This is a genomic window from Cupriavidus sp. WGlv3 (genome assembly GCF_023952475.1).
GTDB classification, from domain to species: domain Bacteria; phylum Pseudomonadota; class Gammaproteobacteria; order Burkholderiales; family Burkholderiaceae; genus Cupriavidus; species Cupriavidus phytorum.
In genome coordinates, this window is sequence record NZ_JALHRX010000030.1 from 1 (window position 1) to 42,657 (window position 42,657).

28 protein-coding genes are annotated in these 42,657 nt (G+C 58.7%); 18 read left to right on the top strand and 10 right to left on the bottom strand.

Features of this window, described 5'->3' with window-relative positions:
- Window positions 1–1,047 precede the first annotated feature (1,047 nt).
- Window positions 1,048–1,836, top strand: a complete 789-nt coding sequence (locus tag MKD38_RS28155) for an SDR family NAD(P)-dependent oxidoreductase (RefSeq protein ID WP_240619777.1) — start codon at window positions 1,048–1,050, stop codon at window positions 1,834–1,836.
- Window positions 1,837–2,455: 619 nt separating this feature from the next.
- Here the strand turns inward: MKD38_RS28155 and MKD38_RS28160 are convergent.
- The 5 genes from MKD38_RS28160 to MKD38_RS28180 all read right to left on the bottom strand — a co-directional run bounded on the left by MKD38_RS28160 (window position 2,456) and on the right by MKD38_RS28180 (window position 11,800).
- Complete coding sequence (locus MKD38_RS28160; RefSeq protein WP_012354438.1) at window positions 2,456–3,619, bottom strand: Wadjet anti-phage system protein JetD domain-containing protein; 1,164 nt, start codon at window positions 3,617–3,619, stop codon at window positions 2,456–2,458.
- On the bottom strand, window positions 3,616–7,287 hold the full coding sequence (locus tag MKD38_RS28165) for an SbcC/MukB-like Walker B domain-containing protein (RefSeq protein WP_012354437.1): 3,672 nt from the start codon (window positions 7,285–7,287) through the stop codon (window positions 3,616–3,618). The genes MKD38_RS28160 and MKD38_RS28165 overlap by 4 nt, the downstream gene beginning before the upstream one ends.
- A complete protein-coding gene (locus MKD38_RS28170; protein WP_012354436.1) occupies window positions 7,277–7,963 on the bottom strand; it encodes a DUF4194 domain-containing protein in 687 nt (228 codons plus the stop codon). Before MKD38_RS28170 ends, MKD38_RS28165 begins: the two co-directional genes overlap by 11 nt.
- A complete protein-coding gene (locus MKD38_RS28175; protein ID WP_012354435.1) occupies window positions 7,956–9,386 on the bottom strand; it encodes a Wadjet anti-phage system protein JetA family protein in 1,431 nt (476 codons plus the stop codon). The genes MKD38_RS28170 and MKD38_RS28175 overlap by 8 nt, the downstream gene beginning before the upstream one ends.
- Before the next feature lie 374 nt (window positions 9,387–9,760).
- Window positions 9,761–11,800 (bottom strand): hypothetical protein, encoded by a 2,040-nt coding sequence (locus tag MKD38_RS28180; RefSeq protein WP_240074705.1) that lies wholly within the window; start codon window positions 11,798–11,800, stop codon window positions 9,761–9,763.
- Window positions 11,801–12,116: 316 nt separating this feature from the next.
- Here MKD38_RS28180 and MKD38_RS28185 point away from each other — a divergent pair, with 316 nt between their 5' ends.
- The 5 genes from MKD38_RS28185 to MKD38_RS28205 all read left to right on the top strand — a co-directional run bounded on the left by MKD38_RS28185 (window position 12,117) and on the right by MKD38_RS28205 (window position 15,925).
- Complete coding sequence (locus MKD38_RS28185; protein ID WP_012354432.1) at window positions 12,117–12,380, top strand: type II toxin-antitoxin system Phd/YefM family antitoxin; 264 nt, start codon at window positions 12,117–12,119, stop codon at window positions 12,378–12,380.
- Window positions 12,377–12,646: a Txe/YoeB family addiction module toxin gene (locus MKD38_RS28190; protein ID WP_012354431.1), complete on the top strand. Its 270-nt coding sequence runs from the start codon at window positions 12,377–12,379 to the stop codon at window positions 12,644–12,646. Before MKD38_RS28185 ends, MKD38_RS28190 begins: the two co-directional genes overlap by 4 nt.
- Window positions 12,647–13,021: 375 nt before the next feature.
- Window positions 13,022–13,591: a TetR/AcrR family transcriptional regulator gene (locus tag MKD38_RS28195; protein ID WP_012354430.1), complete on the top strand. Its 570-nt coding sequence runs from the start codon at window positions 13,022–13,024 to the stop codon at window positions 13,589–13,591.
- A gap of 51 nt (window positions 13,592–13,642) precedes the next feature.
- Window positions 13,643–14,650, top strand: coding sequence for an alpha/beta fold hydrolase (locus MKD38_RS28200; protein ID WP_115671161.1), 1,008 nt, complete (start codon window positions 13,643–13,645; stop codon window positions 14,648–14,650).
- 474 nt (window positions 14,651–15,124) lie between these two features.
- Complete coding sequence (locus tag MKD38_RS28205) at window positions 15,125–15,925, top strand: YecA/YgfB family protein (RefSeq protein WP_012354428.1); 801 nt, start codon at window positions 15,125–15,127, stop codon at window positions 15,923–15,925.
- An 870-nt stretch (window positions 15,926–16,795) separates the two neighbouring features.
- Here MKD38_RS28205 and MKD38_RS28210 read toward each other — a convergent pair.
- Complete coding sequence (locus MKD38_RS28210; protein WP_018003930.1) at window positions 16,796–17,041, bottom strand: hypothetical protein; 246 nt, start codon at window positions 17,039–17,041, stop codon at window positions 16,796–16,798.
- A 1,302-nt stretch (window positions 17,042–18,343) separates the two neighbouring features.
- Between MKD38_RS28210 and MKD38_RS28215 the strand changes: the two genes are divergently transcribed.
- From MKD38_RS28215 to MKD38_RS28235, 5 genes are all read left to right on the top strand, one after another.
- Window positions 18,344–19,036 carry a hypothetical protein gene (locus tag MKD38_RS28215; protein ID WP_240074690.1) on the top strand — a complete coding sequence of 231 codons (693 nt, stop codon included), beginning with the start codon at window positions 18,344–18,346 and terminating at the stop codon, window positions 19,034–19,036.
- Window positions 19,037–19,663: 627 nt separating this feature from the next.
- Window positions 19,664–20,629 carry an ABC-three component system protein gene (locus MKD38_RS28220; protein WP_012354424.1) on the top strand — a complete coding sequence of 322 codons (966 nt, stop codon included), beginning with the start codon at window positions 19,664–19,666 and terminating at the stop codon, window positions 20,627–20,629.
- Entirely contained in the window at window positions 20,616–20,876 is a 261-nt protein-coding gene (locus tag MKD38_RS28225; protein WP_018003931.1) for an ABC-three component system middle component 6, read from the top strand. The genes MKD38_RS28220 and MKD38_RS28225 overlap by 14 nt, the downstream gene beginning before the upstream one ends.
- Complete coding sequence (locus MKD38_RS28230; protein ID WP_012354422.1) at window positions 20,867–22,861, top strand: hypothetical protein; 1,995 nt, start codon at window positions 20,867–20,869, stop codon at window positions 22,859–22,861. The genes MKD38_RS28225 and MKD38_RS28230 overlap by 10 nt, the downstream gene beginning before the upstream one ends.
- Window positions 22,862–23,396: 535 nt before the next feature.
- Window positions 23,397–23,969, top strand: a complete 573-nt coding sequence (locus MKD38_RS28235; RefSeq protein ID WP_012354420.1) for a DUF2272 domain-containing protein — start codon at window positions 23,397–23,399, stop codon at window positions 23,967–23,969.
- 720 nt (window positions 23,970–24,689) lie between these two features.
- On the opposite strand, the gene MKD38_RS28240 is transcribed toward MKD38_RS28235, so the two are convergent.
- The 3 genes from MKD38_RS28240 to MKD38_RS28250 all read right to left on the bottom strand — a co-directional run bounded on the left by MKD38_RS28240 (window position 24,690) and on the right by MKD38_RS28250 (window position 29,438).
- Window positions 24,690–25,760, bottom strand: a complete 1,071-nt coding sequence (locus MKD38_RS28240) for a hypothetical protein (protein ID WP_145987452.1) — start codon at window positions 25,758–25,760, stop codon at window positions 24,690–24,692.
- Window positions 25,761–26,744: 984 nt separating this feature from the next.
- On the bottom strand, window positions 26,745–27,431 hold the full coding sequence (locus MKD38_RS28245) for a hypothetical protein (protein ID WP_145987451.1): 687 nt from the start codon (window positions 27,429–27,431) through the stop codon (window positions 26,745–26,747).
- A gap of 249 nt (window positions 27,432–27,680) precedes the next feature.
- The gene (locus tag MKD38_RS28250; RefSeq protein WP_012354415.1) at window positions 27,681–29,438 is read right to left on the bottom strand and encodes a patatin-like phospholipase family protein; all 1,758 of its coding nucleotides are present in this window, start codon (window positions 29,436–29,438) and stop codon (window positions 27,681–27,683) included.
- A gap of 552 nt (window positions 29,439–29,990) precedes the next feature.
- Between MKD38_RS28250 and MKD38_RS28255 the strand changes: the two genes are divergently transcribed.
- Entirely contained in the window at window positions 29,991–30,392 is a 402-nt protein-coding gene (locus MKD38_RS28255) for a cold-shock protein (RefSeq protein WP_181924291.1), read from the top strand.
- A 216-nt stretch (window positions 30,393–30,608) separates the two neighbouring features.
- Here the strand turns inward: MKD38_RS28255 and MKD38_RS28260 are convergent, their stop codons facing one another.
- Window positions 30,609–31,049, bottom strand: coding sequence for a hypothetical protein (locus MKD38_RS28260; protein WP_012354412.1), 441 nt, complete (start codon window positions 31,047–31,049; stop codon window positions 30,609–30,611).
- Between the two features lie 869 nt (window positions 31,050–31,918).
- Between MKD38_RS28260 and MKD38_RS28265 the strand changes: the two genes are divergently transcribed.
- The 6 genes from MKD38_RS28265 to MKD38_RS28285 all read left to right on the top strand — a co-directional run.
- Window positions 31,919–33,598 carry a TIGR02677 family protein gene (locus MKD38_RS28265; protein ID WP_020384426.1) on the top strand — a complete coding sequence of 560 codons (1,680 nt, stop codon included), beginning with the start codon at window positions 31,919–31,921 and terminating at the stop codon, window positions 33,596–33,598.
- Entirely contained in the window at window positions 33,595–34,860 is a 1,266-nt protein-coding gene (locus MKD38_RS28270) for a TIGR02678 family protein (protein ID WP_012354409.1), read from the top strand. Before MKD38_RS28265 ends, MKD38_RS28270 begins: the two co-directional genes overlap by 4 nt.
- The gene (locus MKD38_RS28275; RefSeq protein WP_012354408.1) at window positions 34,857–39,002 is read left to right on the top strand and encodes a TIGR02680 family protein; all 4,146 of its coding nucleotides are present in this window, start codon (window positions 34,857–34,859) and stop codon (window positions 39,000–39,002) included. Before MKD38_RS28270 ends, MKD38_RS28275 begins: the two co-directional genes overlap by 4 nt.
- A complete protein-coding gene (locus MKD38_RS28280; RefSeq protein WP_012354407.1) occupies window positions 38,999–40,309 on the top strand; it encodes a TIGR02679 family protein in 1,311 nt (436 codons plus the stop codon). The genes MKD38_RS28275 and MKD38_RS28280 overlap by 4 nt, the downstream gene beginning before the upstream one ends.
- A 451-nt stretch (window positions 40,310–40,760) precedes the next feature.
- On the top strand, window positions 40,761–41,279 hold the full coding sequence (locus MKD38_RS31160) for an SWIM zinc finger family protein (protein WP_081712770.1): 519 nt from the start codon (window positions 40,761–40,763) through the stop codon (window positions 41,277–41,279).
- A partial coding sequence (locus MKD38_RS28285; RefSeq protein ID WP_277343137.1) for an SNF2 helicase-associated domain-containing protein occupies window positions 41,276–42,657 on the top strand: 1,382 nt, incomplete at its 3' end. The genes MKD38_RS31160 and MKD38_RS28285, both read left to right, overlap by 4 nt.

The following is a 42,657-nucleotide window of genomic DNA, read 5'->3' on the forward strand; positions in this document are numbered from 1 at the left end:
TTACGTCAGCGGGGACTGCCGGCAAGCGTGCCGGGGTAGTCGAGCACCCCTGCAGTACGACCAGGACCAGGGCAGCAGCGATCAGGGAGGGAACAGCAGATGTCAAGGCTGCTCCGCCGATAACCCTGCGCAGGCACTCCGCTGCTGCGAACAATCTGCTCATGACGTCGCCCTCGGTTGCGCTGAGTGGCCTGATCCGTGCCGCGGACGGCTATAGCTGCCTTTAAGCTTTCATCAAGGCTCTCACCTTTTATAGGCTACACGCTGAACGATCGGGTCCGGCCCTGCTAAAAGATGATGGGGACATTTCCTTTAGTTGCTAAATTCGCCCGCCTGGCGAGGGAAGCACTCACGGAATCCGTCACTGCCCTTTTCCGCTATTCGCGCGAGGTCACGGGCAGCGTCCGAAGAATGTGCGGCGCAGGCCTGTCGATGGCCGCGGACAGCGCTCCGTTTCGTGCAGGTGAAAGAGGCGCGGCCGTCTGTGCTGAAGCCATAGGCAGAAAGGCGCCAGCACCCCAACCATGGCTAACACGTCATCGTGGGTGGGTGCCTCTGGCCCGCGCGCATGCTCGCGGGTAATGCTGCGAAGATCACGGGAGTACATGGATTTCCGAACAAACCTTCGACTGTGGCGCGATCTGCAAGTCATACTGACCGGAGCAACGGACAGGATACTGAGATGGCTAACCCGTCTCGGACTGGTGAAACTGGGACGCAGCGACGTAACCCTTGTATGCGACCATGCGCAGTTATTTGTCCTCGCCTGCCGGTGCCGTCGGCGAGGAGGCGCGACGACAGTCCATCCGGTTTCCGGAGCAAACATCAGCAGAACTACTCCGCCGAAGCTTGGAGAGAAACTGGCCCGTTTCAGTGGTTCTCCCCGGCCCCGCACGGCGCCGCGGGCTTACCTCGTGCAGCCCCTTCCCCAAGATTTCCACACTCATGTCGCTTGCGACTAGTCCGAATTGACGTTGGCTAGCGGCTCGCGCCCCCGTATCCTCGTCTGCGCGCCACTGGCCAGCTATCACAGCCTTCTGGTGCGCCATGCAAATTGAAACCATGCGAGGATGCCACCAGATGCAGTCATTCGAAGGTAAGGTTGCGTTTGTCACCGGCGCGGCTACTGGCATCGGTCGCCAGACTGCGCTGAGCTTCGCCAGGTCCGGCGCTGACGTCGCACTGCTAGATACCGCCACGGTTGCCGCTGAGGAAACCGCGCATGACATCGAAAAAGCCGGGGCCAAGGCCATCTTTGTCCGCGCAGACGTTGCGCAAGGTGCGGACGTCGCCGGGGCGATAGATCAGACCATCCGATCCCTGGGCCGTCTTGACTTTGCTTTCAACAACGCCGGCATCGCTCCGCGCGGCGCGCCGATCTGCGATTTCTCCGAGGACGAGTGGGACAAGACCATTGCCGTCAACCTGAAGGGCGTCTGGCTGTGCATGAAATACCAGTGTGCACAGATGCTGGAGTACGGCGCAGGGGTCATCGTCAATACGTCCTCCATCATGGGGCTCGTCAGCGGACCCGGACTGTCGGCTTACTCCGCCTCAAAGGCCGGGGTGCTCGGACTGACCCGGTCAGTTGCGGTGGACTACGCCAGCCGCGGCATCCGCGTCAACGCCATTTGCCCCGGCGGCATTGCGCACACGGCTATCACCGACCGCCCAGAGAACCAGCAAGACATGGCCCAACTGACGCTCGCAACGCCCATGCAAAGGCTGGGCGAGCCGGCCGACATTGCCAGCGCCGTGATGTGGCTCTGCTCGCCCGGCGCAAGCTTTGTCACTGGCCAGGCCATCGCTGTCGATGGTGGCTTCACGGTCTGGTAAGGCGAAGCGGTCGTCAAGTACTCCCCAAGGAGGCCTAAGATGTTCTGCTACGGAATCTGTTCCGTCTGGATCGCGTCCGCCACGGCAACGATACCATCCCGCTTTAGGGGCCCACGATAAAGCCCCCGGCTCGGCTTGCCGAGCGGGCACCGACGGTCGAGCGGCGGTTGCACTCGGAATCGGTCGATACCGTCTCTCGGATCTGAAAGCCTGTTGAGGGTCTCGAAGAGATGATGAACAGTATGCGGAGATCCGTGACGTGCCGCACCGCCCTGCCCCGCCGATGACGAAGACTTCTCGCCGGCGAGCAGATCGGCGATACCACCGCCAGTGCCGCGAGACATACCCGGCATAATGTCTAAACTCTGGCGCTGCGCGCGTACGTTATCAGGTAACGCAAAAGAGAGAGTCGAGAACTAAATGCGAAAAAAGCATACGGCAGGCAACCTGCCTGCTCGGCCACGGGATTGCAACGTGTCACCACGCGAACCGGCACAAATTCATTGTGCTTCTACTAGCGTGCCGGAGCATGGAAAATGCGGCGGTCAATACCAAGCTTTGTCCCAAAGGCATGCATTCATCGGCAGGTTTTCGCGTAGTTGTCTGGCGCGTCGAGACGCTACAGACTTTCCTGGTCGACAAATCGGCCGTGCCTGCGTAGTGCTGGCAGCAGCACTTCATCCGCATAAGGGCAGCCGGTAAAGCCCGGATCGGTCTGGCCCGACTTCCTTGCTTCATCCGCCGCGTGGGACTCCTCCGCGAGCAGGCGTGCAAGCAGCGCCTCGTAGCCAGCTTTCCACGCTTGCGCGTCTGGAAATACCACGCGCAACTCCTTAAGAATATCCATCCCGGCAAAATCCAGGTCGCCCCAGAAATGAACTGGGCGCGTGTCGTCGGTGCCATGCAGCCATGCAAGAAAGCTACGCCCCAATGCCGCATTCCGCTCAAACACGCTCGGGGCAAAGTAGACTGAGCTGCCACCCGGCTGGCGCAGCCTCCTCGCGCTCGCCTTGTATCCGGATGCGAATATCAGGACAAAACCCTCGGCGGCGCTCAGCCTCCCCGCCGCCATCGACTCGAACGTTGCGGCATTCTCCACAAACAGGACCGGGGCGGCAGGATCGGCTGTACGCGCAGCTACCAGCAGTTGCACCGGCTTGTCTGGAAAGGGGCAAACTTCCGTGTCAAGCAACAGGGCAATGGCCTCCTGCTGGCCGTTGAGAACTTTAGACAGGCCCCAGAACTGCCGGCTTGCTACCTCATGGAGCATGAGGCTCTCGCTCGCAAGCGCCGGGATGCCCGCGAAACGCTCTAGCACCTGCTCCGGTGAACGCGGAAGGATGAGGATCGGGCGGGACAGCAGCCGCTCGCACAGCGCCGCGTTGTTGACGCGCGCTGGCACAGCCTTCCGCCACTGAGCCATCCAGGCGACCACGGCATTGGGCTGGCGCCCCGTCTCGTCGCGAAGAAACGCTTCCGCTTGAGCTGCGATGACGAGCTTCGGTGAGCGCTCCCAGATATCAAGATCCCGCTGGCCACGACGCTGGTCTAGCATCAGTGCAAATCCGGGTTGCGCCTGCAGCGCTTCCAGGGCGCGCCATACGAACATGCGTTCGCCGTGAAGGTCGATCGAGAAAAACTCCGGCCACGTCCCGGCACTCAACGGGAAGCCGATATCGCGGCGTCTCTCGGCAAACGGCTTTGCCTCGATACGGTCCACCAGTGCATTCAGCAACGCGGTGAGCGCGTCCGGCCGGCGCCCCGGAATGTCGTCGGCGCTCATGCCCCCATGTCCGAGATCAACTGCTTGCGCGCCTCTTGCAAGTCGAACTGCCATGCCGCTTCACGGCGCACCGCCTCCCGACGTTCAGTCCATAGGGCATGTAGTCGGTCGGCCTTCAAGAGGGAGCTGTCCACCTCGGTAATCTTATCGAGTTCGCCTGCCAGGCCCTCAACCTTCATCAGAGAAAAACGATGCTCGAAGCTGAACAACTCGAGCAGGGGACCGGACGCGCGGGACGGCATGGCAACCACCAGTTGCAAGCCAAGGTTCTCATTGAGATAGCGCATCACAGCAGCGGTGCGGCCTTCGTCCATCTTGTCGAAGGCCTCGTCGATCATCATGAGCTTCAGGCTCGGCGTCTTCTCGAACTGCCGAAATGCCTGGGCCAGCACCGCGGCCCGCACCAGATAGGCTGGCGTCATCAGCTCGCCTCCCGAGAACGTCGCCATTCTTGCCAAGGACGCCTCGCGCCCGTCCTCCGAATATTTGCGGATGTCATATTGGCGATAGTTGCGGTAGTCCGCTATGTCCTTCAGTCGCCGCAATGCGTGGTCGCGGTTGGTGTCGAGCAATAGCAGCTTGATGTCGTCCAGCGCCACGACGCTTTCGGCAGAAAGGACGCCTTCGGCGGCCGAGAACAAATCCACCGGCGTTTGTGTCTCGGCCAGCCGGTTCAGTTCTTGGAACAGGTCGAAGTACTTTTTGTACTCCTTGACCATCTGCCCGTATTCGATCTCAAAACGGTCTTCGCCGAATGCCAGTCGCTTGAGCTTCTCATTGAGCCGCTTGAGCGGATCGATGCCCTGCTCCACCGCGGTGCGTACGGCCAGCGCGAAATGCGTGCTGAAGGTGTTGTTGAAGCTCTTCTCGGCGTCCCGCAGCTCGCTGGTGTTGTTGAGAATGCGCACTTGGTCGAGCCGTTCTAACATGGCCGAGATCTGTCGCCGGGCGGCAGGTACGCCGCCATAGGCTTGCCACTCGTACTCCCCCTGGGTTGACTGGCAAGGCTGAAAGTCGACCCGCTCATCGAACGAGGATGACAAGAGATTATGGGCCTCCAGTTTCCGCTCGAATGCCTCGCGCTCCTGGCGGTAGATCCCGGCTTGCTGGCGCCGCCGCCCATCAAAGGACGCGGCGGTCTGCTCCTTGGCCGCTTCCCGAGCGCGCTGCTCCAGCCGGACTGGATCGAAATGCGGATTGAGCCGGATCAGTTCAGCCACGCGGGCGTTTATCTGGCGCACGGCATCTTTGCACTCAACAAGCTTAGCTTCAGCGTCACCGATGTTCGCTTCGAAGCCACGCGCCCTCCCCTCCGCTTCGCCTGCTAAGCGTGATGCGGTATTGGATAGGCGGTGGTGGCCCTCCAATAGCTGCTCCGCACGCGCCACGCGCCGCTCCAGCACGATGAGATCGGCGTCATCTAGGCTGGCGAGCTGCGCCGCGAGACTATTCAGTTCGCGCTGCGTCTCACCCAGCTTGTCCAGCATTGGCGCGACAGGCACAAGCTGCAGGGCGAGCAGACGCGCACCCCACGCGGCCAACTCCGCAGCGCCTGCGCGATGTGCGTCCCTTTCCTGCGACTTTTCGTCGATCTGCCGGACGAGCCTCACCACGCGCTTGCGCCGGGCCTCGGCACCGAAGGCCAGTTCGCCGTCGTCCACCCATGACGAAAACATCTTGAACCCCCCACTGGCCATGCCGTCCACGGTCAGTGCCTGTGGCGCGCCGCGCAGCGCCTGCGCATCCGCTACCTTGACATAACGGCCGTAACTTGCAACCAGATAGGCGCGCGCGGTCTCATCGGCGATCACCAATTCCTGCAGCACGGCGTCGGGCGACAGCGCCTGGTTTTCCGCCCGCCGCTTGGCCAGTTCGCCCTGCACCACGGAAGCCTCTCGTCCTTGTCTAGTCGCCACCAGCTCGTGTCGCAGCGCCCGGATGGCGCTCGCCTCGTATTGCGCGTCCACCAGGATCACGAAGCGGTTGCCGCCCAAAAGCCCTTCGATAGCGTTCTGCCAGCGTGAGCCCTCCCGCGGCTGGACAAGGTTGCAAAGTACCCTGGGACGGGCGCCCGGCATCTGGGCCTCGAGATATCGGACTGCGACCTCCACATGCGCCGGCAAGTCAAAGTGGCCATCTTCCAGCCCTTGCCGGCGCCGCTTCAGGTCGTCGATTTCTCCTTGCAGGGCGGCAGCGCGATCCGACTCCCGCGCCTGCTCCTGTACCACTGCCCCATACAGGCCGTCGGCGCCGTGCAGTCGCTGCGCAATGGGAGCCAGGGCGGCATCCAGCTTGGCGAACCGGTCGCGCCGCAGGCTCGCGGGTTCGATCTGCGCGCCTGTCAGCATCGCCGCCAACTCACGCGCGGCGGCTTGGCCGTCCGCGCCATCGATCGCCGTGGCATCGACAACCAGCCGCTCCACATGGGATGCGTAGGCGGAGGCCGGTCCTGCAGGCAGTTTGGCCAGGGCAGCCAGTTCGTCGAGCACGCCGCGCAAGCCCGCTAGGGCGGCCAGAACGTCCAGCGCGATACGGGATCGCCCATCGGTGGCCACGGCTATCTCGCGGCTGAGCCGCTCACGATCCTGCGCCACCGGATTGCCGTTGAGCCGACCCTTGGCAGTGCCATGCAATTCCGTGGCGCGCTTCAGCGCCTGTGCATGCCGGTCGGCAAGCGCCTGCTGCTTCTCGACATCGGCTAAGGCAAGACGCCGGCAGGCCTCCAGCCTTTGGATCTCCTCCTCGACATCCCGCTGTCGGCGCAGTACTTCGCCCAGTTCGGCCTCCATGGCCTCTTCGAACGCGGCAAGGAACGCATCCGCGTGTGCCTTCAGCACGCCCAGCCGCTCCCGGCACGCCAGTAATTCGGTGGCGATCTTGCGCAGACGTTGCACGTTTTGCATGAGCGAAGCGATATGCCCGATCTGATCGGAAAAATCAGGCTCGGCCAGCACCTGCTCCCGGATCAACTCGTCCACCGAGCCGACGGTCTTGCGAGCAATGGACTGGACGAAAGCCCGCGCCGCCGCTTCGGCCTCGCGCGGCCCGACCAGCGTCTTGCCACCACCGCGAAACTCAGCATAGAGCTTGCACAGATAATCTTCGATGCTGTTCTCGAACGGCAGGACGCGCGGATAGCGCTGGCGCAGCCGATGGTAGATATCCTCGACCTTCACCGCGGTAATGGAATTGCCCTTGCGCGACTCGATGAAATCCGCCTCCATTACGCGGCTGCCTGGTAGCACAAAGTAGAGCTTGCGCGCCACGTCGACGCTGCGACCTTGCTCGCGCGTACCAGACACGGCAGCTTCGACGGCCACCACGGCGGTGAATGGTTCGGCGGACTCCCACTCATCGGGCGCGAAGACGGCGACGACATAGGTGTGCGATCCATACGGCCGGACGCAGAGGTTGTCGCGCATGCCTACCGCGTAAGACGCCAGCGTCCGCCTCACCTTGCCGCCCGCGCGCGAGGCGCCGCTCTCGTCCTGCGCCGAGTTGAACACGTTGATGTGCTGCTTGCCGCCGGTCATGACCAGCTGGATCGCGTCCTGGAAAGAGGACTTCCCAACGCCGGTCGAACCCGACAGCAAGGTGGTGTGGCCAAAGGGGTATTCCCGGGACACCACGAAGCCCCAGTTGACCAGGATGAGCTTCTCAAGCCTCATCGTCGGGCTCCGGCGACGTGACGGCCGACACGGGCGTCCGTGTTTCGGTCAGCAGGGCATCAATGGCGGAATCCGCCACGAACTGCAGGATCGTCCCACGAATGGCGACCAGAGCGTCAGCATCTTCCACCTCGGAATCCGCCCGGTAATCGATCAGACGGGCACGCTTCAGGTCGGCGAAGAGCTTCTCCCGCGCAGTCTTGGCCGGCAGTGAGCGGCGCGCCTGCGCAGTCAGCGTGGCATTCAGGTATTCCACGGTGACAAGCGCTTCGTTGCGCTCGTTGATCGAGCCTTGGCGCAGGCTTTCGTTGTACAGCAAGCGCAGCACCAGGCAGCATGCCACGAAATCGGCGGAGAGCTTCGCCCGCACGGCGTCCACCGCGATAGCATCGTCCTCGGCGGGCAGTCCCGGCACGCGCGCCCCCGGCGGGTAAAGCCGAAAATAACTCTGATGTCGCTCGTGCAGCAGCCGGAACCCGCCCACATCGAAGTACGCATTGAGCAGGCCTTCGATACGCACGGCGTCGTCGTAGAGCTGACGCTCGATGGCGCTGTCCTCCCGGTGCAAGATGGACAGCCCGAACAGGCGGCCAAGGATCTGCCCGAACGCCTCCGGCCGGACGCCCCCCGCCTTCAGTTCCGCTTCCACCAGTTGCCCAATCGTAATTTCATCCATGGCCGATGTGGCGCCTCCTGATTGCATAGTCAGTGCCCGACATGATGGCATTGTCCAGCGGCTCGGCATCTAGCCGCTCCACGTCCAGTCCCTCATGGTCCCGTGCTGCCTCGACTGCCCGCAACAACGATAACGCCTGGATAGCATCGTCGACCGGCAACTCGGATAGGCGCAGCGCGCCCGTACCACGCATGGAACCGAGCAAGTAATCCACGACATCGTGATGCGACAAGGAGAAGGCCCGCTCCTGCGCTTGCCGCACGAACTGACGCAAACGCTCTTCTCGTGTGATTTCCGGAACGATGCTCACGGCCTGTGCCCGGTTACGCTCGGCGGTCTTTCTCGGCTGCACCGCGGCCGGATCATACAGCGCCACGCTTACCGGTGCGAGCGCCGCTCCCTGCCGCTCCAGCCACGCGCCCTGATCCCGCTCCGGCATCTCCCCCAGGCGGCGGATCAGGGTGGACAATGCCGCCCCGCTGCCTGATGCCCCCATGAACAGACTCTGCGACAACAAGACCACATGGCGGCGGACATAGCTTTCCATGGCCCGGAACAATTCCGGCTGTTTCGTCCGGCAGGCCGCGGTCACCATCTCGTCGATCCGATCAAGCATCCATCTCAAGATCGCCCCGTCCGGCGCGGCCTGCGCGGCCCATGCCGCGTGGTTGGCCAAGTCATCGTCAATGGCCTGCATCTCGGCCGCGCTCAAATCGTTAAGACGTTCGATTAGCGCCCCGATGTCCAGCCGGTGGCGCTCGGCATTGTCATAGACTAGGCGGGGCGAGAACTCATCACGAAAACGTCGCTCTACGAACTCGATAAACCCATCCCAATTGCCCTGCACATGCGCATCGAGCAATATCTTGCGAGCCAGGTCGTAAAAGAGCTCGATATCTTCGGAGAGGTCGGCAATGACCCGATCGGCATACTCGTAGGCGTCGAGCAGGTCCTCCACATCGCGGCGCTCGATGAAGGCACTCAGTGCATTCTTGCAGGAGCGCATGTTGCGCTGACGGGTCCGTTCGCGTGGGCGGTCGGCCAGCGTCAGCGCCTGAGCGAAGATCTTGCCGGCGCGGGTGAAGCGATAGGCGGTAACCAGTCGGACGCGATCCTCGGCGGTTTCCAGCCAGCCGTCCGCAACAAGGAGGCGCACGATGGCGCTTGCCAGCTTCTGGTCGTCGGCCAGGTCACCGGCGGCGAATCCGTCGTCGCCATCTTCACCGGCAGGATCGGCCGGCAGCGTGGCGGACTGCATCGTCTGGACAAAGAGGTCACGCAAGTCCTCGCGCCCAAGGATGGAGCGGTAGTCGGCATGGGAGCCATAAAGCCGCGCATAGAATGCGCGGATGCAGGCAGCGATCAGCTTTCGCCTCTTCAGCGTCAACGGACGAAAGAACTGCGGATACCCCGAATCCACCATCGCGGCTGATGTCCCCCTTAACACTCTCGCATTGCACCTGCGTACCATCGACACAGCGAACAAAATCGTACGATACCACCCCGCCCTGCACTGCGCCGCCGCGCGACCTGTTTCAGGGATTCCATTACGCCTGGCGCCGGCGCACCCAGTGCTGGGCTGCGCCCTGGCGACCCGGTAGGTGCCTTACGAGCCGGAATGGGTACCGCAGTTGGACTTGGCCCAAATACGATGGGGGACGGAACCTCACCGGGACCCGCTCGGCATCGAGCCACCCGCCAGCACCACGGCCTGCGTCTGCGGCCGGGCCGTCACCCATCTATCTTCGCGTCGCATAGCGCTCGCCCCTGGCATGGCACCACCGACCGGCGCAAACCTCAGGCCGTCATCCCATAGCCCAACGCGCGAATATGTGTCCGGAACTTATCTTCGTCCTCGAGCCGCACTACCACATGCTTATCACCGGCGCGCAGACACAGATGGGCGGTCTCCTTGCGAGTGGCCAGCATGGCTGCCATTTGCGCGTCATTGCAATCAATCAGCAGCGTGGTCCCCGCAACTTTCAGCGCCTTGCCCTGCTTGCCAGCCCGCTTGATGAAGGATTCCACCGTGTCTGGTACCGGCTGGTCGTCCCGGGCCTGCAGGAATTCGCGAAGTTCGGCGATGTCATGCCCCCTCTCGACCGCTACGATGGCCTTCTGAAGGTCGAGCCGCCAGAGTCTGTCCGCCTCTTCGGTTGCCCACATGTCCAGAACCAGAGACTCTTCTGCCGACAGACGGCCCGCGATGACCTTGACCTGCATGCCGGGCATGACGGATAGCCTTACGCTAGACTGGACCGGCGCCGGCGTGTAGTGGCCGCTGGCGCCAAGGCAATAGGCGCCCAACGAGGTCACGCGAAAATAGGCCAGGCCATCGTAGCGACTGAGGAATTGGAGTTCGTCCGTTCCCCACATATCGTGAAAATTAGGCCGAGCCCCCGCCGGTTCGGTGTATGCGATATCAATGATGCCAAGTGGCGCCACATACTCGAACAGGAAGCAGAGCATATACCGCAACTGAAGAATGTCCCAGTCATGGTAGCCGCTGTGCCCCAGGCTGCCGTAATCCGGCTCACAAATGTAAAGACTCCAAGGGTCGCGGGCCACGTCGAAAGTATGCCCAGTTGCCACCATGAAACGGGAAAACGCGTCGATGCTGATCCACTTCCCGGCCGGACAACGCTGCAGCATCTCTGCGATCGCCGCGCGGCGCGGCGCCACTGCAGCCATCGCACCGCCCTTGGCTTTTTGCCCCTTGATGACATCTATTCGGCTAAATTCATCCAGCGACGTCGCTTTCAGCCATTTCCGCCAGATTTTGACAAGCACGTCAGCCGTTGGCGTCGTCAGGGCTGTCAGTCCAGCCTTGCTTAGCACCAGCTTGCTCCCGTTACGCTGCACAAGCCCCGCTGCCTGAAGCAGCATCGGCCAAGAAAATGCCTTGATCGGCCCTATCTCCTGATCGGTGGGTCCCGGCACGGGCTCGGCGTAGTAGTCGCTACCGGACAGTTGCCCGCACAACAATTGCAACGTCGCCGTGCCCGGCAGCGCTGTCTTCTCGCTGACCTTAAGCTTTCCCTGATCCACCAGACGCAGTAGCAGCGGTAGATCCGCCAGGGCATCGCGCTCACACAGCCGCACCGACAATGGGCTTTCACCGTATATGCCGGGAAGCGAATCGACCGTGTCCAGCCGGACAGGCTCTGGCGCCGGCACGAATGCCATGAGCCGCTCGTTCAGATCGGCTGGCACGTAGCGCCATCCATTCTGATAGTACAAAAACAGGCACAACGCCGTGGGCGGCCCATGGTGCTCGTGTCGGCGCCGCTCGTCCCGGACCGAAAAATTCGGCAAACGCCCATACTTGGCTCGAAACCGCGTGGCATTAAAGCAGCCATCCTCCGCATAGGTGGCCTCTGCTACCGCCAGACGTTGAGTCTTGTCCAGCCCCTCCCACAGCGCTTGCAGCCTGTCGCCGGCAAGGTTGCGCAGGATCTCTTCAACCAGCCCACTCTTCTTTCCGATGCGTGAGGCTTCCGGAAGCCAGCGCATCAGCGATTTCAGATTGTCTACCGTGAGATTGTTCAGCGCTTCAGTGAGAGAAATTATGGGCATAGGCAACCTGGGCAATTCTTCAGAACACTTCCGGCCTAGTAGCAGGGGCCAGAAATCAGCAAACGTGATGATAGTCCGTACATTGACATCCTCCCAATCAGCGACGGCAAGTGGGTCACTTTCTACAAGAACGGCGAGGAAGTCTGGGCGTGCAATGCCCTGTATGCCGCTGCGCATTTCGATTTTTCTGCCGTATCCAACGCCTGCACGCCGACCACCGGCTGAGATGCGGGTGCCGCCGGCAGACACCCTGCTCTTCACCTCCAAACATAACGCCCCGGTAATCAGCAAAATTTCGCTCTTCGTGCCTTATGTTTAAAGATTGCACGCAGCAAGCGGTGAAGGCCTGCGCAGACCGTTCCATTCGCAGGACGCGCTTTTGGCGAAATGTGCACCATAATTATCAAAGCTCACCTACCATATTGCACCTTATGTGGCGAGTTCGATGCATTGCGCTCCTTCCGACGCTATGACGTTTCTGGCCAAGTGCCTCTTGCACGCCAGGCGTCAGCCCCTTCAGCACGTAGATTTGCTATACTTGTACAAGTTATAGTACTAGTAATCTAAGGAGGTCGGTATGCGTACCATCCATTTCTCCGACGCCCGCAGCAACCTAAAGGCAGTCATGGACCAGGCCATCGACGACCACGACGCTGTGCTCATCACACGCCGCGACGCGCCGAACGTGGTCATCATGTCGCAAGACCAGTACGACAGTTGGATGGAAACGATGCATTTGCTTAGCTCGCCGGCTAACGCCGCGCGCCTGCTGCGTTCTATTCAGCAGCATCGCGCTGGCATGGCCGAGAAGCACGACCTGATCGACCCGGACGCTGAATGACGCGCCGGTTGACCTTTATGCCAGATGCCTGGGAAGACTATGTCTATTGGCAGGGCCAAGACAGGAAAACGCTCAAGCGCATCAACGCCCTAATCCAGGACGCCCAACGCGAACCGTTCGACGGGCTCGGCAAGCCCGAGCCGCTGAAAGGCAACCTGTCGGGCTACTGGTCGCGGCGAATCGACGACAGCAACCGCTTGGTGTATTTCGCCAACGACGATGAACTGACCATTATCGCTTGTCGGCTTCATTATGGCGACAAGTAAGCCCTAAAATCCGGCTCCTAACACAGCTGTTCGATCACGCTCGGGTACCGTCAGCAAGGACCCGAGCGACAAAGGTGCCCGCGGGCCCCAAACAGTAAGTCCAGCAGTTTTCGGGATATTCGCCTGTATCACCCTTCGGCCCGATAAGCAGTTCGTTATCGGACCTTATTGCCCTGCCGCCGCAACGCCGGCCGAGCCTCCCTCCGCCCGCATCAAGCATGTGACGACGTCAAGTGCAATGGCAGTAGCCGGCCATTAGCTGCCCTTGGCGACTGTCGACTCCCCGGCACTGACCTACAACCCTGTCGGTCGGTCCGTCGGTTGACGAATGTCCTCCGTTCGATAGAATGAGCGTTCACTCACTCATTGCTCTTTATGGCCCGCCCTCTCAGTGCAGACAAGCGCCAAACGATCCTCGAGGCGGCCACTCGGCTGATCGCAGAGGAAGGACTATCCGCCTCCACAGCTCGCATCGCGAGGGCAGCCGGCGTGGCCGAGGGGACCATCTTCATCTACTTTGGGAGCAAGGACGAGCTGGCCAATCAGCTGTATCTGGACCTCAAAAGCCAGCTGCGACTGGCTTATTCGGAACCGCCGGGCTCTAAGGATTTGCGCGAAAGTCTTGGGCAGTTTTGGTCCGCCTACGTGAGCTGGGGGCTGGCGCATCCAGCGCAGCGCCAAGCGATGGCGAAGCTCAAAGTCTCCGACCGAATCACCCCCACAACGCGGGCGTCGGCCGCGGAAAGCTTCCAAGTCGTCAGCGGCCTATTGATAAAGGCCAGGTCGCTGGGGGCGCTGCGCAAGCAGCCCCCGGCATTCGTCGGCGCGCTGATGGTTGCGATGGCCGAGGCCACTATCGATTCGATCGCCGCGGAGCCCAAGCTCGCCAAAACCGCTTGCGCCGACGGCTTCTCAGCATTCTGGCGCGCCATCGCGACGGGCTGATTTCTAACGAGCGCCCCGCCGTTTTTCGACCCAATTGAAGAAGGAACGAAGATGAATGTACCAACCCGACGCGATTTTCTCGCGGTCGCGGCCCTAGGCGTCGCCGGACTCGTCGCGGGCTGCACGTCGCCGGCCCGACGGAATCCACACAACTTGGAAGGAAGCATGATGATGCGTAAAGTGAGTTTCAAGCGAGATGGCTTGACGCTGGCGGGAAACCTGTTCGAGCCCGAGAACTTGAACGAGAGCGGCCGCTACCCGGCGGTCGTCGTGGCGGGCTCTCTAAGTTCGGTTAAAGAGCAGATGGCGGGCGCTTACGGGCGCACGCTCGCGGAGAACGGGTTCGTGGCGCTTGTGATCGACTACAGTCACTATGGCGAAAGCGAAGGGCAGCCTCGGCAATTGGAGTCTCCCGCCGCAAAATTGAGCGATCTGAAAGCCGCCGTCTCGTATCTAACTGCCTTGCCTTATACGAAGGCTATCGGGATGGTCGGAGTGTGCACATCAGGCGGAAACGGCGCTTACCTCGTCGCTGCCGATGAGCGCGTCAAGGCGTTTGCGACGGTCGCTGCATTCCTTCCAGACCCCGAGTTAAACGAACGTCTTGTCGGCGCGGCGGAAATTGCGCGGCGTCGCGCGGCGGGAGCGGAGGCGAAGCTGAGATTCGAGCGGAGCGGCGAGCAGGTGACGGTGCCGACCTACAGCGTGGATGATCCGAGCGCCCTGAATTACAACCCGAAGGGAAATTACGACTACTACTTCAACAAGGCGCGCGGCGGCGTTCCAGAGTGGAAGAACGAGTTCGCCGTGATGTCGCACGGGCCGTGGTTGGATTTCGATCCGGTGAGCAAGGCGTCGGCCATCAAAGTTCCGACGATTATGGTTCACTCCGACGGATGCGCCTTCCCTGAGCAGGCCAAGAAGTTCTACTCGCTCCTGGGGGCAGTGAAGGAATTGGCGTGGGGGGACGGCACCCATTTCGACTATTACGATCAACCGGCGCAGATCGACTATGCGGTAAAGAATGTCGCCGCCTTCCTCCACAAACATCTGTCTTAGGGAATGTTCTATGACACGTGTGAGGCTACCGACGAGATCAAGCCTCCGAGCGACTGATCGCCAGCGTCAAAGTGCGACGGCTGGATGCTAACGCTCAATCAACCAAACGGTCGTCTGCCTATGTGTTCCTCCTGCGGAGCCCCCTTCGGGCGGGTCTGCACGGGTCCGACTGACTGCTTTGAGGCGACGAGTTCAGGATCGCGGATGTCGCTGAAGGGTCGTCCTCTGCCCTACGCGGGCCGGCCCAGGAAGCCGCTCAGTTTTGCTCGGCGTCGGACCGTACCCGGCCAAAAGGAGCCACTCGGGAGCGGCCGCCGCTCCGGCGAACGGTCGCGGGGGTGCACCCGGCTTGGCGCGCGGTACCGAACGTCACGGTCTTGCAAGTTGTACGCCGCACTTCTGCAATGGGGCGGCGCTATACTTCGCAGCGATGCGTCCAGCGCATCCCCGCCCCGCACCGCGAGAACCCACCCTATGACCGAAGCCACCGCCCTGACGCCCGACGAACTCCAGGAGCTTGACGATCTGCTGGACGACCTGCGCCAGCGCGCTGAGGAAATCCCGCAATGGGAGTTCTGCGACGGCTTTCTCACGGCCCTGGTCTGCACGCGCCGCTGCATCCCCGCTTCCGACTACCTGCCCATGCTGCTGGGCGACGGCGCGGCGCTCGACGTGGCCGAGGGCAGCCCGTTGCCGTTGCTACCCGCGTTCCATGATGCGGCCCAGCAGGCCCGCTTCATGGAGCTGTGGCAGCGCCGATGGAACGAGGTGGAGCACCAGCTCGACCAGCCCGTGGAGACGCTGGAGGACGAACGCACCTTCCAGCCCGAGGCCATGGACATGCGCGGCGCCATCTTGAGCCTGCCCCAGGAAGAGCGTGCCGAGATGGACGGGCGGGAAATCCCGTCGTTTGGCCAGGTGTGGGCGCTGGGGTTCATGTTCGTGGTGGAGAACTGGCCCGAGGAATGGGCCACCCCGCGCGACAAGGAGGCTGCTCAGTGGCTGGACGACGCGCTCGACGGCATCGTCGCTCTGACCGAGGACGACACCGGCCAACCCGAGGTCTGCATGTACAGTGAGGATGGCCCGCCCAGCACCAGCCTGGCGCGCGTGGAAACCTTCGGCGAGGCGATCTGGGCTGTCTACGACCTGCGCCAGATCTGGAAGAGCCTGGGCCCGCGCGTGGAGGCCGTGGTGAAGGGCGACCAGCCCGGTCGCAACGACCCGTGCCCTTGCGGCAGCGGCAAGAAGTTCAAGAAGTGCCACGGGAGATAAGGGCAAAGCGCTTTCTCGCAGTTTATAGCTGCATGTACCTTGTCTTTCGAGTGGCGGGCCGCCCGAATTGCTCGGGCGAGTCGGGTGAGGCTGGCTGGTCGTCGCCGCCCAAAGTCGAGCGACCGGTGGCCAGCCGGCGATTTGCTCGCGGGGGCCGTGTCCGTTTAGGCTTGTTCGACGCCTGCCAGCAACGCGCGGTGGCACACTCACATTCCTGCGGATGACGGCAGGCATCGAACAACCCTAAACGGCAAGAGACGATTGATCTGGCGGCCGAGGCGCTGCCCTGCGCTCAGCCCAGAAAACCGAAGCGGCAGAACTACAGAGTCATGGCCTGGCGACGAGCCGTTGGCGAATCTGCCAGGCCAGCACGTCTACCGACCGAGTCGCTGGGGCAAAACGAAAGCGACCTGGTGCGACCCACTCCCCAAGACGCATCCATCCGTCAGGGAATATGCAGACGTGCAGGTCTTGATTATTGACGACCACACCAGCGAGCTCTGGATGGGTAGTGACCCCGCGGCAAGCGATGCCGAGGCGCTCCAGATGACGTCGCACGGCACTTGCTCGCATGGCGGCCTACCCCGGTTATCTGGCCATTTTGGGGTCGACTCTAGGAGCTCGTCAGTTCGCGTGCGCACCGAATGGACGATGTGCCGGGCGCGAGGCGTCATTAGTCCCTATTGGCTCATTATTCTGCAGATGGCCGGTAGCATCAAAAGTCCCCATGGCTTGCGTTTCAAAATACGCCAATCTCTTCGCATCCAATTCAATTGCACCACTCGGTACCCCTTCCCCTCTTTCATAGTTTCACGATCACGAAACTATCCGAGCCCACCAGCGTCCCAGTATTGGAGAGCGTTCGCCAGCTCAGGACTCTCGACAACGAGCACGCGGCCGCGAGTCAGCCTCTACAGCCAAACTGTGCTCATTCTGCAGACGATCGTGCATCGTCTCGCAGCGAATCAACATCATTGTTGCGGGTTCCTCATCCGCATCGGCTACGTCAGCCTCTGCGGCGCTGCGCAGATAGACTTGCCGGGAGACAATGGCGACGATCACAATGATGACACCGACGCAGAAGGCCCGGGCCAAGAATTGAAGATGTCGCGTCATGGAAATTGCCGGATAGCAGGAGTAGTTGGGTGGCGAGACTACACCAGGATGTCGCGGCGTGATGCTACGCCCGTTGCAGGATTGACAAGCGGCCCCATTTCGCCATACGAAGGCGGGACCGCGCCGCCCGTGACACCACATCGGGCCTGCATGCCAAAGACGATCGCGCCCCTACCGCGTGGCAATTACTGGGCCACGCCGCACGCGCCCTTTCCGCTGGACAGTCCGAACGGCCATGCCGAAGTCTTCCCCGGCGCGCATTGCGTCAGCGACGGCAAATGGGTCGTCTTCTATAAGCACGGGGAAGAGGTTTGGGCGTGCAATGCCATGTATGCCGCGGCCATTTCGACTTGGCGCCTGCCTCCAGGGACAGAGCGCCGACGGCGGACTGAGCGACTGGCTGCGACCGCAGCCGGCTGGCCTCTCAACCAAACATAACACTCCAGCCCACAGCAAAAAAACGCCGATCTGGCGTTATGTCAAATTGGCTCTGCTTGTGAAGCAAGCGGAACCGCCAGCGTCGGTTTGCAGAATATTGTTCCCGGATTTTGCAGAATTTTGTGCCTGGCCCCATGGGCCCGGCTAATGGGCGCGACTGCGAGGCGGCCAGAGCATGGCGGTAGCCCCCTCCCACCCCGTCCGCGTGGCCCCGACTTGGCACCGTGATCGCGCGGCACCCCCTGACGGCAACCGTTCCCGGCTCCGCAAGCCGTAGTGCGCCGCCAGCAACGGATCGAGCCGTTGGCAAAGGAACAAAATTACTCAAAACGTCGGCCGGAGGAACAATCTTCAGCAAAATTCCTTGGCATAAAATTGTTCCCGGCGCCTCGGAAACGGCCACCTGGCGGGCGACCAGCAGGAACAATATTGTGCAAACCGACGCCGGTCGGATCCAGGCCATCCCGAGCCCTGCGCCCCAACTGGGATCACCCGATGTCGCTGTATAGGGGATAAGCCAAAACGACTTGGCGACATGAGGAAGCGTCTTGTTCAGCATGACACGTGACATAGGTTTCGCGAGACGCCGGACATCCAAGGTTTTTCCGCCATTCCATCTGGCAGCCGCGTTTTTATGATGGCGCTACACCGGTTTATTCAGTTTCCCTGCAGTCTGCCGTTAGTTTGTCTGTGAATAACTTCCCAATGCATTACCGTGAAACACAATCCTGCTAATAGGAAGCCCCAAGTACTTCGTGGGCGAAGCAACCGAGGCCGACCGGTGCGTCCCCGACGACCGCGTCGAAAACCGCTATTTGGCGTACCCCCGCTGGGCTGTCCATCCTTATCTTGATTCTGTCTACCGTGACGTATTACATCGGGGTCGTGTATCACGATACTCGGTTGGGCGTATACGGAATCGACTGGAAGATGTTTCGCGTTGATAGACTCGACTACATCTATTTCGGCATTGCCGCTACGCTTAGTGTGCTAACCAACGGTCTGGTAGCCTTCGGCAAGGAATGGACGTACATGGTTATCCTAATGTCATTTGGGACTGGCATAGCGCTGCTTGTTCTCGCACTTGACTATTTGAGCAGCAAGAGCAAAGCGCTTCGGAATGGCGCAACCCGGGTATTTGGGAGCAACGCCAAGATTATTGCTTTCATCGTGGTCTGTGCCACGATGTTCCCAATGCTGATGTTTGGCCCCATCTTTCTGTTGGCATTAGGACTGGTTGTTCCAGCCGCCCTTGGAGATTTCGCTGCCATGCGTCAAGTCGCCGAAGAGCGGGCCGCGATGGCTGAAGGATGTCCCGTACAGAGTGGCCGTGTGCGATGCATTGAACTGGTAGCAGATGGAAAAACGCTAACAACGGGATTTGCTCTAGAGGTTAGCAAGGAGAGGGTCGCTATACATGACGGGTTGGCGACGTCTATATGGAGCATGAATGGACGGGAATTAATTGGAGCGAGTCCTCGGGCAATCGAGGCAATGAAGGTGAAAATTGCTGGGCAGAGGGAAGAGTCGTGCCTCTCAAAGCCGGAACGAGACTGAAAGATACATACCCGCTCATTTAGCGAGCGGAGCGCAGCGCCTCGCGTGATGCCGTGATTTAATTCGCGATAGTTGGAGAGATCCAATTTCAAGCAAAAAATGACGGCAATCACCCGGAGAGACAAAGGGCGAACTCATTCCAATGGCCGGCAGAGCCCCCGATTTTCAGCTCCGCGCGACCCTTGGCCAGGACTTGAACGACCTGCCCCTCCATGTGCACTAGGCGCTGCTAGCGGACTTGGCGGCGGGCTTGCCTCGCGCGTTATACGAGCGCGCCGGCGTGACGGTCGGGCCGCCTGGCCGGTACAGGCGCTATAGCTGGATAGGATAGTGGCCAGTGTGCGGGTAGCCTCGAGCCCTCGATAGCGAAAGCTCCATCAAGCTCCGCTGCTGTATATTTATACAGGTATCATATCCGCAGCCCGCGGCGACGAAGAAAGGCAAAGCAAGTGGCGGAAACCGGCTTAAGTGACTCGTGTACCACGTTTAGCTCACGACTTTGAGCGCTCTCGGGCTTGACTGCTTAGCGTCGCCTCGGCCGCCAGGTTGGCGGCCGAGGCGACTGAAGATGTTCGAGCCTGCGATGTTAGAATTCTCCAAACAACAAGGAATTCAAGACGGACGTTGATGATGACAAACGAGCGTAAGCATCTCGCCCGCACGCTTTTCCAGCTCCAAGTGCACCGATCTGATGGCTTCGCATTCGAACATTTGTTCGGACGGGTCATGGAGTATTCGCGACCTGGATTTTTGAAAATCAAGCCGTACGGCAACCAGCGAGACCGCGGAAACGACGGCTACGAAAAGGCTGTTGGCAGGTACTTTCAAGTCTTCGCGCCCGAAAACCCTACCGCCAGCAAGAGCGCTGCGATCGCGAAGGCAGCGGAAGACTTCAAAGACAAGCTGCTGCCGTACTGGGGCACATTCTGCGTCCCACGCGAGTACGTATTTGTGTTCAACGATAAATATCGCGGCACCGTCTTCGACATCGAGAAAACTCTGGCCACGATCAAAACGGACCATAGCCTTAACGCCTGCGAAGCCTTTCTCAGCAAGCATTTGGAGCAAGAGTTTATTTGCTTGCCTGAAGATCAAATCTGCATGATTGTAGGCGGTTTACCGACGTGGGATTCGTTGGAGGGCCTTGACTACACCGTCCTGGGAGAAGTCATCCAGCATATTCAAAACTCTCCGCCCCAGAGCGCTCCGACAGGCAAAAAAATTGCACCGGATTTCGAAGAAAAAATCGAATTCAACGGACTCGCCGAGAACGGCGATTGGCTGCGAGCAAAGCAACGCGAGACATGGCAGATCGATGACTATTTGAGTCGAAACAGCGATTTCACCAAGCAAGCACTGCGTGACTTTCTGGCTGGGTTCTATGCGGAGAGCATTGTTGCAGTCAAGGATGACCAAGGTGAATCAGGCGTTACGCTCGGTGACCTGCGATTCGCGTTTATCTTGAATCGAGTTGCGCCTCAAACCAACAATCCCGCTGCAGATCGACTGCGGCGCGACGCTGCTTTGGTTCTCATGGCGAAGTACTTTGAAGCCTGTGACATTTTCGAGGAACCGAACAATGTTGCTTCCTGACAAGCACATTTCTTTTGCGGAGTCCCTGCTCGGTCTCGGGGCTTTCGTCATGGAAAACGTCTCTCAACCGATCACAGTCGACAATCTGTGGCGCGCTTTTCAGCGACAAGCCTCATGCTATCCAGCCTTCCAGACGTTCGACAACATGGTGCTGGCTCTCGATGCTTTGTTTGCGCTCGGACTTATTCAGATGAATGACGCTGGTGAACTGCATCGCCACCGCCCGGAAGCGGCCTTATGCGCCTAATCGAGCTTACATCGAATAGAACCACCTTTAAGACCGTCAAGTTCAATCGGACGGGCGTGTCGCTCGTCATTGGCTCGCGGAAAGATCAATTGCATGGCGAGGACGACAGTCGATCCTATAACGGCGTTGGAAAGTCCCTACTGATCGAAATCATTCATTTTTGTTTGGGCTCCAGTACAAATACGAGCTTTCGCCAACATCTTCCCAGTTGGGAATTTACGCTGCGCTTTGAGATTGGACAAACCGCTTATTCTTCATCGCGTAGCACCGACAAGCAAGGCACCATTTCCCTGAACGGGCAAATATTGAAAGTCAAGGCCTTCAACGAACTACTAGGGAAGCTTTGCTTTCATTTTCCTGATTGGGGTGGGTCGCAACTTAGTTTCCGTTCACTACTGCCGCGCTTCATTCGGCGATCCAAAGCTGACTATAACGATCCAAAAATTACCTCATCAGATCGAGAGCCATATACGGTCTTGCTACGGAATTTGTTCCTGCTTGGGATAGATATCTCTTTGGTTGAAAACAAGTACTCACTTCGCACTCGACAGTCTGAGCTGGAACTTTTTGAGAGAAACTTCAAGAACGATCCTTTCATTCGAGAATACTACACCGGTAGCAAGGATGCGTCGCTGCAAGCAAAACATCTTGAAGAGCAAATTGCAAGGTTTGAGAGCGATCTAGCGCAGTTCGCCGTCGCGGAGGATTACTATCAAATCGAGAAAGAAGCAAACGATTTGACGGGCCGTCTCCGTGCGCTAAAAAACAAGAGAGCTGTCGTGGAAAACGCTCTTTCTAACGTTCAGAAGAGCCTCGAAGCACGCGCAGATATTCCGCGCGAGAAGGTGCTCGCTATGTATGGCGAACTCCAAAGAGCATTTCGCGACGAAACTTTGAAGCATCTGCAGGAAGTGGAAGCGTTTCACTCGCAATTGCTGACAAATCGCATAGCCCGACTCGGCCAGGAACGAATGAGGTTGGAGACGGAGAAAAGGAATCTTGAGTTGGAGATTCACCAACTTAACCAGTCGGTGGACGCCAAACTTAGGTATCTATCGGATAAAAGGGCGTTGGATCAATACGCTGCAGTAAGCGCGCAGCTGTCTGACTTGCGAGCTAAGTTTCATAAGCTACAAGATTACCAGCACTTACTACATAAGAGTCGGGAAGACGCCGCGTCCATTCGAATAAAATTGGCCGAAGAAAATATCAAGACCAATGCGTATCTGGATGAGACATTTTATGAAACGGAGTCACGGCTCAATGTTTTCTCGTCTCTTGCGAAGCGCTTCTATCCTGACGCGCCGGCGGGTATAACACTTCAAAACAATATAGGCGACAATAAAACTCGCTATGATTTTGATGTCCGGATAGGAGGTCTGCTAGACAAGCCCCTATCCCGGTCTAACGCAAACGGCCGACCTTCTGCACGATATTTCGTTCTTCACGACACAAGCGACAACGTCTGTGCAAACATCAAACGTCTAGCGAGCGCTGATTTGCCGACGGCGCCATGGAATCGTGTAGAACGCTGGAAAGATTACAAACAAGCGCACATGTTCATCACGCGGGACGGAAAGACGGTGCGCCCCCAAGAACGAGATTTCTCGGTTCCTTGGCGTGCGACGAGACTTGAGAACAAGGTTGTGGGCGAAAGATCTAAGGGGATTTTTCTGCACGTTGAGAGTGTTCAGGTCCGTTCGGTAGAGTTAAAGCCAGGTCAATCACCTCTAAATGACAAAGGGAAATGTATAAACGACAGAATTTCCCAATCTCCCGGGTTTACCGACGCACAGTATGACCGATTGGCACTTGCTTATATCAATGCCAGCGTCCGCGCAGGGGAGTGGTTAGTGCCCGCGTTTCACGTCGCAATAGATCGTAACATTGGCGGCGGACACGACGACCCTCGCAATTTCGATCTTTCCCGTTGGGGAACCTTCATCTGCCACCGATTAGTGGCAATAGGCGACAGTTGCTCGTAAGCGCTCATGACGTCAACCCAAAATATGTCTCCGTTTAATCTTCGAAGCTGATCGGAGCTACGTGCAAGCGCATTCATCGACGCTGTTTGGATTGCACGTCCGCCGCCGACGTATCGATTTTCCGCCGATCGCGCGTTGCGTTCGTGCCCGGCATGCGCATAAAACTTGGCTATACCGACGATAAAAAGAGCTTCCTTAGCTTTAAACCGAGCAAGTCAGTGTGTCAGGTTGGTTGGAGGTTGCTGTATGCGGTTCATCGAACCACCCCCATCGGCCGCGCTGGGAACCCGGCAATCCGGGGTTGCCTCCAAGGCGACTGGGCTCGCGAGCCGGCGTCGCAAATAGCACCAACGCATCCTGACTGGCGATGACGAGGTCATTTGTTGAGGCGCGGAACGGTCATGAAGCGGTTTGCCGGCTTTTAGCGCGCGTCTCTGGTTCACGCCCTGTTTTCCCCGTTTTTTTCACCAATGAGGTTGCCCTCCGCGATTAAAATCGTCTATACCAAATACTACCTTTCCGTGCAGGAGCCTTCATGCCGACCCTCTTTCAAGAATGCCTCATTGCGATAGCGAAGGGACAACACCAGAAGTATCACGAGATGAACGAGGATAATCCAATCCTTGCCGAGCAAATCCGTCAGTACTGGGAGGATCTCGGCAAAACGTTTCTAGGAACGGATGTGTATTGGTCGGCGGTATTCGTGAGTTGGTGCGTAAAGCGAGCCTCGGAGGACGCGGCGGTGGCACCCGTGGGGTTTGTGTTCGCGCGTCGACATTCTCAGTTTTGTTTCCGGGCAATCAAGAATGCCCAGGATGGGACGGGATTTTTTTGGGGGCGAAGAATTGAACAGTACGCTCCGAAAGTTGGCGACATTATCCAAAATAATCAACCTGGCGAGCACTTCGACTTCGATTACGCCGCCGCACACGAAAAGTATGCTTCGCACTCGGCCATCGTCGTAGAAGCTTCGGATAGCGAAATAGCAACGATTGGGGGTAATGAACACAACTCAATTGGAAAGGTCACAATTCAATTGGATTCGCATGGACGCATCAAACAAAGGAATAGCCAGTCCTTCATCTCCATTGTGGAATGTGCCTTATGATGTGGCCGCCCATTCTTCCTCGGGCCAACCCCTCCGATACAAGCATCAATGCCCAATCGGAGCGAAGAAAGAAAGCGCTGCGCCCAGAAACTAGCTGCGCACTGCGTGCCGCCAGGCAGAGAGGTAGTTGACGGCAAGCGAGATAAGAAGGGCCCAACAAAAATGTGCTAATGAAAGCCATTCGATGTTTAATAGGACTGGTTTCAGACTGCGTCCGATATGTTTATCCGACTAGTAATGCTCACTGCTGGTCGGAGACTGCGGTACAGAGCCAGAAGCCGGCAACCCAGAGCACGAGCACAAGCACCAAAGTGTCCACGGGCGAGGCGGTTGTAGGCAGCGCCAGTTGCATCCAAGCTCAGCGGGGAATGGCGCAGGGCTGCCAGGCGAATCACGAGCCAGTGGCGACTTGAGTTTAGGCTGCACAACAACGGCGAACGTGGTCAAACCGTTGGGAGCCAGACAGTGTGATCACCACTGGAGATTGCAACAGCGGTGTCTTGTCCGTTGAAGGCGGACGGCTTGGCATAATAGTGGCAGGGGTTGGAAAAATCCTCCCGCGGATGTCAATTACGTACGACTGAACGCAGATATAAGTGTCTGGGTGTCAGCCCCCATCGCTGGAACAACGGGGGTTCGCTCTGGTATTCGACAGCTCATTGACGCCCAATATCTCAGACGTTATGGTCGAAATCAAATGCGCCACGCGAAACATGGTGGTTATTTTTGCCGTGTCTGCTCAGCTAACTGATGATTAGCATAAAATCTGTAGACTACGACCGCGCGCATCATATACGGCCAACGTCGCTTGTGATCCGGCTTCCCATGACAGTCCTTCGATGCATACGCATTTAGTTGGGCTGAGATGGCATCGCCGCTACTCCTTGCCTTTCCCAGCGTGCAGTTTGCCGTGACAGGAGATGAGTTGCGAATCCGTGAATTGATAATAACGTCCTCGATTTTTCCATTAGGTTGCCCGGCGACCTTCCGGTAAGAGGGCCACCAATATTCCTTCAACCATGCATTGATGAGATAAGCCTGCCCCTCCCTGGTTCTAAGGACGAGGCGCATATTGTGCCGAAAAATTCTCCAGTCTTCTTCGTTGGTTTTGTACTTTCTGTATATTCCACAATAGCGATCCCCAGCATATCCATGCTCGACGTATCCAAATGGCTTTCCGTTCAGATCAATAACAATTACGGTCGAAGGCCTGTTGCAATGGCCGCCGTCCGCGTAAAGCCGGTCGAAATTGATGCCTTGAAGCTGATAGAACCGCGTCGCCTGTGGCAGGGAATCTCCTCTATCTTTCTTGATGAAGGAGAAGAAATCAGCGAGAGAATCGCTGTCAGCATGGGAAACACCAATCGCGCCCTTCGAATAGCTCATTAAACGTTTTCCGTCTGCGCCAATGACGCCCCCCCAGTTCTTTCCGGCAGGGTCGTCCGGTAGTCCATCAGCAGGCTCTACTCCCCATTCCGCCACCGCCAGCGCCAGACCGACTAACCCCAAGTCATTGATCGCTTTAGGATCGGATGGCTTCGCCACGTATGCGTCAACAATGCCCTTAATGTAACTTGCCTCAAGTTGCCTGGCACTAGGATCATCATCCGCAGTTTGGCTCCACCCACCTTGACGCAAAAACCCATCCAAGAGGTCGTCATTGATGGGCTGACCGGGCGGCTCGACCATCGGCATTCGAGCATAAGCGACATTGGCAGATGAGAGGATTGCGATGCAAACAATTAAGCGGAGCGGCCGTGCGAAGCCCCAGCTGCCTGAACCTTCATGCATAGGTTCCTCCTCCGTCGCTGTCCTTTGGTTCATGGCCACTGGCGTAGCGCCCTACGTAAGCGTGGGTGTGGGTGTCGATAGTAGTAGTCCATCGCTGGCGCATTTTCAACCTCGCGGTCTTTCGCCACCCTGGCAATCCAAGCCTGAAACGGCGGATTCTGAGTTGGCGATGTTCGTTCGTGTCGATTTGCCGGTGGCGCACGTGCGTAACGGCATCAACGATGGAATATCTCTTGGAAAGAGCTTGCTCGGCCTGTTCTCTACGCTTAACCAAAGTCGTAAGCGTTGCACCAGCACCGTATGTTCATGAGAGTCCGAAGACGCGGTCTAATTCCCATCAGAATCTGGTAGGACAAGATGAAATAGAAATCAAGGCGCGGGGTCGCCGGTATGGCTCCACGAACTGCACAAAAGAGTTCCACACGCAGGTCGTGGCAGAAGCACGAGACCCGACACGCTCGCTGTCAGAAGTTGCCCGCGCGCATGGCCTGAACGCAAATCTCGTGTCGAAGTTGTGGCGGGATCAGGAGCCAGCCGCGACATCCGCGTTGGCTCCGGCCGATTTAATCCTGCCCGTGCACATGACGTCGCCGCCGGCGGCGGAGCCGATCGACCGGGCTTGTCATCGCATGTCGTGGCGCGCGCGTGTGTTTCGATGGCAAGCCTGAGTGTGTTGTTCTACGGCTTCTGCTAGCGAGCTTGGTGGGAGGGGATCTGTGATGCTGGGCCTTCCCGCCGGGACGCGGGTGTGGGTGGCTGCTGGCGTGATGTCAGCGCCAAGGGAGGCTTGAGAAGCGATCCTCGTTGCCCTGCTTGCGCAAAACAGATGGCGCAAGCAGGGCAACGGCCATTCACACCTCGTCACCTGCCAAGCGTTTTTGGCGCAAATTGCAATCGTTCTTGGCCCATCTTGAGTGGGTTGGGCCGAAGGACCGGCGCAGGCATTCACCTGATGCAGGAACAGAATTCACGCCACTCACACAATCAAAGCATGGTATTTTGACATTTAGCGAGATTCGCATTCAACTGTAGTACCCGTGTAATGGATACCGAATATCTATCGAAAATCAGTTGCTGGGCTTCACTAGCGCTCCTACCTTTAGCTTGTTCATCTTGGATCAAACTTTGAACGGCGGCTCCATTCATGTTCGGCTGCGGCTTTCCTTCACTAGCCTTTAATTTGTTCATATATGCAACCAGATCATTCTCTGATGGATTTGATCTAGGCGCTGCCTTGAGTGCAGTCCGAAGGCGGGCCGTTACCGCATTGGCCTGTATGAGTATGGAATTTTTGGCATTTACACCGGCAAGCCTATCGTCATCCTTTCCAGCATAGGCAATTGTGTTTTGTATATCATTATCCGAGACGCCGTTTGCAGCATTTATCACGCACATGAGATTGGTCACGGCATGATCATATGCGACAGACTGGGCCGTAAGATTGTACTGTTTGTCGACAGCGTAACCCGCGCCGCTGACCCCCACACCTGTGAGTATTAACGCCGTCTTTTCGTATATCGCTCCAAATGTTGCGGCCAAAGCGCCTAAAAACGTTGCTGTAGACACATAACTCTGCTGCTGGTCAACCAGGTTTCCTGCAGTCAGAATGTCACCGAGGTAATCGTTCAGCGCTGGAATAATTTCTGTCTCAAGGCTCTTGTTGGAGTTCATGTGGTACGCTACCGAAAATGGTTGCCGGGCTTTCACGTCGCGAGATGGATTTGGGTTAAAGACCGCCAACCCGCTCTCACCCGTGTTATGCGTCGCACAGCCTGGCAGAATAGCAATGCAAAGGCCCAGAAAAGCTGCATACGTGCCACGAAAGTTCATATTATTGTGTCGTTTCTTTTTGTTTAAAAAATACAAGTATATGTAAAATGCTTCAGTAACCCTACTCACTTGCGGAAATAATGATGCCATCTATGATTCGCTGAACATTTCCGGGCAAAGCATTCGTGTTCGTTCATACAAATTATCAAGAGCATATTCTGAAGCTTTTCCGTCGGCGAGTTGGTAAAAGCGCTGGATATTCGGGGCGTGCTTTAATACCGATGAGCAAGCAGAGATTCGGAGCCAAGATACATCACACTCATCGGAAAGATGATATCTTGTAGAAACTTCCGAGAGCCGCCTTTGCGCATCCTCGCGACTTAATGGAACGCGACACCCTTTCGGTTGAATTCGATCTTTAATCCGCCTCGGAGCTCCTTCTAGCGCTAGCGCGCCTACTTGGTCGGCATCGCTAAGGTCCGTGTGCCGGAACTCGATGATTTTCATTCTGCTGATGGGATTGTCAGGTGTTCCAGCTACCATGTTTGTATTACCCCCCGCAAAATGCCAAAGACTTTTTCGATAAAAGTTCGTTCTTTCCTCTTGAATATCACTGGGTTGACCGGGATCAGCTAGGATGGTCCAAAGCGGCGTTGTCCTGTTCTTGAAGGCAGGACTACTTTCCCTGAATGGGAGCGACGCATCGACTTTGATGATTAGCGCGTAGTCCATGTTTTCCGTGATCGGAGATTTTTCCGTGCCACTTACCTTGTTCGTATACGGGCTTATAAGATCACGAAGAAATATTTGCGCCAGAGATTCTACGCCGCTATTATCGGTCACTCCTCCGTCAATCAGGTGGACGTATGTGTAATCGAGAACGTTTCCATTCGGCGCTTTTACTGTTAATGGTAAAGGACCTAGCCCTGGGAAGGCACCGGATGACGCTACTGCCAATGACAGCGGCATATCCTCGTAATCTAGGGAAGCGGACCCCGGCCCCTGAATAGCGTCAAAGCCCTCGGGTACCAACGTATTGAGGAGTTCAGGAGTGGCCTCATGGAAGCTCTCTGCATAGGTCGAGCGCTCGATATTCGAAAACATACGGGCGGATAGCGAAGACTGGTCGAGAAGCGATAACTTTGCTTTTCTCTCTTTCAACTCAAGAATGTCTATTATAAGTTTATCAGTGCGTAGCTTGAAAGTCGCGGTCGGCAAGGTACTCATCACGAATTTTCGACCTGTATCGTAATGAGTAGCATTGAAAATCATTACGGGCGACCTTCCGGAGGCCTCCTTCTGCGCCAATGAGCCAAATGTTTCCCCCTTCAAGAAATCACTCTCGAGGCTCCGCTCGAGCAGTTCGATCGGTGTTCTTGTAAAGATGGTGGCGAATAATCTCCACCCGATGGCAGCCTCCCAATTCTCATTCATTTTCGAGTGAAATTGGCTATAGAACGATTGCTTAGTTGCGTTCCAATCAGGCCCGTTGAGTGAGGCATCCCTCTTTGTCGAATAGTAGGAAGCAGCAAAGCCGCCTCCAGATACGCTGGATATATACTGCACGGTATCCATGAAGCTGTACTGGCGGGTGGGAGCCATGGCTCGGACCGGCAGCGCCGAAAGGAGGTCTATAACATATGAGGAATACAGTGCAGATCTATTGCCACCACCTGACAAGGCCAGACCAATATAGGGGGGCGGGGTCTTTTCTCGAAGCAATGGCGGAGGTGTGTTTGTGTCGACTGGCACCTCTTTCGTAGTGACCTCCACGGAGGCGCAACTTGACAGCATGAAAATTACCCAGATTGCTGCAGTATGCATTTGGATAGGCGACATTAGATGCCCTTTATTTTTATTGAGAAGCATAGATAACAACCGCGATGCGCACAAGCGAGGATAGGGCATTTCTTGCCTCCATAGAGATGGTGCGATCCGAATTGCAGGGGGGATGTTGGGTGTGACTGGTCAGAGAGCCTTGTCGCTGAAGGCTTTCGGGGAGGCGCCAGATTACCGAGATGGACCCGGGGGCCTCCATTCCCGGAAGCGCACTCGGCCTAATCTGACACGGGGGATGCTCATGGCTGTCGTTAAAGCTGCAACACCTTCCATCATTGGACAGTGACCTTTCTCGTGAAAAAGCTTTGATTCCCTGCTCACCATGGCCACCATGGCGCATCCATCAACACCTCGCTATGCGACGGCTCCCTTCTCCTACGACCCATGTCTCTACCTGTTGCTGTTCTTAACGTCATTACCGCGGCATTCCGCTCACGGGCAAATCTACCCGATTTGACATACAAGGTGGGTTGCATCAGACCAACACCCCACCGACTACGGGTGGCAGAGCAGTCGGCGTTCGGCTGCTGCTGAGTCCACGTAACCCGCTCCTCTCATCCCTTAAACTTGGACCTCAACAATACAGACGAGAATCATGAAAAAAGCGGGTCGGGTCAAGACATGGCATACAGACAAGGGTTTCGGGTTTATCGACGTCCGCGCGGACACGAAGACGTCTTCTTCCACGTCACGGCGCTACAGACACGCACCGTGACGCCTAAGCTTGGCGACCGCGGGAGCCTCGAGTTCGGCAAAGGGAAGGACGGCCGGGTTCAGGCGTTGAACATCGCCATAGTTGGCGCACCGAAGCCGCAGTCGGACGCAAACCTCTTGCCGATTTTTGCCCGTCTGGTGGCCCTGGAGTTTATAGCCGGCGGCGCCTTTGCTGGTTACTTCCCTCGACAGGCGGGCATGGTCAGCCTCCTGGCCAGCATGGCCCCTGACCAAGAAACGCCCTTATGCGCTGCAGCGCATAAGGGCGTTTCTTGGTCGCAGGCCCTCTTCACGCCGACGAAGCAGTGAGTGGCTCAAGAAATCGGCGAGGCGGGCCATCAATACGCGTGCCCCCCAGTTGCTACATGATGAGGAGGCAGCATCCATACCTCCGAATTTCTTTATGTAGGTCCAAAGGCGCACGCCATTACGGCATCCGGATGCTTTCGGCCCACGCGGTCACGTTTGGAGCAGGCCGCTTACGCAGCAAGACGCCAGATTCCCTTCAACCACACTAAAGAACGCTTAGCCAATTGCACGGTCTTGGACCCACAAGACCTCGTTACAGAGTACGGCGCGAATTTTTCCTCGACCAATGGCTTCGGCGAGTTTGTCCTTGGTGATGCGGAATTTTTCAACGTGGCGGACTGCCTTTATTGGCTTCCCGAGATATTCAACTTCCTCTTCAGTGAGGCCAAACTCTCTTGCTTCTCTCACCGGATCGCTTAAGGCGGCCATTCGCTGCCGGGATTCGGCTAGGATTTCGCCCCTTAGCTGAGCGACGCGCATCTTTACATATAGCGCCTTTGCCGAGGGCTGGTTCCAATTGCTGTCAGACAGCGCCTTGGCCCACAAGCCTTGCTTGATCATTGAGTTTGCCAGTTCAGCAGCGACAAATTCATACAGCAACTCATCCCTCGGGCGGGGCGCGGGGTCGTGGCCATGCAAGAAGTTGAAGTTGTTCATGGGCTTCTGAATCAATGTGAATGCCTACTGACACCGCTCCGGCATGTAGGAGCCGCTTCACCGCATCGCACTTAATTTCATTCGGGTAGCAACGGACCGCGACGGTGTCACCTTTATGTCATCAAAAACGTGACAGCGATGCTCGCGCATGCCGCCGCTGTATTGATCGTAAAAAGGCTGGCGTCGCCTTGACATCCTCCATATGGATGGCGGGGGTCAGGAAGTTGGCAGGCAACTATGTCGGAGACTACTGTCGCTGCCGTCATCCGGTTTGGAGGCGGCCGTAGGCGTGCCTGCTCTTCGTCCAGTTTTTCGCCTGCCTGGCGCCTCCTGCTCAGTCGACGCCGGGCCTGGGGGCGCCACCCGCGATTCTGCCAGCAGCTGGCGCGCCAGGGCGCTTCGGCCTCGGCCCGTTCGGCCGGCGCTGCGCCGCGCCCAACTCTGCCTGCACCCGCGTCCAGGTCGTGCGCCGCTGCGCGCTGAGTCTGCTCGGCGCTTGCAAGCCCATCGGCGGGCACCACATGCAACGAAAACAAAGGCATACCTACGTAAGCGCTTTTTTTTTCGCTTGCCGGCGACCTTCCAACTCAAGGCGCCCACTTTTTGCCATTTACGCCGCTGCCTCGGCACCTCGCTTGGCGCCCCGATCCAGCGAGATTGAATGCCGCCCCGTGCTGCGCTGTCAAACCTAACGAACCATCATTTCACGCACCGCTCCCCCCGAAACGTCACCCATCGGTGCGGACACGAACATTTCCAGCCTGCACAAAGGTTGAGCCAGCCGCGGCGGGCGACTAAGCTCGAAAGGCGCGTCGACAGCAAACGTGCCGCGCTCTTCTCTGTTACTCCAATGCGGCGCACGTAACCCCATGGCTGATATGGCAAGCGTGGCCGGCGCGTCTGGGGCGCAATCGGACGTCGAGCCTCCGGCCACCGCGGGCCCATCTGAAAACGGTGCATCTCCATTTCGCTTCGATGCGCACGGGACCAGGTCCGCGTTCGCGGATGCCAGAAGAGGCCAACTCTTTAGCCATGTCAGCGCGGACCATGCGACGATCTACCGCGCGATTATGGATGTGTTCGCGAAGGCGAAGGCACAGTATCGCCTCCAACTTCGTCCCGACGAGGTTCTCACCGAGATCGCCCTGCCGGCCGGTATTGCCCGTCCGGACATCGATCAGCTCACCCAGCACCTAGACGCGCTGGTGCGCTGGGGAAACCTCGAGGCCCAGCAGGACATGGCGCGCTGGTCCTCCATCGCAGATTTCAAGCGCAACTACAAGATCTACCGCCTCTCAAAGCCCGGCGAGGCCGTCGAGGCGGCCTTGCAGCGCTACGACGAAGTCCTTCGACAACGCGCGGAGCTTCAGACGGTGGCTCTCGCGGATATCGAACAACTTTTGCGCGCCCTTGTCGCCCTCACTAGTAGCAAGGAGCTGGATGCAGACAAAGTACGATCGACATTGCGAGAGTTGACGGGTGTGTTTGCCACGATGACGGAGAACGCCGCCGCCTTCATGGCTGGCGTGGATCGGCACCTTAACCCGAGCGACGTCGAGGTCAACAACGTCGAGCGTTACAAGAAGCAACTGATCGACTACCTCGAGCGGTTCGTGAGCGACCTCGCGCGCCGCGGTGACACCATTTCCGATCTCATCCAGGCACTTGATAGCCATATAGAGAGCATGCTCTTCGCGGTTGCAGAGCGCCTGGCGCCAGACGCCGCACCCGACGCCGAGCAAGACGCTGAGCAAGACGCCGCCCGTCGCACGTGGGAATCTACTGACGCAGTCCTCGCCATCCGGCGGCAATGGAAGGACCGATGGACTGGCCTGCGTGGATGGTTTGTCAATTCCAACAATGACCCATCGACTGCCGACCTGCTCCGCCAGAAGGCTCGGTCAGCGATCCGTCAGCTTGCCATCGCGATCAAGGAGATTAATGATCGCCGCACCGGGCGCAGCGACCGCTCCACCGACCTGCGCACACTAGCAGCATGGTTTCTCTCATGCGATAGCGAGACAGACGCACATCGACTTGCGCGGGTGGCTTTCGGTTTGAACCCGGCCCGACACCTACCGCTGGACACGGCACAAGAGGAATATGTCCCGCCCAGCACCCCGTGGGCTGAGGGACCGGCGCTCCGGATCTGCCCCCGTCTGTATCAGTTGGGCGACGGCCCACAGCGCGGTCAGTTGCCAGGTGTCAAGGATCGTTCCGCCGATCGGCGGCGCATCCAGCAGTTGATGGAAGACGAGTCGAATCAGGTTGCGGAAGCGAGGCGCCGTTTTGCCACGGCGCTACCAATGCGGCTGTCTGAGCTTGGCGCCCTGAATACCAACGAATTCGCCCTCTTCCTCGCACTGCTAGGCGAGGCGCTCGACCACCAAATCGGCCCCGACGCTCCCACCGACATCCTGACCGGCGATGGATCACTGCTCGTGCGGCTTGAACCGCTAGGTGCGGACACTCACGCTGAGATTTCAACACCAAGCGGTACGCTCGCCGGCCGAGACCACCTAATCACCATAACACCTGCCTGGTCATGACCGAGGAAGACAACGTGTCTGGCGCCGACGCGCCCGCCCCCTCTGAAATCGCCGCGAAGCCACATGCCTATGAGCGCGAGGAAATGCGACTCGCCATGCGCGCTATCCTGATGACGCCGTTGATGTCCCCGGATCATGACGAATTCGGGCTGGTGCGACGGCACGCCAAGAGTTTGCAGGAGTTCTTGCGCCGCGAAACAGGCTGGGATCTGAGGGTGTCACCGAATGGCGCGAGACTGCGCAAGATACCCGCAGATTTCCAAGACGGGACTCGAGGGATTCCCGACTTTGACCGCCGGCGCTATGCGATTTTTTGCTTGGTCTGCGCGATTTTGAATGGGTCGCAAGCGCAGATCATGCTTCAACATCTAGGCGAGAAGCTGACCCTGGCAGCATCCGACGAAGCGCTTACCGCCCGCGGATTCGTCCTGAAACTAACCTCCCGTTCCGAGCGGCAGGACCTGGTCACGGTTCTCAGGACCCTGCTGACCCTAGGCGTACTCCAGCGTGTAGACGGCGACGAAGACAAATACGTCGCCGAGCAGTCCACCGAGGTGCTGTACGACATTAACCGTTGGCTGCTGAACGAAGTCATTACCGCGGTGCGCGGTCCGTCGACGGGCATTCGGGACGCCATTTCGACCGATGAGCGTGTGGAGTGGCTCGCGAAGGAAACAGTCTTCGACAACGAGGACGCGCGTCGCACGGCGATGCGCCATCACCTTTCACGGCGGTTGCTCGACGACCCGGTGATCTACTTTGCTGACCTTGACAAGGAAACCCACAGTTACCTCGCCACCCAACGCGGCCTGATGGCGGCCCGATTGTGCGATGCCATCGAGATGTCCGCCGAGCAACGCATGGAGGGCGTCGCACTCGTCGATGAACGCTGTCAGATGACAGATCTGAAAATGGGCGGTGACGGCACGATTGGCCATATCACCCTGCTTGTTGCCGAGTACCTTTCCCAGAAACACATTCGGGCAAGGCGCGACACGTACGAACTGGCTGCTTATTCGGCAATAACGGACATCGAAGACTTCGTACGGAGTTGCATCCCCACACACGGCTCACATTGGCGCAAGGAGGCGCGTGAGCCCGGCGCTGAACGATGGCTCGCCGAGGAAGCCCTCGAACGGCTTGAGAAACTGAAGTTGGTGGGGAAAGACGGGGAGCGAGTCTTCCCGCTTCCGGCCATTGCCAGATTCGCCCTTGGGACACCTAAAGTCAGCAAACCCGCCAGAACGCGAGCCTATCGATGAAAGATACCGACCACACTGATCCCCGGCACGACGATGAGATCCCTACGCCGACGATGTCCCGCTGGCAACCGATGCGAATCGGTCTCATTGACATTTACCTATACGACAATGAAGAGTTCGCTTTCTATGATGGCAAGCTGAACCTTCGCGGACGCAATGGTGCCGGCAAGTCGAAGGTCTTATCGCTGACCATGCCGTTCCTGTTCGATGGCTTTCTGATGCCCAGCCGGATGGAGCCTGACGCGGACCCCGGGAAAAAGATGCTGTGGAACCTGCTCCAAGGGAGCATCGACCGCCGCATTGGGTATGTCTGGATGGAATTCGGGAGGTTACGTGACGGCGATGAACCCGAGTACGTCACGTTGGGAGCCGGATTGTCTGCGGACAGTCGCCGGCCCAATGTGGACCATTGGTTCTTCATGATCGATGCCGGCGTCGCTGGGAGGGTCAACGATGACCTCTCCCTCATTGGCAACGGCAATCGTGCACTCACCAAAGACGGGCTGCGAGAGGTGCTGGCTTACCGGGGGCGCGTATTTGATACGACGCAAAGCTACCGCGACGCGGTCGATGAGCGTCTGTTCGGGGTGGGCACGACGCGGTACGACGCCTTGATGAATACGCTGATTCAGTTGCGCCAACCGCAACTGAGCAAACGCCCCGATGAGCAGTTGCTCTCCAATGCCCTCACCCAATCCCTTACGCCTCTACCAGCCAACCTCGTCAACGACGTATCTGAGGCACTGGTATTGCTTGATGAGCACCACGACGAACTTGAGAAATTCAATGAGCTGCGGAGGTCCGTGGCAAAGTTCGAGCGCCATTATCGTACCTACGCCGGCATGCAGACCCGGCGCAAAGGAAGACTCCTTCGTCAGGCCCATGTGGACTTCCAGACGGCAAGTTCTACCCGCCACGCCGCCACTGACCGGGTGAGCGCCGCGATCGCAGCCCAGGCCCGCGTGGAGATTGAACTCACCACCACCAATTCAGAGAAGGAACGACAGCAAACTCGCGTGAACGTCCTACGAGATGATCCAGCCAACAAGGATTCCTATCGGATGGCGATGGCTGCGGAGGATGCGGCAGAGCGCCGGAAGGCAAAGGACGAAGCCGCAACCGAACTCGACGAACGACGCCGCAAGCTAGACGCCTCCCACACGGTTGCAGGCGAGCGAAAAGACCATTTTGACAAGATGGGGCACCAGATTGCCGACATCCGGCACGACGTCACACGCATTGCGGGTCTTGCCGGCGTGAGCCGAGCGATTGCGAACAACCGACTCATCAGCAGTGAAGCGACGGATCTGGTGGGGGCCGATGACGCCGCGATCCTTGCTGCGAAGACCGCGCTCTTTGCCGAAACCGGCGTGCGGCGCAGCCAGATTTCGGAGATGCGCCGAATGCATGGCGTCGTGAACACCGCGCAGAACAAATTCGAGATGTTTCGAGATCTCCGCCACGACAAGGAGAGCGCGAAGAAAGCCGCGGAAGAGCGCCTCTCACAGGCCGACAATGAACTGGACGCTGCCTCGGACGACCTCCTCGATGCGTGGCAACGCCATTTTGTAGGGCTGCGTCGGATTAAGGTGGACGTTGATGGCAACATGGAAAGACTGGCGGAGTGGATTCAGCGGCTAGAGGAAAAGAATCCCTGCCTGACTGCGCTCTTGTCGGGACAGCAAGAAGCTGTCGAACAGATTGCCAAGGAAGAGGCGGAAATCAAGCTCAAGTGGCTGGCGAACGAACGCTTGGCTGCCGACTTGCAGGGCGAGCGAGAAAAGTTGGTCGCCGGCGTTGATATCCCTCCTCCCCCACAATACACCCGTGACTATGAGGCTCGCTCAGGCCGACCTGGCGCACCTTTCTGGAAGCTTGTTGATTTCAAGCCGAAGGTACGGCCGGAACAACGCGCCGGAATCGAGGCAGCGCTGGAGGGCTCAGGACTACTTGACGCGTGGGTCAGCCCTAACGGCGCGATCACGGACGCCGAAGGCAAGGTTTTGCCTCTGGACGCCAACTGGAGTCAACGGTCGTCGGTCGCACAATCGCCATTGAAGACCCTTCTCGCACCGAGCATCCCGCCGGAATGCGACGTGCCGACGGCCGTCGTCGAGCGGTTACTCGCCGGAATCGCCTGTTCAGACAACGATCCCGGTGGTGAGGCGTGGCTCTCGCCCAGCGGGCGGTACCGCCTTGCGTCGCTGGCGGGCGCATGGACGAAACCCGCGCCTGCCTATATCGGCACGGCGGCAAGAGCCCAGGCACGGGCAGCGCGTCTTTCCCTCATCGATGAGGCTGAAAAGGAGCTTGGTGCCGAACGAACTTCGCTGCGCGAACAGATCAATACGGCTGTCCAGGAACAGGAGCAAGTCAGGAAAGAGCTCGAGGACATCCCCAGCGATGTCGGGCTACGCCGCGCACATCTGGCGGTGAAGAGCGCCACGGAGAGCCTGAACAGCGCAAAGGCGGAGTTTTCACGTGCAGATACCGACTGCCAAGAAGCCGAACGTAGGTTGCAGCAAGCCGTTAATAGGCGGCTGGAAGCCGCGACGGACATGGGCCTCCCCGTCGAGCCGTCGGGTCTCACGGCCGTCGAGGATTCCTTGACCGAGTTGGATCCGAAATTCCATGGGCTTGACCACCTAGTGTACGGGATCCGACAGGCGTGGCGGGATTATGAAACTGCCTCACGCCATGAAGACGATTGTCGCCAGGAATTCGCCAAACAGGAGGCGATCCTCGCGCAATGCCAGATTGACGACACACGCGCGGAAGCCCAACTTGCGGTTCTGCGGGAAACGATAGGCATGCGTGTTGATCAATACGAAGAGTTGATTACCGCGGCGAGGCATGCTCTCAGCATTGCTACTGACGCCTATAACGCGGCAAATGCCAAACAAGTTGCGGCGGCAAAAGAGGAAGGTGCTGCGAACGAGGCGCTCACATCCGCTGAGACCCAGGTGAAGGAGGCGGCAGACAATCGGTTTCGGGCCATCGATGCATTCAAGCAAGTTGCGGAGGCCGGTCTGATTCCTGCAGCGCTCCCTGCCATCGACATTCCCGATCTCACGCGGCCATGGGCGGTCGATGCAGCCTTGGGCCTCGCGCGCAAGGCCGAGCAGGAATTGAGCAACCTCGAAGACACCGACGAGGCGTGGAGGCGTTCACAAAGCGTCATCAATACCGAGTTTCGCGAATTGGATCATGCGCTCAATGCACTCGGTCATGAGGCCCACGGCACCCAGTCTGATTCAGGCATTTCGGTAAGGATTGTCTTCCAAGGGAAGGAGGAACAGCCGCACGCTCTGCTTATCCTTCTGGATGAGGAGATTGTGAGGCGCGAAAACCTGCTGAGTGTGCGCGAGCAAGAGATCCTTGAGCAGCATCTCAAGCAGGACATCGCCATCGAGATTCATCGGCTGCTTAGGACCGCCGAAAAGCAGGTGCATGAGATCAACAGGGAACTGGACAAGTATCCGACCGCGACGGGAGTCAAGTTCAAGCTTCAGTGGGAGCCGACCAAGGACAACGCCGGCTCAACGGCGAACTTCGAGCGCCTGCGTACAATCCTCCTCCAAAAAAGCGCAGAACTCCTAACAGAAGACGAGCGCAAGGAGATCGGGGATTGGTTCCTCCAGCGCATCAAAGCGGAGAACGAGAACCCGGACTCCTATGGCCAAAAATCGGCAGACCGGCTCGCAAGAGCACTGGACTATCGTCTCTGGCACCGCTTCCGCGTTCAGCGCTCTCAAAACGGCGGATGGAAGTCGATTTCCGACCCGGCATCCAGTGGAGAACGGGCACTGGGCCTGACTGTGCCGATGATTGCGGCCGTGGCCAATTTCTACAACCAGAGCGCGGGCCAACTCGCCCCGCGATTGATCTTGCTGGATGAGGCGTTCGCCGGCATTGACGACCACGCGCGTGGGGACTGCGCCAAGCTGATCCAGATGTTCGATCTGGATTTCATGATCACCAGCGAACGTGAATGGGCATGCTATCCAGCGTTCCCAGGCGTATCGATCTGCGAACTGCAACGGGCGCCCGGCGTGGATGCGGTCTTTGTCTCGCGTTGGAAGTGGGATGGAAAACAACGGCGACAGGTTACCGGGCGTAGCAATCCCACGACGTTGCAATGACTGATGCGCCCTCTCCTCGCCTTCACAACCTTCTCGGTGGCGATGACCGGGCGTCGCTACGGGCGCGCCTGCGCAGGGTCTTCGAGCGCGAGCGCCCCGAAGCACCCATTGCAGGCGTAGTCAATCTGAGGGGACTCCCCCCTGCCCATATGGAGACGCTCCGCCTGATTCTCGGGCGCCCGTACCGGCATGCCGACTCCATTTCCTTTTGCCTCGAGGACGTCGACTGGGCATTACACCGAGCCGGGCTCGCGCCAAGCCTGCGGATTGCGCTCGAAATGTTGGATGGGCCAATCGTCAACAAGGAAAAGGCCCGCACCGACGAAAGGCTCGCGTGGGAGGGTGTGGCCGACAGTTGCCAGGACCCGCCCCTGCAAAGATTTTTGGAATCCAGCCTGGGGCGCGGACTGATCAAGCGCTTGTCAACGCGAAGCCCGGAACGTGCGCGAATCCTCTGTCGCCATGCGGCCGAGGTCCTCCAGAGGCTACCCCTGAAGGGCGTGCCACTTGCCCAGTTGGCGGCCGAGACCCACGGTGATGCCCACGCACTGGATCGCAACAGGCCAATCGCGTCCCTGGTCCTCGCCGTGTTACGCCAGTCGTCCACAACACCCGACGACGAAAATGACGACACGACCCGCACCGCCGACGAGGTGGCGGAGGAGCGCGCGCGCGATACCTGGGCCCGCGCCGGCGTACTGGTCAACGAGCTGGCCCGGCCCGCGCTATGCCTGAACCTCCCGATGCGTCCCTCCGACAGGAGCAGATTCATGCGTGGCGAGCCCGGCTATCTGACCCTACGCCAGCTAGTGCGTAATCCCGAAACATGGGAAGTCGCGGGGATCGCCGTTTTCGTTTGCGAGAACCCAGAGGTCGTTACCATCGCGGCCAACGCCCTTGGTGCATCGTGTGCCCCGCTCGTCTGCACCGATGGCATGCCGGCTGCGGCGCAGCGGCATCTTCTCACCAGCCTCAAGCGTAGCGGCGCCGACTTGCACTACCACGGCGACTACGATTGGGAAGGCATTCGTATAGGTAACCACGTCATGCGGGCGTATGGCACGAACGCCTGGAGATTTGGTGCCGCAGAATACGAGCGCGTGGTTGCTGCGACCCGCGACAAGGACTTCCCCGCCACCGGCGAACCTGTCCTAGCAACCTGGGAGCCGGAATTGACCACGATGATGAAGCTCCGTAGTCAGTCTGCGCCGAAGAGCGTGTCGTGGAGGATCTATTGGGCGACCTGGCGGCGGGATTCCGCACCTAGGCGGAAAAAGGAGTTGGTATATCTTAACGTGCCGCCTTAGACACTTCTAAATGGAGGAGGCTTGCTTGTAGCGGCGCCGTCGGCATACTTGTCGTGCTCGATTGTGCATCCGGTAGATCTAGTGGCAACAAGAACGAAATTCGGGAACACGTGGTGGGGCGAACGCTGGCTAAACGCCCTGCAGCATATTGACCACGAGAACCGGTTGCCGCGCGGCCGCGCCTACGTGCGAAACGGCGCCGTGACCTCCATGGAGGTGTCCGGTAGTTCGGTCACCGCACGCGTCCAAGGCTCGCGCGTCGAACCATACAAAGTCAAAATCGACATCCCGCCCTTTCAGCGCGCGGATCGGGACAGCCTTTTTAAGGCCATTGCCGGCAACCCGGCGCTCATCGGGCGGTTGCTTAATCGTGAAACTGGACCCGGCGGTACTCGGGCTCAGCCAAAAGGAAGGCATCAATGTCTTCCCAACCGGGTGGCGCGATCTTCGGATGACCTGCTCGTGCCCGGATTGGGCGGTCCCCTGCAAACACCTGGCGGCCGTTATCTACGTCCTGAGCGCCGAGATTGACCGAGACCCTTTCTTGGTGTTCAGCCTTCGCGGGCTGGATCTGGTCAGTGCGCTCGATGATTGCCGGCTCAGCATCCAGAACGAGGTGAACCGGCCAGTGCCCACGCTGTCCGATCTGCTACCTATGGCGGCGCCAGTACGTCGAGGGGAAAAGCGGGAGGAGCAGGCGCAAGTCACCGAATTCAAACCGATCGATTGTTCTTCGATCCCTGACCTGCTCGAACCGCTGAGTCGGTTGCTGCCCGAGCATCCAAGTTTCTCTTTTCCAAGGGGGATTTCCGGGAAGCGGTCCGCAGCCGTCTCGCTAGGGTCGCCAAGACTGCCGCTAAGAACCTGGCCGGCGAGAGGGATGAGGACGATTACTCGCCGATTCTCCCCTACGACAAGCCACATATCCGCCAAGGCCTGGTGTGGCCATCGACACTTGGTGCAGCGATGAGCGGAGTGACTCGGGCCACCGCGCCGTCGGATTTCCTGGGTGCATTAGCACGTATTGAGGCAAGCGACCTACCCGACTACCAGCCGGAGGTGGCGGCCTTTTATCAACTCCGGCTGGTGACCTTGCACCTGCTTAGCAAGGGAGCGGTCACACCCCAGATCTATGCCCACACCAATAACGTCGCAGGGGTGCGATGGTTGCCCGCGATCGCGGACGAGCAGGTGAAAGGTGTAGTTCACGCCGTGGCACTGCCACCGCGCCTACTTACCGTCGATGGCCAGTCACGCCCACGGAAGACGGTGGAGCGGTATGCAGGAGCCCTGCACCTATGCTCCGTATGGCTCACGCACTATGTCCGCACATGGGCTGGCTCGCCTAACGGCGACATGATCCTTGGGCTGTTCTTCACTGACAACTACGCCCACTTCGACCGGCCCGGCGAGGGCGCTATCCCGGGCGCCATTCAAACCTCCCTCTCCGCCTTCCATCTCGCCGAGCGGCGATTCTCGCCCGTCCTGCGGGTGGACGATATCGGGGCGGGCTTCACGGTCGACATTGACGTCCAGGACAGAGAGCACCCGACCCGGGAACCAACAGCCTTGGCAACCGTCATCGCAGACAATCAATGGGGCAAGCACCGCTATGCGGTTCTGCAGACAATCTCTGTGCTCGACCAGCACTGCCCTCCCATCAACGACTACGTACAAAGGGAGGCCAGGACGCCGATCGCCGTGTCCTCGGCGCAGTTGCCGTCATGGCTGAATGACACGCTGCCCGTGCTGCGGCTGATGGGGATTCGCTCGCTTTTGCCGAAGGGAATGGAAGCGCTGTTGCGGCCGAAGCTCTCCATGCGAATTGCCGGGCAACCGCCGAGTACCGTCAGTTGGTTCCGGGCTGACGACCTGTTCTCGTTTGACTGGCAGATCGCAATCGGCGATCACATTCTCGGCAAGCGTGAGTTCGAGCAGCTCGTGCAAGGCGCGAGTGGTGTCTTGCGGATCAAGGACGAATACGTTTATCTGGATCCCAAGGAACTCGCCAGCCTAAGCGCTGCCCTCGCTGCGCCCCCGAAGGTGACAGCTCCGGAACTTTTACGCATCGCCATCGCCGGAGAGCTTGATGGCGCGGCAATCGCGCGAGACAAGAACGCCGAAGCGATCCTCCGAAAATTGCAGGATATCGAGCCATGCTCGTTGCCTGACGGGCTGGAAGCACAACTGCGCCCCTACCAGGAGCGCGGGTTCAATTGGCTCTTTCGCAATGCTTGCATCGGCTTCGGGAGCGTCATTGCGGATGACATGGGACTGGGCAAGACCCTCCAGGTCATTGCCGCGATTCTCGCGCTCAAGCAGGTTGGCGCGCTCGATGCGGCCAAGGC

Bases quoted from the DNA above. Each gene is read 5' to 3' on its own strand.
- MKD38_RS28155 (WP_240619777.1), top strand. From the start codon at position 1,048: ATGCAAATTGAAACCATGCGAGGATGCCACCAGATGCAGTCATTCGAA.
- MKD38_RS28160 (WP_012354438.1), bottom strand. From the start codon at position 3,619: ATGAGCGCCGACGACATTCCGGGGCGCCGGCCGGACGCGCTCACCGCG.
- MKD38_RS28165 (WP_012354437.1), bottom strand. From the start codon at position 7,287: ATGAGGCTTGAGAAGCTCATCCTGGTCAACTGGGGCTTCGTGGTGTCC.
- MKD38_RS28170 (WP_012354436.1), bottom strand. From the start codon at position 7,963: ATGGATGAAATTACGATTGGGCAACTGGTGGAAGCGGAACTGAAGGCG.
- MKD38_RS28175 (WP_012354435.1), bottom strand. From the start codon at position 9,386: ATGGTGGATTCGGGGTATCCGCAGTTCTTTCGTCCGTTGACGCTGAAG.
- MKD38_RS28185 (WP_012354432.1), top strand. From the start codon at position 12,117: ATGCGTACCATCCATTTCTCCGACGCCCGCAGCAACCTAAAGGCAGTC.
- MKD38_RS28190 (WP_012354431.1), top strand. From the start codon at position 12,377: ATGACGCGCCGGTTGACCTTTATGCCAGATGCCTGGGAAGACTATGTC.
- MKD38_RS28195 (WP_012354430.1), top strand. From the start codon at position 13,022: ATGGCCCGCCCTCTCAGTGCAGACAAGCGCCAAACGATCCTCGAGGCG.
- MKD38_RS28200 (WP_115671161.1), top strand. From the start codon at position 13,643: ATGAATGTACCAACCCGACGCGATTTTCTCGCGGTCGCGGCCCTAGGC.
- MKD38_RS28205 (WP_012354428.1), top strand. From the start codon at position 15,125: ATGACCGAAGCCACCGCCCTGACGCCCGACGAACTCCAGGAGCTTGAC.
- MKD38_RS28210 (WP_018003930.1), bottom strand. From the start codon at position 17,041: ATGACGCGACATCTTCAATTCTTGGCCCGGGCCTTCTGCGTCGGTGTC.
- MKD38_RS28220 (WP_012354424.1), top strand. From the start codon at position 19,664: ATGATGACAAACGAGCGTAAGCATCTCGCCCGCACGCTTTTCCAGCTC.
- MKD38_RS28225 (WP_018003931.1), top strand. From the start codon at position 20,616: ATGTTGCTTCCTGACAAGCACATTTCTTTTGCGGAGTCCCTGCTCGGT.
- MKD38_RS28230 (WP_012354422.1), top strand. From the start codon at position 20,867: ATGCGCCTAATCGAGCTTACATCGAATAGAACCACCTTTAAGACCGTC.
- MKD38_RS28235 (WP_012354420.1), top strand. From the start codon at position 23,397: ATGCCGACCCTCTTTCAAGAATGCCTCATTGCGATAGCGAAGGGACAA.
- MKD38_RS28240 (WP_145987452.1), bottom strand. From the start codon at position 25,760: ATGCATGAAGGTTCAGGCAGCTGGGGCTTCGCACGGCCGCTCCGCTTA.
- MKD38_RS28245 (WP_145987451.1), bottom strand. From the start codon at position 27,431: ATGAACTCCAACAAGAGCCTTGAGACAGAAATTATTCCAGCGCTGAAC.
- MKD38_RS28250 (WP_012354415.1), bottom strand. From the start codon at position 29,438: ATGCCCTATCCTCGCTTGTGCGCATCGCGGTTGTTATCTATGCTTCTC.
- MKD38_RS28255 (WP_181924291.1), top strand. From the start codon at position 29,991: ATGGCATACAGACAAGGGTTTCGGGTTTATCGACGTCCGCGCGGACAC.
- MKD38_RS28260 (WP_012354412.1), bottom strand. From the start codon at position 31,049: ATGAACAACTTCAACTTCTTGCATGGCCACGACCCCGCGCCCCGCCCG.
- MKD38_RS28265 (WP_020384426.1), top strand. From the start codon at position 31,919: ATGGCTGATATGGCAAGCGTGGCCGGCGCGTCTGGGGCGCAATCGGAC.
- MKD38_RS28270 (WP_012354409.1), top strand. From the start codon at position 33,595: ATGACCGAGGAAGACAACGTGTCTGGCGCCGACGCGCCCGCCCCCTCT.
- MKD38_RS28275 (WP_012354408.1), top strand. From the start codon at position 34,857: ATGAAAGATACCGACCACACTGATCCCCGGCACGACGATGAGATCCCT.
- MKD38_RS28280 (WP_012354407.1), top strand. From the start codon at position 38,999: ATGACTGATGCGCCCTCTCCTCGCCTTCACAACCTTCTCGGTGGCGAT.
- MKD38_RS31160 (WP_081712770.1), top strand. From the start codon at position 40,761: ATGACCTGCTCGTGCCCGGATTGGGCGGTCCCCTGCAAACACCTGGCG.